This is a genomic window from Roseovarius sp. SK2 (assembly GCF_028807495.1).
GTDB lineage: Bacteria > Pseudomonadota > Alphaproteobacteria > Rhodobacterales > Rhodobacteraceae > Roseovarius > Roseovarius confluentis.
Genome location: NZ_JARAMK010000002.1, coordinates 284,417 through 340,860 on the forward strand (window position 1 = coordinate 284,417; position 56,444 = coordinate 340,860).

Here is a 56,444-nt window from a genome sequence, read left to right on the forward strand (position 1 = left end):
GTGATCGCCGTGGACAACCTCGACGCCGCCTCTCAAGGCGCCCACGTCAGCCTCGCCGTGCGCCCCGAACAGGTCCGCATCGGCGACGGCGCGCTTCAGGGCCGTGTTGCCGAAACCGTCTACTTCGGCACCGACACCCATTGCCACCTGCGCATGTCCGACGACACCGAGGTCGTCGCGCGGATGCAAAGCCCGCCCTCTGGCGACACCGGCCTGACCGCAGGCCAGACCGTCGCCTTCGATTTCGTCCCCGGCGCGGTCCGGGTGCTGGAGGACTAGCATGGCGGGAACCACCCATGGCAGCGGACGCACCGGCTGGATCCTTTCGATCCCGGCGCTGATCCTGCTGGCCCTGGGCGCCGCCGGGCCGCTGCTGATCGTTGTGGTCTACGCCTTTCTCGAGCCGGGCGAATATTCCGGCGTGGTCTGGGAATTCACGACCGAGGCGTGGTTCCGCGTCTTCTTCGAGCGGGACATCTTCGACGACACCGTCACCTTTGCCGACGCGCACCTGACGATCTTCTGGCGCTCGGTGAAACTGTCGGTGCTGACCACGCTCATCGCCTTCGCCATCGGCTTTCCGACCGCGTGGTTCATCGCCACGCGCCCGCCCAACAAACGCGGCTTCTGGCTGTTTTTGATCACAATTCCGTTCTGGACAAACCTGCTGATCCGCACCTTCGCGATCATGGAAGTGGTCCGCAACCAGGGCCTGCTGAATTCGTTCCTGATGAATTTCGGCATCATCGATGACCCCTTGCAGATCCTCTATACCGACACCGCCGTGCTGATCGGCATGGCCTATGTCTACCTGCCGCTTATGGTGCTGCCGCTCTACGCGGCCATCGACCGCTTCGATTTCCGCCTCGTGGAAGCAGGCTACGACCTCTACGCCACCCGCATGAAGGTGCTGCGCCGGGTCATCCTGCCCATCGTCAAACCGGGCATCGTCGCGGGCTCGATCCTGGTCTTCGTGCCCTCGCTCGGCGCCTACGTAACGCCGCGCATCCTGGGCGGCGGCAAGAACATGATGGTCGGCAACTTCATCGAGCTTCAGTTCGGCCAGGGCCGCAACTGGCCCCTCGGCGCGGCCCTCTCGCTGCTCCTGCTGATGATCGTCCTCGTCGCCCTGCTGGCCTATGTCCGCGTCACCTCGAGGGATGACTCCAATGGCTAGGAACAAGAGCTTTTCCGTCACCACCCTGCCGGGCTTTACCGCCATCGCGCTCACAACCTTCGTGCTGCTCTACGCGCCGATCGTCACGATGGTGATCTACTCGTTCAACGATTCCGAATCCGTGGCGCTCTGGGGCGGCTTCTCTGTCCGCTGGTACGTCGAGGCCTGGGACAACACCCAGGTGCAGGAGGCGACCGTGCGCTCGCTCGTGATCGCCGTCTCGGCCGCGCTCATCTCCACCACCGTCGCCACCATGGCCGCGCTCGGCACCACCCGCCGCGGCCGCTTCAAGGGCCAGACACTCATTTACGTGATGATCAACCAGCCCCTGATGGTGCCCGAGATCGTGACCGCCGTCGCCCTCCTGATCTTCTTCGCCTCGATCAAGGTCGCCACCGGGTATACCGGGCTGGCCTACCTCATCCTCGCGCATTCGGCCTTCTGCGTGCCCTTCGCCTACCTGCCGATCCGCGCCCGGCTCGAAGGCATGGACCTAGCCCTTGAAACCGCCGCCTCGGACCTCTACGCCCGGCCCTGGCAGACCTTCCGCCACGTGACCCTGCCGCTGATGATGCCCGGCATCGCCGCCGGCGCCATGCTGGCCTTCGTCATCTCGCTCGATGACGTGATCATCACCGAGTTCGTCAAATCCGCCGGGCAGGACACCCTGCCCACCTACATGCTGGGCCAGCTGCGCCGCGCCATCACCCCCGAGGTCAACGCGATCTCCACCGCGCTCCTTGCGCTGACCGTGCTTCTGCTGACCGCCTTCTTTATACTGAACCGCAAGCGGGACTAACCCGCGCACAACCTCAACAGGGAGAAAGACGATGAAACTACATCTGACATGCACAGTGGCGGCCATCGCGCTCGCCGGGGCGGCCCATGCCGAAGGCTCGCTCAACATCTACAACTGGGGCAACTACACCAGCCCCGAGATGATCGAGAAGTTCGAACAGGAATACGACATCGACGTCACGATCACGGACTATGACAGCAACACCACCGCGCTCGCCAAGATCGAGGCCGGCGGCCACGGCTTCGACATCGTGGTGCCCACCCACAGCTACATGGGGGTCTATATCGAAAAGGACCTCTTGATGCAGCCGGGCATCCCCGAGATGGGAAACTACGCCAACATTTCCGAGCAGTGGAAGAACGTCGAATGGGACCCGAACCGCGAATATTCCGTGCCGTGGCAATGGGGCACGACCGGCGTCGCGGTGAACAAATCGGCCTATGACGGCGACATCAACACCTCCGCCATCTTCCTCGACCCGCCAGAGGAACTGGTGGGCAAGGTGAACGTCGTGCCCGAAATGCAGGACGTGATGAACCTCACGCTCTTCTACGTCGGCGGCGAGCCCTGCACCACCGACAAGGAAATGCTGAAAAAGGCCCGCGACGTGCTGATCGAGGCCAAGCCCAAGTGGATGAGCATGGATTACGGCATGACCGAGAAGCTGTCGAACGGCGACGTCATGGCCTCGGTGAACTGGAACGGCTCGACCTTCCGCGCCCGCAACAACAACGAGGACGTGGCCTATGGCTACCCCAAAGAGGGCTACCCGGTCTGGATGGACAGCGCCGCAATCCTGTCGGACGCGCAGAACGTGGAAAACGCCAAGCTTTTCCTGAATTTCATCATGGAGCCGGAAAACGCGGCCATGCTGTCGGCCTTTGCGCGCTACGCCAACGGCATCGACGGCTCCGAGGAATTCATGCCCGAGGACATGAAGACCGCGCCCGAGATCGTCGTGCCCGAAGAGCTGAAGGCCGCGGGCCGCTTCACCACCGCCTGCCCCGCCGAGGCGCAGGAATTCTACACCGCGATCTGGACCGAACTGCAGAAATAAGCCAGTCGACGGGGGACGGGAAACGGGGGCCAATCGGCCCCCGTTTTTCTTGCAACCGGCAGTATGCCTCTGCCTCCCAGCTCACCCGGCCTACCTTGTTCAGACAGGGTTGCGCACAGGGTTACGCAGACGGAAGACCGGTGCCGGCTCGGATTCGGATTCGGATTTGTGCAGCATGTAGACCACGCCGTGCATCAGCACCGCCGCGGTGGCGATCAGCAGCAGGTAGGCCGTCAGGATCACCATCACCGGCACGTTGTTGTTCAGCTGCGGGAAGGCGCCCAGCGCCACCGGAAGGAACCACGACACCGCCGAGATGGCCCCGGATGTCACGAAGATTGTCCGCTTCAGCGGACTGATATCGGTGAACAGGGATTTGCCGATCTGCCGCTTGACGCCCGGCAGGATGATCGTGTGGATGAAAAAGCCGTTCACCGTCAGGATCGTGACGATCATCAGCTTGGCGTGAACCTTGGGATTCATCAGCAGTTCGGGGTTCGTCAGGGCATATAGAAACAGGAACCCGACGCCCGTGATCCACAGCACGAACAGCCCCGCGCTGACGATCTTTGATGCGAACTCGAAGATGTCTGATGTTTCCTTGATGATCCTGCCCCTGACGAAGAACCGTAACATCATGAGATCGAGCAGGATCGCACCACCCAGGCCCAATGCCAAGCCGATGAAGTGAACGAACCTGAGCCCGGTACGCACCGTTGCCTGCGGATCGGAACTGAAAAGGGCGACCAGTTGCGAGAAGTCCATTTTTGTCTTCCTTGTTAAGAGCTTGCCGTTTTCGATAGGTAAACTTTGGGCACGCAGGCCCCACTCGGAATGACTGGTTGACTCGCAAGAAAACACCACTGGTTAACCGGCGAATGGACCCCTCGTACACGGGTCACCCTCACCTGCTCCTCCTGCTTTCCAGCAGTCCCGATTTGGGCGTGGGAGCGTTGTCATCTGGGTTAGAACAGCGCAAATTTTCAATCAATTCCGCGGCCTGACAATCGGCGGCTTTCGGCAGGCTCCGCCGACCAGAACCACTAAGTGATTCTAAACAGGCGAAAAAACTATCGGCGTGAAATCACCCACCGATTCCGTCTGCCGTCCCGCCACCGCCTGCGCGGATGGAACCGGCGATATCCTGCACATCATCTGGTGCCGCCGAAACGGCCTTTCTCTACAATAAGCAGAATTCACTAGGCATTTTTCAACCAGCCAGCCAATTCACCGGGACCGCGGCGCGCTGCTCAGACCTTGAAAATTGTCCCGCACAGGCACAGCAGAATGATGGGAAAAACGATGCCCGTGGCGTTCACCGTCGCCTGAAACGCCGTAAGCCCGCCACCGATCAACAGCACCAAGGCAACGACCGCCAGGGAGGAAACCAGGAAAACCGGATTGTGAATATCGAAGGAGAGCGAACCGATCTCCCGCTCGATATTGTCCTGCGCCACCTCGTAGCTGGTAACGATCGTTTTGACCTCGCCTTCGGGCGCGGGAACGTCCCATTCCTCGGACGACGCATCAGACAGGGGTTATGTCTCCTTTCCCTCGATAACACCGATTCTCAGAACAACCGGGCCGCACGTCATTTCAAAAGTGCGGTGGCGGCTTAAGGACCTGCTACTGTCGAGGACGTCGGGCCACCTCGAGCCAAGCGTTGAACCGTCCGACGATCAAAGGGGATCGGACCCTGCCTGTGTCCGGTTCATCCGTCCCAAACGGCAAGCATGTCGTGTATCCGGATTGAAACCCGGCTGTCATCAACCACATGCGCGGCACGCGCGGCGCAACCAGGCATAAAGAGTGGTTGCCTTTCAACTCCGAGAGCCTCGAGACCACCCCGCACGTCGATGGCCCCCTGATCCTGACGCTGTGCGCGCGGCCCAAGTCCGGGCCGCCCTTACTCCAGCGGCGCCAGCTCCGCCTCGTAACTGATCGTCGCCGCCACAGGCTCGGCCCCGTCGGCCACGCGCGGCTCGTCCATGTAGTTCGTCAGCCGCAGGAACGTCCCCTCGACCGTCGCGGTCATAACGTTGTCCTCGGTCATCTCGAACGCGGTCAAGGTTCCTTCACCGCCGTCTGCCCCCATTGCCAACGGCGCGTCATAGCCCTGGTCGTCGTATATCTCCGCCGACAGCATCCGCATCTCTCCGCCCTGCTCCAGCAGCGTCACCTGCACCATGGGCCGTCCGGGCGAACCGTCCTCGCCGACCGTCTGCCCCACGGCGTTGACCGACAGGGACGACCCCATGATCATCTTCTGCTCGGCGTAGGCTTCCTCGTCTTCGATGTCATAGGCAATGACCAGTTCCATCACCTCGCCATCCAGCGTGACGGTCATCGTCCCTATGGCCTCGTACTCGTCGTTCAGCTCCGCCGCCCCCGCCGGCACGGCCAGCATCATCGCGGCAATTGCGGTAAAAAAGCGTGTCATATCAACCTCCTGAAAATAATATTTCTGGATCGTAACAGACACCTCCCGGCCATGCAAAACCGGCGGGCCTAACCCCCGTCCCGCCACCGGTTCACGATCGGATAGCGCCGATCCAGCCAGAACGCGTGTTTCGACAACCGCGTGCCGGGGGCGGACTGGAACCGCTTGTATTCGCTGATGTAGATCAGATGCTCCACCCGCACCGCGTCCGCGCGGTCATACCCCGCCTTGACGCAATCCTCGATCGAGCCGTCCTCGTCCACAAGGATCTGCAATATCCCGTCCAGCACAGGATAATCCGGCAGGCTGTCACTGTCCTTCTGGTCCTCGCGCAACTCCGCACTGGGCGGCTTGGTGATGATGTTCTCGGGGATCACCTCGCCTTCGGGCCCCATCATCCACTCGCGGTGATTGGCGTTCCGCCACTTGCAGATCTCGAACACCCGCGTCTTGTACAGATCCTTGATCGGGTTGTACCCGCCCGCCATGTCGCCATAGATCGTGGCGTAGCCCACCGCCACCTCGGACTTGTTGCCGGTGGTCAGCAGCATTTCCCCGAACTTGTTGCTCAGCGCCATCAACAACAGGCCGCGGAGCCGCGACTGGATGTTTTCCTCGGTGATCCCCGGCTCGGTGCCCTCAAATAGCGGTGCCAGCGTGTTCGTGATCGCCGCGCGCCCTTCGGCGATGGGCACGAAATCATACCGCGCACCCAGCGCGTTCGCACACGCCTTGGCATCGTCCAAAGACGCCTGCGAGGTATATTCCGACGGCAGCATCACGCAGCGCACATTCTCGGCCCCCAGCGCATCCACCGCGATGGTCGCGACGATCGCACTGTCCACACCGCCCGACAGGCCCAGCAGCACTTTCCCGAACCCCGTCTTGCGCATGTAATCGCGCAAGCTCAGCACCATCGCGTGATAATCGCTCTCCAGCGTGTCGGGGATATGCGCCAGGTCGGTCTTCTCGATCTGCCAGCCGTCGTCCCCGCGCACGAGGTCGATATGCGCGATGTCCTCTTCCATCAGCGGCATCTGCACCGCCAGCTTGCCGCCGGGGTTCAGCGCAAAGGTGCCGCCGTCGAACACCTGGTCGTCTTGCGCCCCCACCAGGTTGAGGTAGATCAGCGGCAGCCCCGTCTCGACCACGCGGGACACCATCAACTGGTGCCGATGCGCCAGCTTGCCGCGGTAATAGGGCGAGCCGTTGGGCACCAGCAGAAACTCCGCCCCCGTCTCGGCCAGCGTCTCGGGCACGTCCTCGTGCCAGCTGTCCTCGCAAATGGGCGAGCCGATGCGCACATTACCCACGGCATATGGCCCCATCACGTCGCCCGACGCATAAAGCCGTACTTCGTCGAACACCGTCTCGTTCGGCAGGTGATGCTTCAGCACGCAGGCGGTGATGCTGCCGCCCTTCAGGATGTAATAGGCGTTGTACAGCTCCGCGCCTTCCAGCGCCGGGCCTCCAATGGCCAGCGCCGGCCCCACCGCACAGTCCTTCGCCAGCTCCTCGATCTTCGCGATCGCCGCCTGGTGAAACACCGGCTTCATCACCAGGTCCTGCGTGTTGTACCCGGTGATGAACATCTCGGGCAGCGCCACAAGGTCGGCCTCGGCGGCCTTCCCGGCCTCCCAGGCCTTGCGCGCCAGGTCCGCGTTCCCGTCAAGGTCGCCCACCGTGGCGTTCAGCTGTGCCAATGTCACGCGAAACCGATCCGCCATACGCCCTCAAAACCCTCGCAATTCCCACTTCCCCCGTGATTTAGCAGATGGACGCGCGAGGGAAAGCCGAAACCGGGAAAAGCCGTTGTCAGCCCTGCCCGGGTCAATTACGTTCTCTTGGACCCATTGGGGGGTTGTCGCAGAACCGGGGTGAGTGGGCCGACATGCAAAGCAGAACCGTCACATCTATCGTCCTCGCCGCGATGCTCGGGCTGGCCGGTCCCGCCCTGTCGCAGGATGGCGAAGTCCAGACCAAGCAGTATGACGACGGCGGCATCTACGAGGGCACGTTCCGCAACGGCCTTCAGCACGGGACCGGCACATATACGCTTCCCAATGGCTATGAATATTCCGGCGAATGGGTCGATGGCGAGATCCGCGGCACCGGCACCGCGCGCTTTCCCAACGGATCGGTCTACGAGGGCGAGTTCGCCAAGGGCAAGCCCGAGGGCGTGGGCAAGATCACCTTCTCCGACGGCGGCACCTACGAGGGCACGTGGGAGGACGGCAAGATCAACGGCGAGGGCGTCGCGGTCTATGCCAACGGCGTGCGCTATCAAGGCGGCTTTCGCAACGCCCAGCATCACGGCCGGGGCAAAATGGAAAGCCCCGGCGGCTATATCTACGACGGCGACTGGGTGAACGGCGTCAAGGAAGGCATGGCGACGATCACCTATCCCGACGGCGCGGTCTACGAAGGCCAGGTCAAGCGCGGCGCCCGCGACGGCGAAGGCACGCTCACCATGCCCGACGGGCTGATCTACGAAGGCACCTGGGCCGAGGGTCAGATCAACGGCACCGGCAAACTGACCCAGCCCAATGGCGACGTCTACGAGGGCGAGCTTGTGGCGGGCCGGCGCGAGGGTCAGGGGCGCGTGGTCTACAACAACGGCGATGTCTACGAAGGCGAGTTTGCCGATGACAGCCGCCACGGACAGGGCACCTTCACCGGCTCCGACGGCTACCGCTACGAAGGGTCCTGGGTCGCGGGCAAGATCTCGGGCCAGGGCACCGTCACGTATCCCGACGGCTCGGTCTACGAAGGCCAGTTCCGCGACGATCTGGCCAACGGCGAGGGCAAGGTTACTTACCCCGACGGCTCCACGTATGAGGGCGAGTGGTCCGGCGGCGTGATCGACGGTACGGGCAAGGCAACCTATCCCAACGGCCTCGTCTACGAGGGCGAGTTCCAGAACGCCAAGAACCACGGCCAGGGCGTGATGACCTATCCCGACGGCTACCGCTACGAGGGCGCGTGGCAGGATGGACAGCGGCACGGGCAAGGCACGGCCACCTATGCCGACGGCACGGTCTACGAAGGCGAGTTCGTCGACGGCCAGCGCCACGGCCAGGGAAAGATCACGATGCCCGATGGCTTCGTCTATGACGGTCAGTGGCAGAACGGCGAAATCTCGGGCCAAGGGGTCGCGACCTACACCAACGGCGACGTCTATGAGGGCACGTTCGAGAACGGCAAGCGGCAGGGCACCGGCACCATGCGCTACGCCACGGGCGAAGAGGCATCCGGCGAATGGTCCGACGGCGCTCTCGCCGAGCAGACGACCGTGGTCACCGAGGAAGAGACCCCGGCCGTCCCCGAGGACACATCCGGGGCCTCCGGCGCAGAGACCGGCGCGGAGACATCTGACACCGGCGACACGGCGGGAACCTCGACCGAGGCCGAAAGCGGAACCGCGGCCGAGGGCGAGACGGAGGCCGAAGCCGATACGACCGACGACGCGACCACCGAAGAAAGCAACTAATCACGCGCTCCGCCCGTCCCGGACCTGATCCGGGACCTCGTAGGGTGGGTGAAAACCCACGCGCACCCCGGTTAATCAAACGTCGACTCCGCACGCCGCGTTAACCCGGCAAAACGCTAGAAACCGCACCGTCGCCATACCACCCGGATACCGACGCAATACCGACGTTCCGAATCCGCCGATTTCCGCGCCGTTAACCTTCGAGTCGCACCCTTACACGATTTCGCCCGCATCCAGCCTGTCCAGGATGCGTTTCGCCCCGTCCAGAACCGCCTCCTTGCGGTCGTCCTTCATCCGGTCCCACGTGGCATACATCTGCCCCATCCGCGGGTTTCTGGCGAACTTCTCCCGGTGCCGCACGAGGAAATCCCAATACAACAAGTTGAAAGGACACGCCTTTTCGCCGGTCTTTTCCTTCACCGAATAGGCGCAGGAGCCACAGTAATCCGACATCTTGTCGATGTAATTGCCCGAACTCACATACGGCTTCGACGCGATGATCCCGTCATCGGCAAACTGGCTCATCCCGATCACGTTGGGCGCCTCCACCCATTCATAGGCATCATGGTAAACCGCCAGGTACCACTCGTGCACTTGATGCGGATCCACCCCCGCCAGAAGGGCGAAATTGCCCGTCACCATCAATCTCTGAATGTGATGCGCATAGGCCAATTCCCGTGTCTGATCAACGGCATGGGCGACGCAGTTCATATGCGTTTCACCCCCCCAGTACATCCACGGCAAGTCCCTCTCGTGCCCCAGCGCATTGCGCGCGACATAGTCCGGACCTTCCCGAAAATAGATCCCCCGCACGTATTCCCGCCAGCCTATTATCTGCCGGATAAAGCCCTCGGCAGCATTGATCGGCACGTTCCCGGCTTTCCATTCTTCTTCCACACGGGTGCAGATTTCCACAGGATCCAGCAATCCGATGTTCAAATACTGAGATAACAGCGAGTGATGCAGGAACCGGTCGTCCTGCAGCATCGCGTCCTGGTAATCCCCGAAACAATCCAGCAGGTTCTTGGCGAAATGATCCAGCGCCCGCAGCGCCTGGCCACGCGTCACCGCAGACATGAACGGCCGCAAAGCCCCGAAATTGTTTCCAAATTTCTTCTCGACGAGATCCAGAACCTCGTCCGTGATGTCATCCGGCGTAAACGCCATAGGTTTCGAGCGCAACATGTCGCCCGAGGCCGGTTTGCGGTTCTCATGGTCGTAATTCCATTTCTCGCCCGCCGGTTCATCGCCGTCCATCATCAGCCCGGTCTTGCGGCGCATCTCGCGATAGAAATACTCCATCCTCAACGACTTGCGCCCCTCGGCCCATGTGTTGAACTCATCGAGCGAGGCCACGAACCGATCATCCGGCAGCACCGTCACCGTCAGCGGCGCATTCTCCAGCGCCTCGATCAACCGCCACTCCCCGGGTTGGGTCGCGATCACCTCGCTCGTGTCATGCTCCTGTCCGCGCCGCATCAGCTCGCCGACGATGGATTTCGACGTATCCGCATCATCCAACCGCGAATAGGCGACCTGCCAGCCACTCTCTTGTAATTCCTGCGCAAAATGGCGCATCGCCGAGAAGATCAGCGCGATTTTCTTTGGATGGTGGCCCACGTAACTGGCCTCGTCCGCCACCTCGGCCATCACCACGAGGTCGCTCGCCTTCTCCGCCTCGCGCAGCGCCGACAGGGTCTTGCTCAGCTGGTCCCCCAGCACGAGGATCAGCCGCCTCACCACGGCACCCTCTCCCCGGCCCAATCAAAGAATTGCCCCGTATTCTCGGGCGTTAGGGCCGACAGTACATCCAGAAGGTTCTGCGCCGCGTCCTGAGGGGTAACCGTCTTGTGCCCGCCCGCGAACTTTTCGGTCAGCGGCGTCTCCACCGTTCCGGGATGCAGCGCCACGCAGATCGACTGCCTGTGCGTGCGGCTCAGTTCGATCGCCGCACCATGGATCATCTGGTTCACCGCCGCCTTGGCCGTGCGGTAGCTGTACCACCCGCCAAGACCGTTATCCCCGATCGACCCCACGCGTGCCGACAGGGCGGCAAACCGGCATTCACGGTCACGCGGCAGCAGCCGCACCGCGTGCTTCAACACCAAGGATGGTCCCACGCAATTCACTCGAAACTGCGCCTCCATCGCCTCGGCGCTCAATTCTTTCAATGACTTCTCGGGCCCGCGTCCGTCCAACTCCAACGCGCCTGTGGCCACGAAAACAAGGTCGAATTCGCCCTCCAGCACCCCCAGATGCGCCTCGACCGACGCCTCGTCCGTCACATCCAAACCGTCGCCGGATCGTGACAGCCCGGTCACCCGCACCTCGCGCTCTTCCAACGCCGTCACGAGAGCCGATCCGATCCCGCCCGAGGCGCCTATCAGCAATGCTTCTTTCATGTCGCCAAGAGCTAGCGGGCCACCGACCAGCTTCAAGGCGCAAATCGTCGCCAGATCGGGGGTTTTCAAAGCCACCCATAGTCCTTATGCTTTGCTTATGTCTACGCGCTGCCACATCACCGGCCCCGCAAGCCCCGCCACGGCGGCTTGCCTTTCCGCGCGTCTGCTCCTAAGCCGCCTCTGAGCGTGCCCTGATCCGGCGCGACCGCTCAGAGGAGTAGCCTTTCGCGCCACAGGCTTAGGACCAAAACACGAGACATGACATGACCAATTCCGAACAAAACCGCGTGGTGATCTTCGACACCACTCTGCGCGACGGCGAACAATCGCCCGGCGCCACCATGACACACGCCGAAAAGCTGGAAATCGCCGGCCTGCTGGACGAAATGGGCGTCGACATCATCGAGGCCGGCTTTCCCATCGCCTCCGAGGGCGACTTCAGGGCCGTCTCCGAGATCGCCAAGAATGCGAAGAACAGCGTGATCTGCGGGTTGGCGCGCGCCAACCTCAAGGATATCGACCGCTGCTGGGACGCGGTGAAGCACGCCAGCCAGCCCCGTATCCACACCTTCATCGGCACCTCCCCCCTGCACCGCGCCATCCCGAACCTCAACAAGGATGAAATGGCCGAGCGCATCCACGAGACGGTCACCCACGCACGCAACCTTTGCGACAACGTGCAATGGTCCCCGATGGATGCGACGCGGACGGAGTGGGATTACCTCGCCCGCGTGGTCGAGATCGCCATCAAGGCCGGGGCCACCACGATCAACATTCCCGATACCGTGGGTTACACCGCGCCGGTCGAGAGCGCCGATCTCATCCGCCGTCTGATCGCCGAGGTGCCCGGCGCCGACGACGTGGTCTTTGCCACCCATTGCCACAACGACCTTGGCATGGCCACGGCCAACTCGCTGGCCGCCGTGGAAGGCGGCGCGCGGCAAATCGAGTGCACGATCAACGGCTTGGGCGAACGCGCCGGTAACACCGCGCTGGAAGAGGTCGTGATGGCCATGAAGGTCCGCAACGACATCATCCCCTACCACACCCGCATCGACTCGACGAAGATCATGCACCTGTCGCGCCGGGTCGCCACCGTGTCGGGCTTCCAAGTGCAACCGAACAAGGCCATCGTCGGCAAGAACGCCTTTGCCCACGAAAGCGGCATTCACCAGGACGGCATGCTCAAGAACGCCGAGACGTTCGAGATCATGCGCCCCGAGGATGTGGGCCTGACGGAAACCAACATTGTCATGGGCAAGCATTCCGGCCGTGCCGCGTTGCGCTCGAAGCTCAAGAACCTCGGAATCGACCTGGCCGAGAACCAGCTGAGCGATGTCTTCGTGCGGTTCAAGGAACTGGCCGACCGCAAGAAAGAGGTGTTCGACGAGGACCTGATCGCGCTTGTCACCGCAGGCGAGGATGCCGAGAATGACCGCCTCGTGCTGAAATCCCTGCGCGTGGTTTGCGGCACCGGCGGACAGGCCGAGGCCGAGATGGTAATGTCCATCGATGGCAAGGAGACCTCGGCGACCGAGCAAGGCGATGGACCTGTCGACGCCACCTTCAAGGCCGTGCGCCAGTTGCATCCCAACGACGCGCATCTGTCGCTTTACCAGGTGCACGCCGTGACCGAAGGCACCGACGCACAGGCCACCGTCTCCGTTCGGCTGGAGGAAGGCGGCAACATCGCGACGGGCCAGTCGGCGGACACCGACACCGTGGTCGCCAGCGCAAAGGCCTATATCAACGCGCTCAACCGCCTGTTGACCCGCCGTGCAAAGCTCGGTGAGAACGAAAAGGAAGTCAGCTACAAAGACGTCAGTTGACCGCGGCGCCTCGCCCGGTTCCGACCGGGCGAGGCAGCCACGCAAAAAGCTGACGCGCGGCTTCTAACCGAGCACACTTCGAAAACTCAGTGGATGTACATTCAAACGAAAAACGGCGCCCCCAATGGGGACGCCGCGTTCCATGCCTGCTCGAAAGTTGTCTCAGTCCCAGCCGACCGCGTTGAACAGCTCTTGTGCCTTGGCAGCATTCCGGCTGAACGCCGCGGTGGGCGTGGTCTCGTCGGGCTTGAACTCGCCCAGCCGCTCGGTGGTCGCCGTACCCGGCGCGTCCTCGACGGCGGGGTATTCGTGGTTGCCTGTCGCAAGGTTGGTCTGCGCGGTGTCGCTGGTGAAATATTCCATCAGCTTCATGGCGTTGTCCGGGTTCGGCGCCGTCTTCAACATGGCCGCGGTGGACAGGTTGACGTGGGTGCCGCGCCCGTCCTGGTTCGGCCAGACCCAGCCGATCTTGTCGATATCGTCGCTCAGGCCCTCGACGTCGGATTCGAAGCCGCGCACGAAGTAATAGTGGTTGCCGACCGCCACTTCACACTCGCCCGAAACAATCCCGCGCAGCTGGTCGGTGTCGCCGCCCTGCGGGTCCCGCGCCATGTTGTTGACGATGCCCTGCGCCCATTCCTTGGCCGCTTCCTCGCCGTGGGTTTCGATGATCGAGGCCATCAGCGACTGGTTGTAGATGTTCGAGGACGACCGGATGCAGATCTTGCCTTCCCACGCGGGATCGGCCAGCTCTTCGTAGGTCTGCGGCGGGTTCTCCACCTTTTCCTTATCGTAATAGATGATCCGCGCGCGCTGCGCGATCCCGTACCAAAGATTCTCGGGATGCTCGAGGTGGTCGGGGATGCGGTCCTCGATGGTCTGCGACTCGTAGGCCGCCAGAAGGTCCAGCTGCTCGGCCCGGGCCATGCGGCCCGCATCCACGGTGATCAGCACGTCGGCGGGGCTGTTCTCGCCTTCCGCTTCCAGCCGCGCGATCAGTTCGTCCGCATCGGCCTCGATCCGGTTCACGGTGATGCCGGTTTCCTCGGTGAACGCGTCATAGAGCGCTTCGTCGGTGTCGTAGTGACGCGAGGAATACACGTTCACCTCCTGCGCGACGGCAGGCACAGCCACACCGGTCAGCGCCAGCGCGGCAACGAGAGAACGAGAGGTCAGATGAGCCATCAAGAAAAAGCCTTTCTTTTTCCGAGTGAATTTGTAAGCAATTGATGAATTTTCCGACTAAAAGAGTCAAGAGACGTTTTCGGCGACCCGGGGAGCGGCAAGAAAACGCAGCGTAAAACTTGCACGCCCCGCAATTCGTGATCATGCTGCCCGGACGGGAGAATAGGGCGCATGACGACGCGCCGCGGGAGGAGACAACATGACATTTTCCACACGTCAGGACGTGATCGGTATCCAGGACGAAATGCCGTGGGAGGCGCGCGACCTGCCCAAGACGGTGCACCAGATGCTGGCCGATACCGCGGCCGCCTTCCCGGATCGCCCCGCCGTCAGTTATCAGCTTCTGTCGGGGCCCACCGACAAGGCACAGACGCTAACCTGGTCCGAATTTCATGGGCGTGTCTGCCAGGCTGCAAACCTCTTCCGCAGCCTGAAGATTGCCGAGGATGACGTGATCGCGCTCGTCATGCCCAACTGCCTTGAGACTGCCATCGCCACGATCGGCGCAATGGTCGCAGGCATCGCCAACCCGATCAACCCGCTGCTCGAGCCCGAACAGATCGGCGCCATCCTGCGCGAAACCGACGCCCGCGTCGTCGTGACCCTGCGGTCATTCCCGAAAACCGACGTGGCCCAGAAAATGGCCGAAGCCGTACGCAACGCGCCCCGTGTGCACACAGTCCTTGAAGTCGACCTTGTCAGCTACCTGACGCCCCCGAAAAGCTGGATCGTCCCACTGATCCGCCCCAAGAATCCGGACAATCATCACGCCGACGTCAAGAACTTCAACGCCGAGGCGCGCAAGCATCCCAAGACGCTGTCGTTCGAGGACAAACAGGCCGACCGCGTCGCCGCCTATTTCCACACCGGCGGCACCACCGGCATGCCCAAGGTTGCCCAGCACAAGTATTCCGGGATGGTTTATAACGGCTGGCTCGGCCATCGCCTGCTGTTTGACGAGCAGGACAGCATCATGTGCCCTTTGCCGCTGTTTCACGTTTTCGCCTGCCACGTCATCCTGATGGCGATGATCAAGTCCGGCGCACATGTGGTCTTTCCCACCCCCGCCGGATATCGCGGCGACGGCGTGTTCGACAATTTCTGGAAACTGCTGGAACGCTGGGGCACGACCTTCGTCATCACCGTGCCCACCGCCACCGCCGCGCTGATGCAGCGCAAGGTGAATGCCGACATCTCCAAGGTGAAGAATGCCTTCTCCGGCTCGGCCCCCATGCCGCTGGAGCTGTTCAAACGCTTCGAATCCGCCACCGGCATGACCGTGATCGAGGGCTACGGCCTGACCGAGGCGACCTGTCTTGTGTCGTGCAACCCGCCCACGGGCGAGAAGAAGGTCGGCAGCGTCGGCGTGCCCCTGCCCTACACCGACGTCAAGATCTACAAGACCGACGGCGCCGAATGCGGCCCTGACGAGGTGGGCGAGATCTGCATCGCCAACCCGGGCGTCTTTGCTGGCAACACCTATACCGAAGCCGCCAAGAACAAGGACCTATACCATCACGAGGTCTACCTGCGCACTGGCGACCTCGGTCGGATCGACGGCGACGGCTACCTCTGGATCACCGGCCGCGCCAAGGACCTGATTATTCGCGGCGGGCACAATATCGACCCCGCCGATATCGAAGAGGCGCTTATGGCCCATGCCGAGGTCGCGGGCGCCGGTGCCATCGGCCAGCCCGACGCGCATTCAGGCGAACTGCCCTGCGCCTATGTGGAACTGGTCGACGGCGGCTCCGTCGACGCCGAGGCCCTGCGCGAGCACTGCAAGATCCACGTCCACGAACGCGCCGCCATCCCGAAATATATCGAGGTGCTGGACGAGCTGCCCAAGACCGCCGTCGGCAAGGTGTTCAAGCCCGACCTGCGCAAGCGGGCCATCACCCGGGTCTATAACGCGGCGCTCGCAGAGGCTGGCATCAACGCCGAGGTGACCGAGGTGATCGACGACAAGAAACGCGGCCTCGTGGCCCGCCTGTCGAAGACCGGCGAGGCGGACGAGGCGGCGATCTCGCATTGCCTGGGCGAATTTACCCGCCCGTGGGAGTGGGCCGACGCAAAGAGCACGGCCGACGCCGCCTGAAGGTCCGGCCTCAGCCTCTGAATGTCAGGATCGCACCGACGTCTTCGCGCTCGGTGCGGTACTGGTTCACCGGCTGCGTCTCGTCGGCATAGCCGAAGGAAATCGCGCACAGAATGGCATGGTCTTCTGGCAGGCCGAAGTGCCGCCTGACTACGTCCGGATAGGCCGCGACCGCCGCCTGTGCGATGGTTCCCAGCCCTTCCGCCGTTGCCGCCAGCATGAAAGCGGTCAGGAACCCGCCCGCATCCAGCGCGCCATAGGGGCCTAAAACTTGCGGAATATGCAGGATGGCCACGTGCGGCGCGTCGAACATCTCGAAATTCCGCATCGATTGCCGAGCCCGGGCCTCGCGATCCTCCCGCGCGATGCCGACCGCGTTGTAAAGCGCATAGCCACAGGTCCGCCGCCGCTCGCCCAGTTCGCCGGGATAGCTTTCTGGCCAGTCCATATCGGGCCCCGGCTTTCCCGTCTGCACCTCGCTCAGCAAGGCCTGCCGGAACGCCTCCGTCTCCGTGCCCCGCGTCACCAGGAGTTCCCAAGGCTGCGTGTTGTTCCAACTCGCGGTGTGTCGCGCCGTGTCGACGATCCGCTCGATCACCGCGTCCGCCACCGGCTCGGGCCTGAAGGCGCGGCACGAATAGCGGGCCTGCACCAGCCGCTTCAGGGCGTCGCCGTCCGCACTCATTGGCTCATCGCCACGCCGTAACCCACCGCTGCCGCCACGATGACCCCGATCACCACGGCAATCGCGATCTTGATCGCCGAATAGGGCCGCTCGCCCTGCACCTTGCCGTTGCGACCGTTGACGACAAAGCGATAGGTTTCGCCCCTGTACTTGTAGGCCGCCAGCCAGACGGGCAGCAGGACGTGCTTGAAAGTCACATCGCTGACCGCCGTGTCGATCGAATGAATGCGCTGCCGATCACCACCGATGTCGAACCGAACGTCTCGCGCAATCCGGGCATCCATGATCTGCCGCGCCTGCACGAACCCGTCCTCCAGCGTCACCTGATATCCCTCCGCGCGAAACCCGGCCAGGAACTCCGGGCTGTAGGGCTGCAATTCGCCCAACTCCCAAGGCTCCAGCGCGTCGGTGTAGCGTTTCGGCAAAGTTTTCGAGGCCAGCACCAGCACATCGTCGAAGAACCGCGCCACCCGGCCCCGCACAGGCGTCCATCGGACCTTGGCCACCTGCACCTGCTCGCGCTTGCCGTCGCGCATGACCGTCTTGGTCTCGTAATAGACCGTGCCGCGCTCGCCGGTATAGCTGGACTTCGTGTCGGCATCATAGGTCCAATAGGGCACATAGATGCCCTGCATTCTGCGCCCCTTTCGCGCATAGTCCTGCAACCCGTTGGGTGCGAACCACAATCGGCCCAGCCACTCGGTCATGGCGCCCCGCGCCGCCGGCTCATCCACCCTGAACGGCAAGACGCCGCGCGGCTTGATATGCCGATGCGTGCCGGTGTCCGTGACCACTGGTGTTGAGCAGAACGGGCACTCGGCGGCATGTACCGTCGCGTCGAAATCCACCTGCGCGGCGCAGTTGGGACAGGTCACGACGCGGGTCTCCTCGATCTCCGACGCGTCCAGTTCACCCTTGATCGCCGCGCCGAAATCCAGCTCTTTCAGCGGCGCGGCCCAGGGGCCTGCCTGCTCCATCTCTGCCTCGTTGCCGCAGTGATCACAGATCAGCTTGCCCGCCTGCGGATCAAACCTGAAATCGGCGCCGCACTGGTCACAGGGAAAGCGGTGTTCTTGTTCAACGGTCGGGGAATCGAGCATATGCCTACAGGTACTTGTGGAATTTGGCCGGGATGATGCGGCGCAGCGCGCCGTCCCGCAAGGCCGTGTGACGCCAAAGATGGAATATCGCGTGAAAGAGCGCCGCCGCCCCCAGCACCAGCAAGGCGGTCCGCACCTCCGGCCCCGGCAAGGGCCGCTCCACCGCTCCGGCAGCCAGCGCCATCACGGCCCAAGCCAATAGAACGTACATGCCCCGGCTTAGCCACGGATGCACGGTGCGCAAAACACCGTCCAGCGCCGGGCCCGGCCCCTTGTTCAGCAGACCGAAGCAAAGCCAAAGCAGGCATAGCGCTCCGCCCGAGACCACGAAGGTCCAGCCTAACACGCCGAAGATCCGGTCATCGACGGACAATAAAAGGTACAAAAGCACGCCGGTCGTCCAATGCAGAATCTGCGTCGCCAGCCGCCGTGCCTTGAACGCCCTCACGCCCCGGGCGGCGGCGGCGGTAGGATGGTGAAGAGCTGTGCCAGTTCCTGCACGTCACCGGCTTTCAGCCATCCGTCCTGCCCGGCGGTCCAGACATGGCTGTCCCGCGTCAGCTTGCCGTCGCTCGCCATCCGGCCCAAAGCCGCCTTGGAATAGGGTCCGTGGGTCTGGCCGTTTTCCGCGATGTGCCAGACATGCTCGACCGGCGGCGGGGGCGGCGCGGGCGAGGCAGACTGTGACGGCTGATGAGCGCTTGGCCCCCAAGGGCCACCCTGCCCGGCCATTTGACCCGCCATCGCCATGCCCAGACCGGCCCCGATCCCGGCACCCATGCCACCCCCGGCGCCGCCGGGGTTCTTGGCCGCCGCCGTCATTGCCTCGGCCGCCGAATACTGGGTGAACTTTCCCAAATCTCCGGCCAGGCCCATGGACGTGCGCTTGTCCAGCGCCTCTTCCACCGCGGGCGGCAGCGAGATGTTCTCGATATAGAATTCCGGAATGGTCAGCCCGTAGTCCGCCACCACGGCGGAAATCTCGGCGGCGACCAGCTTGCCCAGATCGGCAGTGTTGGCCGCCATGTCGAGTACCGGAATACCAGACCCCGCGATGATCCGGCTGAAGCTCTGCACGATGATGTTGCGGACCTGATAACTGATCTCGTCCATCGTGAATTCGCCATCGGTGCCCACGATCTCCGTCAGGAACTTCGCCGGGTCCGTGACGCGCGTGCTGTAGGTTCCAAAAGCGCGGATGCGGGTCGGCCCGAATTCCGGATCGCGCAGCATGATCGGGTTCTTCGTGCCCCACTTGAGATCCGTGAACCGCGTCGTGTTGACGAAATAGATCTCGGACTTGAACGGGCTCTGAAAGCCGTGATCCCAGTGCTGCAGCGTCGTCATGATCGGCATGTTGTTCGTCTCGAGCATATAGAGACCCGGCGTGAACACATCCGCCAGTTGCCCCTCGTGCACGAATACCGCCGCCTGCCCCTCGCGCACGGTCAGCTTGGCGCCGTACTTGATCTCGTGGCCGTGCCGCTCGAACCGCCAGACCATCGTGTCGCGGGTATCGTCGACCCAATGGATGACGTCGATAAATTCGCCTGAAAGAAAATCGAAAATGCCCATGGTAATCTCCGTGCGCTAGTTCCCGTCCGGCAAGCGGACATCTGCGTGTATCATAAACCCAAGTGGCGGAGGCGCCACATCTCTCGTCGTCACGCCCCTCACGACGCACCCTTCTCGAACAGACGCCGCAGGATGGGTCGCGCCTCCTCCAGCCCCATGCCGGGCTTCAGCGCAGGATTGTAGAGCGCCTCCAGCAGCATCTCGTCATGGGTCGTCAACAGCGCGAATTCCTCGTCGTCGTTAAAGATCGAGGGCCGCGCCCGGGGACTGTCATTGGTCAGGCCCAGACCTTGCGCAATTTCCTCGTGGATACATGCCAGCCGTTGCAGGTCCGTCAGCTCCGACCGGATATAGGCCAATGCAACGCCAAGATCGTTCTCGCTTCGAACCCCGGCGGAGATCACGAAACACTGGGTGGACCGCGGCAGGTTAGTGACGATCGCCAGGTTCGACTTGGCAATCGCCGGGATCACCTCCAGCGCGCGCGCCCTCGACTGCGCCCTGTCATCATTGCTCATGAAAAGCACGACGAAGTTGGGCGAGGCATTGCTGACCGTGATCGGATGGCCAGTGACCCGCGCAAGACGGCTGGCATAGGCGGCCACCCGGGCGCGTTCGCTGGCCTTCACATCGGCAGGCACATTACGCCCGAACTCGACCCCGATCCGCACGGGCCCGGTCCATTTCTTGATCGCCACCGGCCCGCTTTGGGACGGCAGCAAACCCTTGTCGCGCTGGTATTCCTCGAAAAAACCGATCCGAACGAAATTTCGCAGAAGATCGTTGTCGGTGAACGGCGTGTCGACACCGCCGCCATCCCGCCGCATCAGCCCCTGGATGACAAGGTCGTTCTCAAGCCGCTTGTAATACCGTGCAAGGTCCTGGCTGGCCTCCGACGGGCTGCTGGGCTGCGGCGCACGCACCATCGCGTTCGGCCGCGCCTGCGGATTGGTCGGTGGGTCCTCGGACACGACATCGTCACACCCGGCCAGCGCAAGTGCACCGGCCAGCGCAAGGACACCGGGAAAATATCTGTACAAGTTACGCAAGCCACCACCAACCGATCATGCCGGCACCGAGCCTCCGGTATTCTCGCCCACACCATCGCGGCGCGACTTGGCCGCGGCCAGCGTGTCGCGCAGTTCCTTTTCCATAGATTGCAGATCCTGCTCGGCCTTGGCCCGGCGCGCCTTTCCTTCGTCGGCGATTTGCAGGCTTTCCTCGATCGTGCCGATCAGGTCAGCATTGGCCTGCTTGACGGCCTCGATGTCGAAGACGCCCCGCTCCATCTCTTCGCGGATCGTCTTGTTGGCGTCGCGCAGGTTCTTGGCGTTCGCGGTCAACAGCTCGTTCGTCAGGTCGTTGGCCTCGTGCACGGCCGCCGCGGCCTCGGCGCTGCGCTGGATGGTGACCGCCTGCGCCAGCTGCGTCTCCCACAGCGGCACGGTGTTGACCAGGGTGCTGTTGATCTTGGTCACAAGGCTCTTGTCATTCTCCTGCACCAGCCGGATCGACGGCAGCGACTGCATTGTCACCTGCCGCGTCAGCTTCAGGTCATGCACCCGGCGTTCCAGGTCGTCGCGCGCGGCGCGCAGGTCGCGCAATTCCTGCGCCTTCATTACCTGGTCGTCCTCGGGCGCGGCATTGACCTCGGCCTCCTTGGCCGGGATGTCGGTCTCGTCCAATTCCTTCAGCTTTTCCTCGCCCGCCGCGATGTAAAGCGCCAACTCGTCGTAGAACTGCAACGTTTTCTCGTACAGCAGGTCGAGCGACTTGATGTCCTTCAGCAGGATATGCTCGTGCTTCAGCAGGTCATCGGTGATCTTGTCGATCTGGCCCTGAACGTCCTCGAAACGCGCGGTGAACTTGGCAAAGGGCGCGGCTCGACCGATCAGCTTTTCCCACCACGATCGCTCGCGCCGCACGTCAAGCTCGCTGACCGAAAAGCCCCGGATCGTGGTAACGATGCCGCGCAGGCTGTCGCCCGCCGGGCCCACGTCCTTGTTGCGCACGCCTTGCAGCATGGATTGCGAAATTTCCTGCAATTCCGCCTGCGCGGCCGACCCGAACGACACGATCGAGTTGGTGTCGGCCATGTCGATCTCGTCCATCCGCTGCCGGATCTCGGCACCCACCGCAGGATCGGCTTCCGCCATGGCAACCACCGCCCCGGCTTCTTTCGGCTCGGGCAGCACCACGCGGTTCACTTCTTCCACCTCCGCGAGGGCGGCCTCGGCCTTCGTGCGTACGTCTTCTGACATGATCAATGTCCTTCCTGAAATTCCTGGGTCGTGTCGTATCTGAGGCCCTCCCGCGCCAGCCGGTCGCGCAGAACCTCGATCTCGATCTCGAGATCACTGTTGTTGTCGGCCAGAAGCGTCTTTGTCTTGGCCTCGAAATTGGCCTCCAGGTCGCCCAGCAGGTCAAGGTAGTCCGCCTTCGCCTTCGGGTCGGGCGCCCGCGATTGGATATCGGCGAACTTCACCGTCGCGTCACGTGCGCCCATCAGGTAGACGCCAAGGTACCGACGAGTCGCCGTCAGATCACGCGGATCGTCCTCGACGGTGCGCAGCATGTCGCGCACGCTGACCTGGAAACGCTCCAGCCGGGCTTCCGCCGTGCGGTCCCCGGCGCGGCGGATCGCGTCGGACATCGCGCTCAGGTAGGTCTCGGCCTGGTCGACCACCCGCGCCACGCGGTCGGTCTGCAGCCTGTCGACGCCCTCCATGCCCTTGTCCTTCATCGGGTCAAGCCCGAAGGAAAAGACATGCAGCGCCGCCGTCACCACGCCGAAGATCACCGGCGCCACCACCCCCGGTTCGACCTTGTAGGCGGCCACGGCAATCCCCAGCCCTGCCAGCACCGACGAGAAGAGTTTGCGCGGGATGCCCGGCCGTCGCGCCACCTTGCGTGTATTATAGGCTGCCTCCGCCTTCAGTCCGTCGCGCAACAGCCACGCCGACAGGGCCAGCACTGCCGCGGAGACCACTCCAAGCGCCAGCCCGGTCGCGCCCGACGTCAGCGAGGCAAACAGGACCACCGCGGCAGGCACGAACATCAGGTTCGCCCGCGCGCCCGCTGGTTCGACCGTCGCGCCACGGTAGGACGACGTATTCCGCGGCTTCGCCACCTCGGAGCCACCGCCATCGGGGCTGTATTTTCCGCCGAACTTCCGTGCCATGCGCGTCACAACCCTCCCAAGAGACCGCTGGTGACGCCCAGCATCACGATGAACAGGGCCACGTAGGCGATTTTCTGCATGCTTGTTCCCCTCGTGGTGACCGCGATGTCACGCCCGGCTGCGCCGGCATCACGCGCCGCGCGCGCCACAGCAGACGTCGCTACCGCGGCCAGTGCAACCGCGGCAACAATCAAGAATACCAGCATGATAAGTCGCGTCATGCCGTGCCGACTCCCGCGCCCGATGTCGCATTTCTACCCCGAAACTTAGGTTAACGCTTCGGGGGTTGCTAGGGGAAACATCGCAACCGCTTCCCGTGTTCCTACCCGCTCCGGTCCTTTCGGGGTGCCCCAAAAGCTTTGTCAAAGCTTTTGGCAAATCTTTTTCGACAAAAGATGTGCCCCGCCGTCACAGATTGGATTGCGTGCGCCGCTCGGCTTTGAGCTTGCGGTTACAATCCGACTGGAGCGACCCGAAGGAAACGATCGGCCTCGTCAAAACCGTAAGCAAATGATCTGCGCTGCCGGAATGGACGCCCTTCGCCCCATCGCCTAAAGTCCGGGCACAACGACAAAGGGCCCGCCCCGGCATGACATCGGTCCGTCTGCGCCTTCTGATCCTGGCACTTTTGCCGCTGGTGGTCCTGCTGCCGCTGCTGTTGTGGTTTGCGGTCAGTCGCTGGGCCGCCAACTACGACAACCTTCTCATCGCCAATGTCGAAAGCGATCTGCGCATCGCCGAGCAATACCTCGACCAGATCCTCGCAACCACGGGCGGCGACGTTGCCGCCCTGGCCCGGTCGACCCGGTTCCGCGAGGCCATTGCCGGCCCCGGCTCCGGCATGGCCGGTTTTCTCGACACCGAGCGCGGGGCGCTGGGCTTGGATTTCCTTTATTACCTGCCGGAGCCCTCTGCCCAAGCCGCCGCCGAAACCTGGCCGGTCATCGCCACCGCCCTGAAAGGCGGCAGCGCGACCGAGATCGACATCCTGTCAGGCGACCGGCTTGCCGGAATAGACCCTGCCCTGGCCGCGCGCGCGCGCCTGCCCCTCATCCCGACCGAGGCCGCGGTGCCCACCGACCGCATCGCCGAGGACCGCGGCATGGTCGTGCACACCGCGACCGACCTGCGCGCGGCTGGCGACTCGGGTGTTCTGGTCGGGGGCATCCTGCTCAACCGCAACCTCGATTTCATCGACACGATCAACGCCCTCGTCTACCAGTCCGACGATGCCGCCGATGTCGAGCGCCAGGGCACCGCAACCCTGTTTCTCGAAGACGTGCGCGTCTCGACCAACGTGCGCCTCTTCGAAGGCGAGCGTGCGCTTGGCACCCGCGTCTCGGCGGTGGTGCGCAACCGGGTGCTTGGCGAAGGCCGCACGTGGCTCGACCGCGCCTTCGTAGTTAACGATTGGTACATCTCCGGCTACCTGCCCCTGACCGACAGCTTTTCGCGCCGCGTCGGTATGCTCTACGTGGGCTTTCTCGAAGCACCCTTCGTCGCGGAAAAGCGCAGCGCCTTCATCCTTGTTTTCTCGGCCTTCGTCGGTGTTCTGTTGCTGACCATCCCGTTGTTCCTGCGTATGGCCGGGGGCATCTTTTCGCCGCTCGAACGCATGAACCACACCATGAAACGCGTCGAGGGCGGCCAGCTCGACGCGCGCATCGGGCCGGTGTCCTCGCGCGACGAAATCGGCCAGGTGGCGGCGCATCTCGACGAATTGCTCGACCAGGTGCAGGAACGCGACCGCGCCCTGCGCTCCTGGGCGGACGAACTGAACACGCGGGTCGAGGACCGTACAGCCGAGCTGCGCGCCGCCAACGAAAAGCTGGAAACCACCTACCAGCAACTCGTGATGAGCGAGAAACTGGCCTCAATCGGCGAGATCACGGCCGGCGTCGCGCACGAGATCAACAACCCGGTCGCGGTCATCCAGGGCAATATCGACGTCATCCGCGAAACACTGGGCGACGATGCCACTCCGCTGATGACAGAACTAAACCTGATCGACCGCCAGATCGCCCGGATCAACGCCATCGTCGGCAAGCTGCTTCAATTCGCCCGCCCCAGCGAGTTCAACGCCTTCTCCGAGCATGTCGATGTCGCCGCCGTACTGGACGACTGCCTTGTGCTGGTCGATCACGTCATTTCGCGTCGCAATGTCACCGTCACCACCCATCGCGCCGAAGACGCCCCTCCGGTCCGCATCAATCCCGGAGAGTTGCAGCAGGTCATCATCAACCTTGTCGTCAACGCGGTACAGGCGATGGACGGCCCAGGCGAGCTGTCGCTGTCGATCCGCGCCGAGGCGCGCGACGGACGGTCCGGCACTGCGCTCGTGGTGGCCGATACCGGGCCCGGCATCGCGAACGAGCGTCTGAACACCGTGTTCGACCCGTTCTACACCACCAAGCCGGGCGAAGGCACCGGCCTTGGTCTTTCGGTCAGCCAGACCCTGATACGCCAGTCCGGCGGGCTTATCACCGTGCGCAACCGCGATGCGGGCGGTGCGGAATTCACCGTCTGGCTGCCCGACGATCCTGACGAGTCGTAACCGGCACTGCGCCCAGCCCGGTCAAATATCCCACGCGGCGCATTTCCGGTCCACCGTCTTGCGGCTGACACCCAGACGCCGCGCCGCCTCGGCCCGGTTGCCGTCGCAGGCGTCCAGCACGCTCATGATGTGCCGCTGCTCCACCAGCGCCAAGGTCTCGATCGCCTCCTGCCCGGTCACCGTGCCATGGCCCGCGAACTCTTCCGGGAACTGGCCAAGGATCACCGACCGCTCGACAAGGTTGCGCAGCTCGCGCACGTTGCCGGGCCAGTCGTAGCGGCTCAGCTTCAGCAGGATTTCCTCGTTCAGATCCAGCGTGGGCAACGCGAGCGCGCGGGAAAACTCGCTCATGAACAACGCGGCCAGTTCCACGATATCCTCGCTGCGGTCGGCCAGCGGCGGCATGTCCACGTTCACGACGTTGATGCGGTGATACAGGTCCGCACGGAACCGGCCCGCATCGACCTCGGCTTGCAAATCGGCGTTGGTGGCAAAGAAAAACCGCAGGTTCAGAGGGATCTCGCGCTCGGCCCCCAAGGGTCGGATCTTACGATCCTCCAATACCCGCAACAGACCTGCCTGCACCTGTTCCGGCAGCTGCGCCACCTCGTCCAAGAACAGTGTACCGCCATCGGCATGCAGGAACAGCCCGTCGCGCGTGCGGTCGCGTCCCTCGACGACGCCAAAGAGCTCCTCCGCGATATGGTCGGGCGACACCGCGGCACAATTGACCGCGACGAAGGGCTCGCTGGCGCGGTCCGACATGGCGTGCAGCGTCCGCGCGGCGATCTCCTTGCCCGTGCCGCTGGCCCCGGTGAACAGGACCGAGGCCGGAGTCGGCGCCAGTTTGGCCAGGACTTCGCGAACCTGCTGGATCGCCGGCGAATTGCCCAACAGACGCCCGCGCACCGCCTGCCCGCCCTCGCTCAACTCGTGCTTCAGCAGAAAGTTCTCGCGCCGCAGGTACTTGCGGTCCAGCGCGCGGGCGACCGCGTTCAGGATCTGGTTGGCGCGAAACGGCTTCAGGACGAAATCCGCCACGCCCGTCCGCAACGCCCGTATCGCCGTGTCCAGATCGGCATAGGCCGTAATCATGATCGTGTCGGCGAACAGCCCCACGCGTCGCTGCTCTGACAGCCAGTCCAACCCGGTCTTGCCCGGCATGACGTTGTCCAGGATCACCAGATCGAAATGCGCAAGGTCAAGGATCTCCGCCGCCTGTTCGGCCGACCGCGCCTGCTCGACCCGCTTGACCCGCGGCTCAAGGATCTTGGTCAGGAAGTTTCGCATCCCCGGCTCGTCGTCGATCACCAGAACCGAGGCGAATTGCAGGTTCTCGCCGTAATCGTCCCGCGCCTTTTCGGACGGGTCTCCGGGCGCTGGCGCGGCGACGGGCTTCGACATGCCTTACTCGTCTCCCAGCCGCACCGACTCCCCGGAATTGCGCTCACCGGCAGAGAATCCCGCCTCGTGCAGCCCGTACCACGCGACCACGGCGATGATGGCCGTGGCGGCAAACGCGGAAAGCATCGCTTTCATTTCTCCGTTCTCCCTTTCAATGCGCAGTTCACGGCTTCGTGGCCTCGCGCAGGTAATCGATCAGGTCCTGCCGGTCCTGCTTGGCGGTGATGCGCTGCATCGGCATCTTGGATCCCGGAATATAGTGATCCGGGCCGATGTCGAAAAGCGCATCTATGGTCTCGTCGGTCCAGACGATATCAGACCCGTCCAGGATCTCCGAATAAGGGTAGTCCGGCACCTTGCCTGCCTGTCGTCCGAAGAGACCATGCAGCGACGGCCCCGCCTTGCGAGACGGCGGCGGGGTCAGCGCGTGACAAATCGAGCATTTGCGCATGAACTGCCGCTCTCCATTCGACATCGCCTCGGGGTCGCGCAGGAAGCTGCGCTGCGTGCTGCCCGCCGGATCGAACGCGTCAAGGTCCGCCACGGGCCATCCAAAGGCCACGTCCTCGATCCCGCCCGCGTATATCATCGTGCCATCGGGCGAGAAATCCAGTGCCCAGACCGGTCCCTGCCGCATGGCGCGGAAATCCCGCACGATTTGCCAGCCCTCGGTGTCGATCATCATGATGAACCCGTGCCCGTCGCCCACGGCCAACTGCCCGCTGGCCGCGTGATAGGCCATCGAAAGGATCGGCCGCCGATCGAGCGAGAAATCCCGGATCGTCTCACCCGACATCGGGTCCACGACCCGCGTCACGCCATCGACCGCGCCGTACGCCAGCCATTGGTCGTCCGGGTCAAGGACAAGCCGGTTCACCCCGAAGCCCGCATTCACCACCACACGTGGCGCTCCGTCCGGTTCTTCTACCTGCCACACGCGGATCGTCCCGTCTGCGGAAGCGGAATAAAGCCGTGTGCCGTCCTTGCTGAACGTCACGTCACTGACCGACGCATTGTGCCCCTTGAGGAACCGCGCCGCACCTCGGTCGCGGGACCACAGCCCGATCGAACCGTCCCAACTGGCCGTCGCAAGCGTTTCGCCATCCGGCGACAGCGCGATCTCGGCGACCTTGCCCTCGTGGCCTTCCAGCCGCGTCGCCGCGCCGTCCGGCAACGACCACAGGATCACGTCGAAATCGTCGCCGCCCGAGGCTGCCGTATGTTCATCGAGGAACCGCACCGTAATCACCGCTGCGTCATGCCCTTCCAGCCAGCGCGGCGCGCGGCCCTTCCACAGGCCCACGGAATTGTCGAAGCTGGCCGTGGCGACCTGACCAGTCTCGGGACTCACGTCAATCCCCATGACCGGCCCGCCATGCCCTTTCAGCGTGGTAAACTCCTGCGCCGCCGCCGGCGCACCGACGGCGAGCAGGCCCGCACATGCCAGCACCAGGCTGCGCATCTATTCGGCGGGTGTCGTCGCGGTGTTGGCCGGTTTCGGCTCGTCCTCGCGCTGCTTCACCTCGTCGAGCCACAGGCTGTGGTGCTCGCGCGCCCACTGTTCCTCGACCTCGCCACTGACCATCGCGTCCGAGGCGCCTTCCATCCCGACCGAGCCGATATAGATATGCGCGATCACGATGGCCATCAGCACGAAACTGACGATGGCATGCCACAATTGCGAGTATTGCATCTCTTCATGGGGCGCCAACTGCTCGGGAAGGGCGCCGAAGCCCAATGCCTGCGGCAGGCCCATGTCATTCAGGATGACGAATGTCTTGGCAAACATCGGCAACTCGAACGGGAACAGCAGCGACAGACCCGACACCGATATCGACGCGCCGAGGATCATCACCGACCAGAAGATAAGCTTCTGGCCGGCGTTGAATTTCTTGGCTGGCGGGTGGACGCCTTTCTTGAACATGCCGCCGCCCACGGCGATCCATTTCAGGTCGGTCTTGTTCGGGATGTTATGGACGACCCAAAAGATGAAGGCCAGGATCAGGCCCAGCATGAAGGCCCAGCTGACATTGTTGTGAATCCATTTCGAGGCCACGGCGGCTGTCGCGAAGGCCTCGTGCCCGAAGGCCGGGATGATGAACTTGCGCCCCATCAGCACAAGCAGGCCAGTGATCGCCAGAAGAATAAAAGAGCCGCCCATCAGCCAATGCGCGAACCGCTCGACAAACTTGAAGCGCGTGACCGTGCGCCCCGTCTTTTCGCCGTCGATGCGGATGCGGCCCCGGATCAGGAAGAACAGCGCCAAGAGCGCGATCGTCCCCAAGAGCAGCCAGCCGCCATACTTGATCAGCGGCCCTTGGCGGAAATTCAGCCACCACATGCCATTGTCCTGGATCAAAACCCGGGACGGCGCGCCTCCCGATGACACGGTCACGTCAGCGGTCCCGTAGCGCAACGCGCTCCACACGTCGGAATCCGAGGCGCCGCCCAACGACCCCAGCTGTCCTACCATGGCACCCGCGCTGTCGGGGTCTTCGCCCGCACGTGCGCGGTCCGGCACCTCTTCGCCCCGCTGCCGGGCCAGGATATCTTCCAACGTCTGCGCGCCGCCCGTGGCCGAACGGTCGGTCTGCGTGGCCTCGGGCGCGGTCAACTCGCCTGCCTCCTGCGCCTGCACGCCCGGAGCGGCCAGCATCGTCACGCTCAGAAGACAAATCAGCAACAGCTTGTGCATGTCTTTTCCTTTCTACCCTGCCCGGTTTCGCGGGCCTCACCTCTACGCGGTGCATTGCGAATATTCTGGGAAACGGACTTTGCGGCGTGCCGCCACGCGGGTCAAAGTGCGTTTCTCAAGATACTCTCGGCATTCCCTCTTCCGGGACGGGCTGAAAGAGGCGGGACACACCCGCCTCTTTCGCTTGGTCTCAAGGTGACGTCGAAAGGCGATCAGCCGCCCTTCTGGTCATACGCCGTGCCCCAACCCCAGGCACCCGAGCCGAAGCCACGTGAAACGACACGCTCGCGATAGATATTCGCGACCACGTCCCCGTCGCCGGCCAGCAGCGCCTTGGTCGAACACATCTCGGCGCAGATAGGCAGCTTGCCTTCCGCGATCCGGTTGCGTCCGTACTTGTTGAACTCGGCCTGGCTGTTGTTCTCTTCAGGACCACCGGCGCAGAAGGTACATTTGTCCATCTTGCCGCGCGATCCGAAGTTGCCGGCCTGCGGGAATTGCGGCGCGCCGAACGGGCACGCGTAGAAGCAATAGCCGCAACCGATACACAGGTCCTTGGAGTGAAGAACGACGCCTTCCTCGCTCTGGTAGAAACAGTCTACCGGACAGACCGCCATGCACGGCGCATCGGAACAATGCATGCAGGCCACCGAGATCGAGCGTTCACCGGGGTTGCCATCCTCGATGGTCACCACGCGGCGCCGGTTGATGCCCCACGGCACCTCATGCTCGTTCTTACACGCGGTCACGCAGGCGTTGCACTCGATGCAGCGTTCGGCGTCACACAGGAATTTAGCTCTAGCCATTCCATCTTCTCCTTATGCTGCTGAGATCTTGCAGAGAGTCGCCTTCGTCTCCTGCATCTGGGTTACCGAGTCGTAGCCGTATGTCTGGGCGGTGTTGGTGGATTCACCCAGGACATAGGGGTCGGCGCCATCGGGATACTTGCTCCGCTGGTCCTCCCCCTGGAAGTGACCGCCAAAGTGGAACGGCATGAAGGCCACGCCTTCGCCCACCCGGTTTGTCACCATGGCCATGACCTTGACCTTGCCGCCTTCGGGCCCTTCGACCCAGACCTGCTCGCCATCCCGCACACCAAGGTTGTTGGCGTCACGCGGGTTGATTTCCACGAACATGTCCTGTTGCAGCTCGGCCAGCCACGGGTTCGACCGCGTCTCGTCGCCGCCGCCTTCGTACTCGACCAGACGACCGGATGTCAGGACAATCGGGAAGTCCTTCGAAAAGTCGTTCTTCTGGATCGAGGCGTAAAGCGTCGGCAGGCGATACGCATGCCGGTCCTCGTAGGTCGGATAGTCCTCGACCAGATCGCGCCGCGAGGTATAGAGCGGCTCGCGGTGCAGCGGCACCGGGTCGGGGAAGGTCCACACGACGGCACGGGCCTTGGCGTTGCCAAAGGGCGCACAGCCATGCGCGATCGCGACCCGCTGGATACCGCCCGACAGGTCGGTCTTCCAGTTGACGGCCGAAACCTTCTCGTTGAAGTCCGACGGGAACGGCGACATCGCCTGTTCACCGACCTCTTCGTCAGAGCCCTGCTCGCCATTGGGCTGCGACAGATTTTGACCTTCGGCGGTGTCCTGCACCTCCTCGGTCTGGTCGCCCTCGGTCGCGTTCTGTGCTTCCTCGCCGTCGTCCTGGTTGCCCACCGACGCGTCCTCGTCGATGCCCTCGACGCCGGCCACGCGGCCCATGACGCGCTTCTCTTCCTCGGTCAGGTCACTGTCCCAACCCAGGTCGACAAGCATCTGGTAGGTGAACTCGGGATACCCGTCCTGGATTTCCGAGCCGACGCTGTAGACGCCCTCGGCCAGCAGGTTGTCACCGTCCCGCTCCACTCCGAAACGCGCGCGGAAGGTCAGACCACCCTCGGCCACCGGCTTGGACATGTCATAGAGGTTCGGCGTACCGGGGTGCTTCATCTCCGGTGTGCCCCAGCTTGGCCACGGCAGACCGTAATAGTCGCCATCAGCCGGACCGCCAACCGCCTTCAACGTGGTACGGTCGAAGGTGTGCTGGTTCTCCATGTGCATCTTCAGCCGTTCGGGCGATTGCCCCGTGTAGCCGATCGTCCACATGCCGCGATTGATCTCGCGCAGCGTGTCCTCGATGTTCGGCGTCACGCCGTCATCTTCGATGCCGATATTGCGGAACATCCGATCGTGGAAGCCGAACTTCTGTGCGAAAAGGCCGATGATCTCGTGGTCGGTTTTCGACTCGAAGAGCGGATCGACCACCTTTTCCCGCCACTGGATCGAGCGGTTCGATGCGGTGACCGAGCCATAGGTCTCGAACTGCGTACAGGCCGGCAGCAGGTAAACACCGTCGGTCCGGTCATGCAGCACGGCCGAAACGGTCGGATACGGGTCGACCACGACCAGCATATCGAGCTGCTCCATCGCGGTCTTCATTTCCGTCATTCGAGTCTGAGAGTTCGGCGCGTGGCCCCACAGGACCATGGCACGCACCTTGTTGGGGTTGTCCATGTTCTCGGGGTCTTCCAGCACGCCGTCGATCCAGCGGCTGACGGGGATGCCCGACAGGTTCTGCAGGCTCGTGTCCTTGCCGTCCTTGGTCTTGGTCGTGACGAACTGGCTGGCCAGCCACTCGGGGTCTTCACCCCAGACACGGGCCCAGTGGCCCCATGCGCCAGCCGACAGGCCGTAATAGCCCGGCAGCGTATGGCTCAGAACACCAAGGTCCGTCGCGCCCTGAACGTTGTCGTGACCGCGGAAGATGTTGGTGCCGCCGCCCGACGTGCCCATGTTGCCAAGGGCCAGTTGCAGGATGCAGTAGGCGCGGGTGTTGTTGTTGCCGTTGGTGTGCTGCGTGCCACCCATGCACCAGATCACGGTGCCGGGGCGGTTGTTGGCCAGCGTCCGTGCAACCCGCTCAAGCTGGCTGCCGGGTGTGCCGGTCACACGTTCCACTTCCTCTGGCGTCCACTTGGACACTTCGTCCCTGATCTGGTCCATCCCCCAGACGCGGGTGCGGATGAATTCCTTGTCTTCCCACCCGTTCTCGAAGATGTGCCACAGGATACCCCAGACCAGCGCCACGTCGCTGCCCGGACGGAACCGGACGTACTCATCGGCATGCGCCGCCGTGCGCGTGAAGCGCGGGTCGCACACGATCAGCGGCGCGTTGTTCTGTTCCTTGGCCTTCAGCACGTGCAGCAGGCTGACGGGGTGTGCCTCCGCCGGGTTGCCGCCGATGATGAAGATCGCCTGGGAATTGTGGATGTCGTTGTAGCTGTTGGTCATCGCGCCATAGCCCCAGGTGTTGGCAACACCGGCCACGGTCGTCGAGTGACAGATACGGGCCTGGTGATCCACGTTGTTCGTGCCCCAGTAGGCGGCGAACTTGCGGAACAGGTAGGCCTGTTCGTTGTTATGCTTGGCAGAGCCCAGCCAGTAGACGCTGTCCGGGCCGCTTTCTTCCCGGATATTCATCATGCCGTCGCCGATCTCGTTGATCGCCTGTTCCCAGCTGATGCGCTTCCACTCGCCACCCTCTTTCTTCATCGGGTATTTCAGGCGGCGCTCGCCATGGGCGTGCTCACGCACCGAGGCGCCCTTTGCACAGTGGGCACCCAGGTTGAACGGGCTGTCCCAGCCGGGCTCCTGGCCCACCCAGACGCCGTCGCTCACCTCGGCCACGACCGTGCAGCCGACCGAGCAGTGCGTGCAAACCGATTTGACTGTCTCAACCGCCGCCGCTGCGGACGATTGCGCGTTGGCCCGGGTGACACTGCCCCCCGTTGCGCCGATCGCGGCCAGGCCACCGATGGCCAGGCCAGAACCGCGCAAGAACGCGCGGCGGTCGATGGTCTTTCCCCCGACCTCAGACAGGATACTTGTCCGCTGGGGGCGTCGCGCAACCCCGTTGGTCTTTTTCCTAAGCATGTTTCTCTCTCCTCCCGAGCGTTCCCGATTGGGATTGCTGGGTACTAAGGTTATCCACCGACAGTCGGGCGTCCCGCAACCAGTCGCCGGCAGGTCAAGTGATCACGTCCGGTTCGTCAGAACCGGGCGCTATCGAAGTATGCGCGCGTGTGCGCGGTGTCCTGCATCTTGTCCGATGACAGGTCCGGTTCCGCCGCTTCGGCAGTGCCGGTGCTGGCTGCCGTTGCGACCGCGACCGCGGGCGCGCCTGCGGCGGCCATTTTCAGAAAATCGCGACGGCTGTTGCCTTGCGTTTTCTCGCTCATGAGAGTCCTCCTCTCTGGTGTTGACAGGTCGCCCTGCCGGTTCATGCGGATCCCTCCGCGCTCATCCGGAAACCTTCCGCCTCGATCTCCATGAACACCCGGCCGACAGCGCCGACCGAGGCATAGAGAACCGAGTTCTTCGCGGCCTCCAAATCCGTGAAAAAGTGACCGGCCCATGGGCCGATATGCGTGTTAAAGAACGTCTTCTGATCACTCAGGCTTGCCGGCTTGCCGAACCGCCCGGTGATCAGCCCGCCCATCATCTCCATCAACGACGCGATGTTGTCCTCGGGCTCATAGACGTTCTGCGCCCGGGTCATGCCCCGCGCCGCCATGTCCCGCCGTAGGCTCGCCAGCGGCTTCTCGTTCAGGAACCCGGTCAGGTAGTAACTGGCATAGGGCAAAAGCTCGCCGCGCCCCAGACCGATGAAAAGCGCGTTGAACTCGCGCTCCACCGCCTGCGGCTTGGTGTGCTTGGCGATCCGCGACAGCGCCGCGACGGCAACGCCAAGGTCAGTTTCATTGTCGCCCGATAGACTGGCCGTTTGCGACAGCAGGGCCTCGGACGGCGGGGCCGCCAGCAACACGCCCAGGAAATCGTAAAGATCGGCGCGCAGCCGGTCCTCCTCCGCGATCTGGGCACGTGACTCTGTGGTCATGACCGTCTCCTGCTTGCTCATTTGCTCGGCTCCGCCGTGTCATTGAAGGTGAACTGCATCCGGCGGCGCGGCGGGGCGGCCCACGCGTCCGCCTCTTCTGTGGCGGTCTCATAACTGTAGACCGGCGCGGCCTCGGCCAACTCGGGCGGGTCCGTCTCTTCGCCCTGTTCTTCGACATCCGGTTCCACAGCGTCGGTGCCGGCCTCATTCTCGGCCTCGGTCTCGGTATCGGTCAACGCGCTCAGCGCCTCGGCCTCTCGGGCCAGCTTCTGCACATGGGTCAGCATGCCCTTGCCCACCTGATAGGCGGTCTGCATGTTCTCGATCACCATCGTCTTGTCGGTAAAGTCCTCGCCGTAATCCAACAGCCCGTCCAGGTTGGCCAATGCCGGGTTAGTGCCCCACAGCCGCCGCAGCGCCCAGCGGCGGATGCGGTCCGGTACCGCCTCGGCCATGAAGGCGCTGAAATCATCGCCACCGTTCATCGTGTCGGGATCGGGCAGGCCAAGCAATTCCAGCACCTCGGCATCGCTTTTCTCTTCAAGCGATGCGCGCGCTTCTGCCCGCTGCGCCTCTTCGCGCGCCTCGACTTCGGCGGCATCCTCCGCCGCAACTCGGGCCTTGCGGCGCGACCAGAAATCCTCGCGTGCGCTCATTGCATTCGCCCTTTCCGCCGCAGCGTGGGCGAACGGTAGATGTCACGCTGCTGGACGATCCGTGGGTCGCCGATCCCGTCCACATGCGCATCGACCTTCACCCGGTCCCGGCGGCGTTTCTTGAATTCCTCTTCGGTGTGGTAGGCGTGCGCGAAATCACGCACCCAGGCGATCAGCCCTTCGGGCATCGGGATCTTCTCGACGATATCCTCGCCGTTATCCTCGTAATCCTGCGCCTCGTAGGGCGAGGCCGTGACCAGCACCGCCTCCAGCGGGCACTCTCCCGAGCCGGTCTTGCGGAACACCGCGTAGACCGAGGGCACCTGCGCCGACAGACCGTGCAGGTAGCTTTCGGTTTCCGCCCCGTGCAGCTCCAGCGTCATGGTCGCGGCATGATACTCGGTGACATCGCCTTCTTCGCGCAGCACGCGCCACGCGGCCGAGCCGGCCCCCGGCAGAACCGCCACGGCCTTCCACGCCCACGCAGCCCAGCGCGTCACGCCCGGCGTGCGGCGCATGACGATCCCCAAAGGCATAGTGGCGTACATGTCCGGATTATGGATCATGTGTGGCTGGTATCCTCCCGTGGTCTCATCCTGTGCCAACTGCACCGGCGCCTCAAAGAAAAAAAGCATGCAATTGTGGACGGAACGCAAATCTGGACAATTTGGGTAGCCATAGACCGATTTTGGAAGGGTGACGGACAGAATGACCGGACGAGAAAAATGCTCAGGTTTCCTGCTTGCAACAGCGTCGCGAAGGGCAGAAGAATCGCAGGCCAAATGCCCCCAATTCCTGACCATGCTTGTCGGAAAAGGGGCCTAAGGCCCGTGCAGGTTCATGAGGAGAGAACTGCATTGCAATCCATCAGCTCGTCGCGCCGAACTACGGCGCGGCCCGCCAGTGAAAGCCGGGGCAAATCATGACTAAGCAACTGATTCTGTGTAATTGTGCGGGCTCGCAAGAGCTTGACAAGGACGCGCTCGAAGCCGCCACGGGCCTCACCTGCAGCGCGGTTCATTCCGGCCTCTGCACCACCCAGACCGACGCCACCGCACAGGCCATCGCCTCGGGTGACGCCATCCTCTGCTGTCGCCAGGAACAGCGCCTCTTCGCCGAACTGGCCGCCGAGATGGACACGCCCGAGCCGCCGGTCACCGACCTGCGCGACCGGGCCGGGTGGTCCGATGACCCCGCCAGCAAACTACCCAAAATGGCCGCCCTCCTGGCCGAGGCGACGCTGGACGTGCCTTCGGGCAAATCCGTCGACGTCATGTCCGAGGGCTTGTGTCTGATCATAGGCCCCGCGGACACGGCCCTGGCCGCCGCCGACAAACTCAAGGATATTCTCGGCGTCACCGTTCTTATGACAGATGACGCCGATGCCCCCGACCCAACGGAATACGACGTCATTCGCGGCAAGCTGAAACGCGCCACAGGCGCTTTGGGCGGCTTCTCTGTCCAGATCGACGCGCTGCAACAGGTGGACCCGTCCGGCCGTGGCGCCCTGACATGGACCGCCCCACGGGACGGCGCGCACACGGAATGCGACGTGATCCTCGACCTGACCGGCGGTACACCCCTCTTTCCCGCACCGCAAAAACGCGAAGGCTACCTGCGCCCCGATCCCGGCAGCATTTCGGCCCTGGCCGACGCCATTCTCGAGGCCAGCCAGCTGATCGGCACCTTCGAGAAACCGCTCTACGTGGCGGTCGAACCACTGCTTTGCGCCCATTCCCGCGCCCAGCAGGTCGGGTGCACCAACTGCCTCGACGTCTGCCCCACCGGCGCGATTTCCCCCGCGGGCGAGCATGTCACCGTCGATCCGATGGTCTGCGCGGGCTGCGGCGCCTGCTCGGCGCTTTGCCCCTCCGGCGCCATTTCCTGCGATGCGCCCGCGCCCGCCACGCTCTTCCGGCGCATCCAGACCCTCGCCGCGACCTTCCGCAAGGCCGGCGGCACCGCCCCGCGCCTGCTGGTCTGCGACGACAGCCACGGCCAGCAGATGATCAGCCTCGCCGCCCGCTATTCCCGCGGCCTGCCCGCCGACGTCATCCCGCTGGAAGTGCCCGCGCTCTCGGGCTTCGGCCATGCCGAGATGCTGGCGGCCCTCGCCTCTGGGTTCACAGACGTGACGATCCTGCTGTCGCCCACCACGGAACGCGACGCGCTCGACCGGGAAATCCCCCTGGCCCGAGCCATCGCGGGCGATAACCGCATTGCCCTGCTCGACGTGGCCGAGCCCGATGCGCTTTGCGACTCGCTTTATACCGACTCGGCCCGCCCGGCTCCGGTGACCGAACCCGTCCTTCCGATGGGCAGCCGCCGTCAGGTCACGCGCCTTGCCGCCAAGGCGCTGCATGGCGACGACACGGTTCTGCCCCTGCCCGACGACGCCCCTTACGGCGCCGTTCTGGTCGACACCGACGCTTGCACGCTCTGCCTTTCCTGCGTCTCGCTCTGTCCTTCCGGGGCGCTCGTCGAAAACCCCGACAAGCCCGAGCTGCGTTTCCAGGAGGACGCCTGCCTGCAATGCGGCCTTTGCGCCAACATCTGCCCCGAGGACGCCATCGGCTACGAGCCGCGCCTTAACCTCGCGGACGAAGCCATGGGCCAGGTCGTGCTGAACGAGGAAGAACCGGCCCAATGCATCGAATGCGGCGTGCCCTTCGGCGTGAAATCCACCATCGACCGGATCACCGAGAAACTGGCTGGCAAACACTCCATGTTCGGCAACGAGTCGGCGGCGCGGCTGATCCAGATGTGCGACGACTGCCGGGTAAAGGCGCAGTTTCACTCAAAAGACAACCCCTTCGCGGGCGGCGAACGCCCGCAGGTCCGCACCACCGACGACTACTTCTCGAAACGCCGGGATCACTGATGCTCGATCGGTGCCCCAAGGTCGGCCGGCTCTACACCGGACACGTAGGCCAGGATGGCCTGCAAATCGTCTATGGTGATCTCCAAGGGGGCGATCGGCGACGGACGGTTGATCGGAAACGGCTCGGTCACGTCCTCGACCTGGGTAAAGGCCGGGTGCGGGTTCAGGATATAAAATGTCTGGAAGCGCCGATCCCAGTCCGCCATCGCCCGCAGCACGGCGAAACTGGGGGTCGAGGCCATGGCATTCATCCGCGTTGCCTCGCTCACCGCGTGGCACCGGGCGCAATGTGCCACCGACAGGTCGTGCCCAAGACCCGCATCCCCGTCGAAACTGACCTCGGCCACCTCCTGCCTGTCCGCTTTCGGCAGACCGAACGGCGCCGTGGCATCGACCTCATAGCTGGTCACCGTCCGTTGGCCGATCTCGGAGGTCAGCCAGTCTGCAAATGCGACCGCACCGTCGTGGCTGGGCGTATTGATCTGCATCCGCCACTTCGCTTGCGGCCCGTCGAACACCCTCGGCCCCTCGGCATCTGGCGCCAGCAGGATATCGCCGCCCTCATTGAGGTCAACGACCTCGACCCTTATTCCTGTCTTCAGCGAAAACCGCGGCAACACGTAATCCAGCAACCCGCTTTCGGTCAGCGGTGGCGGCGCACCAAGGCGAAAATTCTCCGCCGTGCGCCCTTCAGTGGTGGACATCCCGAGACAGACCACCACAATCACGCCAATAAGGGTTAACATTTGACCGCGCATGGCCCAAGCCTAGGAAGCACGCGGGCCACGCGTCAACACTCTTGAAAAAAGGAGAGTAAAATGAGCGACGATTTCAACATGTCCATGCGCAAGTTCCTCAAGCAGGTCGGCGTAACCTCGCAGCAGGCGATCGAGGACGCCATGCGCAACGCCGACGGCACCGAGGGCAAGACGTTCGAGGCCAAGGTCGTGCTGACCGTGGACGGTCTCGATGTCGAACACGTGGTCACCGGCACGATCAAGGGCGGGTGAACGTGACGGCAACAAGGGAAAGCGTGCTCGCCGCGCTGAAGAACGTGAACGACCCGGTTTCGGGCGACGACATCGTGTCGGCGGGCGTGACCCGCGGCCTTAATGTCGAGGACGGCACCGTCCGCTTCGTGCTCGAGATCGACCCCGCGAAGTCAAAGGCCTACGAGCCTGTGCTGGCCGAGGCGCAGGAGGCCGTGCGCGGCGTGGAGGGCGTGACGGACGTGTCCGCCGTGCTGACCGCACACTCCGCCAAGGCGCCGCCGGACCTCCAGACGAAAAGCAAACCTGCCGAGCCGCAAGGCCCGCAGCGCGTCCCCGGCGTCGACCACATCATCGCCATCGCTTCCGGCAAGGGCGGCGTGGGCAAGTCGACCGTTTCGGCCAACCTCGCTTGTGCGCTGGCCGCCGAGGGCCGCCGCGTCGGCCTGCTGGATGCCGATGTCTATGGCCCTTCGCAGCCCCGGATGCTGGGCGTTTCCGGACGGCCCGCCTCGCCCGATGGCAAGACGATCCTGCCGATGCGCAATCATGGCGTCACCATGATGTCGCTGGGCCTCATGACGAACGAAGATCAGGCCGTGGTCTGGCGCGGGCCGATGCTCATGGGTGCCCTGCAACAAATGCTGATGCAGGTGCAATGGGGCGCGCTTGACGTGCTGATCGTCGACCTGCCGCCCGGCACCGGCGACGTGCAGATGACGCTGGCGCAAAAGGCACAAGTGGACGGCGCGATCATCGTCTCCACCCCTCAGGACGTCGCCCTGCTGGACGCGCGCAAAGGGATCGACATGTTCAACCAGCTTAAGGTGCCGACCCTCGGCATGATCGAAAACATGTCGACACATATCTGCTCCAACTGCGGCCACGAGGAACACGTCTTTGGCCATGGCGGCGTCGCTGCCGAGGCGCAGAAAATGGGCGTGCCCCTGCTGGCCGAGGTGCCCTTGCATATCGACATCCGCATGGCCTCTGATGGCGGCGCACCCATCGTGGTGTCCAAGCCCGACGCACCGCAGTCGCAGGCCTTCCGTGATATCGCGCGGGCGCTGGTGGCACAGGGCGTGGCATGACGCGAGACCCGGCCTTCCCGCCGCTGATGCGGGGGCATGGCGTGGACGCAGGTATCGACCCGTTCGAGAAAGCCTGCGCCATGGCGGCCCTTGGCTGCGATGCCGGGACCATCGTTCATAACGTCGGCGCCAACCGGCTGGCCGCGGCGCTGATCATGGCACCCGAGGTGCCGCTGGAACAGGCCATGGCCATGCTACCCACGTGCGGCGTCGGTTTTCAGAACGCGCTCGGCGCAATTGCACCGCCCGAAGTGGCCGTCCACCTGGAATGGGCGGGCGGTCTACGCGTGAACGGCGCCGCTTGCGGCCGCCTGCGCGTCATGGCCGGCACGACCGATCCCGCCGCCATGCCCGGCTGGCTGGTGGTGGGGCTGGAATTGCCATTGATGCTGACCGATCCCGTGCCGGGCGACGCCCCCGACCGCACCGCGCTCTATGAGGAAGGCTGCGCCGACGTGGATCCGGTGGCGTTGCTGGAAGGCTGGGCGCGCCACACGCTGGTCTGGATCACCCGCTGGGAAGACGACGGCCCCCGCACCCTGCATGCCGAATGGCGCGGCCTCGCGCACGGCATCGGCGAAGACATCGCCATCGACGGCCAGACCGGAACCTTCATGGGCGTCGACGAAAATTTCGGAATGCTGCTGCGGACCGGGGGCGAGACCCGCCTGATCCCGCTCAGCACCGTGCTGGAGACTGAGACATGAAACTCGCCCGCGCCATCCACTTCGACGAGAGCGACACGCGCGTCTATCCCTCGCCCGCCCGCACCGGCGAATGGTGCATCTCCGGCGGGTTCGAGTTTTCCAACTGGTCCGAGGCTGACCTCAGCGGCAAGCAACGCCAGGCGTTCTCGAACGGCTGGCTGGGGCTGGAAACCTTCGGACGCGTGACCTTCGTAGCCGTCACGCAGATCGAAGAGCCCGAACGCGCCGCCGTGACCGACGCGCTGGCGCAGCATTTCGTCTCGGTCTACGGCGCGCCCGACATCGACGCCGCGCGCCCGGTGGCGGCTGACGAGATCGCCCAGATGATCGAGATGTGCGACGAGCACGACCCCAACACGCTCCTGACGGTCGCGCGTGAACTCACCGAGGCCGGCGTACGCGAAACCTACCGCGCCATCGCCGCGCAGGATGCCGGGCTCGAGCAGTTCGCCATTCACGGCAGCCTCGACGAGTGACCTGGCAGAGCGCTTGCGGCGCGCAGGATATCTCGTCGTCCTTGCATCCTCCTCGGGGAAGAATTGCATCGTGACGCACTGACCCTCGCGGCAGCGCCTGTCGAACCGCGGCGTTTGAGTATTTGAAGAACAGTGAAGCAGAAGCGCCCGCCCGGCTTTCACTGTTCCAAAAATACTCACTGTCGATCCGATGAAGCCTTTAGAATCGCGCCGGGATTCATGATGCCTCCGGGGTCCAGCGCTGCCTTGATCGCCCGCATCGCCGCCAGCTTGGCCGGATCGCCATAGCGCTCCAGGTCATTGACCTTCAGCCGCCCGATCCCGTGCTCGGCGGACACCGAACCGTCCATCTCGTGCACCAGATCATGCACCAGCCGCTTGATGGCGTCGCGCTGGTCCGTGTAGGCCTCGCGCGTCTCGCCCTTGGGCGGAAAAACGTTGTAATGCAGGTTTCCGTCGCCCAGATGCCCGAAGCAGTTGATCCGGAACGGTCCCAACTTCTTCAGGTTCGCGTTGCATTTCTGAATAAAACCCCGCACCGCGCTCAGCGGCAAGGAAATGTCATGGCTGCTGATCGCTCCGATGCGCCGGTTCGCCTCCGGGATCGTCTCCCGCACCTCCCAGAACTCCTGCCGTTGCGCCTCGGACTGGGCAATCATGCCGTCGCTCACCAGTCCGGCCTCCGCCGCCTCGACAAAAAGTGTCTCAAGCGCCTCTGCCGGATCAAGACCCTTGGCCAGCCCGATATCGATCAGGACGAACCACTCGGGCGGCTCGGCGAAGGGCAAACGCATGTCCGGCATGGTCTCTGCCAGGAAATCCAAGCCTGCCCTGTGCATCAACTCGAACGCCGACACCCCTTCGCCCATGTGATCGCGCGCCATCGACAACAGGCGCAGCGCCGCCTCGGGGCTGTCCACCACCATCAGCGCCGTGCCTTCTCCGGCGGGCTTGGGGAACAGCTTCAGCGCCGCGGCGGTGATCACGCCCAGCGTACCCTCGGACCCGATCAGCAGGTTGCGCAGGTCATAGCCGGTGTTGTCCTTCCTCAGCCGCTTCAGCCCGTGCCAGACCGTCCCGTCCGGCAGCACCGCCTCCAGCCCCAGGCAAAGATCCCGCGCGTTGCCATAGCGCAGCACGTTCACACCGCCCGCATTGGTCGCCAGGTTTCCGCCGATCCGCGCGCTTCCCTTGGCGGCCAGCGACAAGGGAAACAACCGGTCCACCGCGTCCGCCTCGGCATGGATATCCTGAAGGATGGCGCCCGCCTCGACCACCATCACGTTTTCCTCGGGCCAGACCCCTCGCACCGCGCGCATCCGCTCCAGGCTGAGCAGGACCGGCGCAGGCCCCTCGGGCGACAATTGTCCACCGACGAGCCCCGTGCCGCCGCCATAAGGCACCACCGGCACACCAGCGTCCACACAGGCCCGCACCACGGCCGCGACCTCCTCGGTACTGCCGGGGGCGACCAGTACGCCCGCCTGCCCCTGCCAACGCCCGCGCGGCTCTTCCAGGTAGGACGGCATCACCTCGCGGAATGCCGCCTCGGGCAGCACGCCGCGCAGGTGAGCGATGAAGTCTTCGGTCACGGAATTGAGTGTCATGACCCGCTCCTAGGCTGCGGCTCCCGCATCGTCAATCGAACAGCTTCAGCAGGCCGCGTTCCAGCTCGTCTTCCAGCGCGTCCTTCGCCGCATCCTCCAGCGACTGGCCCTCCTGCCGCTCGATCCCAAGCTGCTTTTCGACCTCGCGTTCGATCTCGTCGCGGGCCTGACGCTCCAGTTCCTTCTTCTCTTCCTCGAAGTTCAGGTCAATCGCCGCTTCCAGGTCCGGCGTGATCTTCGGGTTGGCCCACGGCCCCCGGATCTTCACCGGAATGGCCAGCCCGTCGCGGCTGCCGCCATCCAGCAGTCGTGGCGTGAACAGATAGTCGATATCCCGTGCGCCCAGCCCCACGCGACCTTCGCCCGCCGCACTCGCCTGCGGCAGTTTCAGCGTCAGGTCGTCGTTGAATAGGTTGCCCTCATCCATCGTGAACGTCGCATGAAGCGTGTCGAACACCGTGGTGCCCCCGGTGCCGCTGCCCGACCGCATCAGCCGGTCGAGGTCGAAGCCCGAGATCACGCCGCGCCCGGTCTTGAACGCGCCGCCGCCCCTCAGCGAATTCATGATCGCGTGCACGCTTTCGCCGACGCCGAGGAAATCCACCTCACCATCGGCCTTCGCCTCGAAGCGCGAGATATCCATCGCGTCGTCCAGAAATGTCTTCAGGTTGACTCCCGTGGCGATCATGTCGCCGCCCACCGACAGACCCGAGCGATTGTTCATCACGAACTGCCCGGTGATCAGCCCGTCATAGGCGCGCACCTCGCGCAGGCCAAAAACCAGCCGCGAGCGATCGAGCGTGGCAAGCGTCCGCACCTTGCCCAGCTTGAAATCACCGAGGTCGATGCTGTCTGCGACCAGCGCGAACTCTCCATTCACCGCCGCCAGCCCGGACGCGTTGATCGGTGCTTTTGACCATCCGCCACTTGCCGCGCCACCACTGTTGCCGCTGCCTGTGTTGCCATTGCCGTCTTCGCCCCCGGCGTCGTCGGCGCTTAATCCAGTCAGGTCCAGAGCGCCTGCATTAAGCTGCACGTTAAGGCGCGGTTTGTCCTCGCCCAGATCCACGTCCGCCGCTCCGGTAAACCGGTTACCGTCCAGCCCCAGTACCGTGTTGCGTAGCAACAGCCGGTCGTCCTTGAAGATCAGGTCCGTCTCCAGCGTTGCAACACGGCCCAGCCCATCGGGGATGTCCATCGGCCCCTGCCCGATCAACGCCATGAAGTCCGATGTGCTCTTCAGATCCGCAGTCAGCTTTCCCGCCGCCTCCGGCGCCGATCCCCCGCGCCCGGCAAAGCTGGCCGTGCCCGCCTTGGTCGAAATTCGCGCCTGTACGTCCGACACGCCGCCGTCGATGAAATGCCCCACGCGCTCCAGCGTGCCGGATATCTCCACCACCTCGCCGCCGGGCCGCAAAGTCAGGTCGAAATCCGCGGCCCCTTCGTAATCCGGCCAGCGCAAATCGAAATCCACGCCAGACTGGCGCACGGTGGTGCCGTCCACCTCGTCGACAAAAACCAGCGAGGCATTCTCGATCAGCGCCCGGTCCAGCGTCAGCGACAGGCGGTTCGACCGCGCCTGTGCCCCGCCTTCTCCACCGCCCTGCCCCTGGCCGGACGGTGCCACGCCCTCCACGTTCAACTCCCAGTTGACGCGCCCATCCTTGGCTCGGCGCAGGTTGATCTGCGGGCCCACGGCCTCCAGCCCGGTAATCCGAATATCCCCTCCGAACAGCGCTTGCGGCTCCACCCCGATCTTCAGGCTGTCGGCCCGGAACATCGGCGCCTCCCCGGCCCAATCCGCATTGGCGACCGTGACCGCGCCGGTGCTGACGCCTAGGATGGGCCAGAAGCTGATGGTCGTCTCGCCGCTCATCGTCACCTGGCGGCCCGTCATGCGGCTCAACTGGTCCGCCGCGATGCCCGCAACGCGCTCTCCGGGCAGGAAAAACACTGCCGCTACGACCAGCGTCGCCGACACCAGTACGATCATGAAAATGCGAATGAGCCACCGCATACCGCTCTCCACCGTTTTCTTTTCAGACTAGGCGCAGGCCTTGCGCCCAACAACAGCTTTTCCGCTTTATCGGGTGGCCTTTGGGGACTATATCGCGCCGAATGAGCACCAACCCACCCGATCTGCGCCCCGATCTTGCGAAGGCCCGCGTCACCGAAAGTCCCCGCAAGGGCCAGCCGGTGATCGGCATGGTGTCGCTGGGCTGTCCAAAGGCGCTGGTGGACAGCGAGCGCATACTGACGCGCCTGCGGGCCGAGGGCTACGGTATCTCGCCCGACTACTCCGGGGCCGACGCGGTGATCGTGAACACCTGCGGCTTTCTCGACAGCGCCAAGGCCGAAAGCCTGGACGCCATCGGCGAGGCGCTTACCGAGAATGGCCGTGTCATCGTCACGGGCTGCCTCGGTGCCGAGCCCGAGTACATCACCGGCACCCACCCCCGCGTTTTGGCCGTGACCGGCCCGCACCAATATGAACAGGTGCTCGACGCAGTGCACACCGCCGTGCCTCCTGCTCCTGATCCTTTCATCGACCTTCTGCCCGAGGCGGGCGTCAAGCTGACACCCCGCCACTACAGTTACCTCAAGATTTCAGAGGGCTGTAACCACAAGTGCAAGTTCTGCATCATCCCGGACATGCGCGGTCGCCTTGCCTCGCGCCCCGGTCACGCCATTCTGCGCGAGGCCGAAAAGCTGGTCGAGAATGGCGTGCGCGAGCTTCTGGTTATCTCCCAGGACACAAGCGCTTACGGACTGGACCGCAAGTATGACGTGAACCCGTGGAAGGATGGCGATCTGCGCAGCCATATCGTCGATCTGTCCAAGGCACTCGGAGAGCTCGGCGCGTGGGTCCGGCTGCATTACGTCTATCCCTACCCCCATGTGCGCGATCTCATCCCGCTCATGGCCGACCCGGACAACGGCGTGCTGCCCTATCTCGACATTCCGTTCCAGCACGCCCACCCGGACGTTCTGAAACGCATGGCCCGTCCCGCCGCCGGGGCGAAAACCCTCGATGAAATCGCCGCCTGGCGCGCGATCTGCCCCGATCTGACCCTGCGCTCGACCTTCATCGTCGGTTATCCCGGCGAAACCGAGGCCGAATTCCAAACCCTGCTCGATTGGCTGGGCGAGGCACAGCTCGACCGCGTCGGCTGCTTCAAGTACGAGAATGTCGAGGGCGCCCGCTCCAACGATCTACCCGACCATGTGCCCGAAGAGGTCAAGCAGGACCGCTGGGATCGCTTCATGGAAAAGGCGCAGGCCATTTCTGTGGATAAACTGGCCGCCAAGGTCGGATCCGTGCAAGAGGTGATCGTCGATGATATCGACGAGGACGGCATCGCCACCTGCCGCACCAAGGCCGACGCGCCGGAAATCGACGGCTGTCTCTTCATCGACGAGAACACCGAAGGCCTGAACGTGGGCGAGATCGTCACGGTCGAGGTGGACGAAGCCGGGGAATACGATCTCTGGGGGCGACGCCTCTAGTGTTACAGGTTTCACGGGTCGCCTGACGCCCTCGTGAAATTCTGAAATATTTCAACATTCACAAGAATTTACACCACTCCGTGTGCTCACGGGCCTGTCAGTTGATTGTCATCTTGTGCCGCCGCAGCTTGGCCGCACCAATGCAACCTCAGCCTGACAAGGACCCCGATCCATGACCTCCCTGACCACCGACACCCCCCGTGCACTTCCCGCCGTTTCCGTCGACACGGCGTTGCTCATCCTGCTGTCCGGTGCCGCCGGCACCGTCGCCTTCGACCTTTTCGGCCAAGCGCTTTCGCCGATCCTCGGCTTTGCCAATCTCGCTCCCGTGGGCCTTGCCCGCAGCCTGCTGGGCTCATTGGGCCTGCCTAACGCCGCGCCTTACGGCCACCTGATGCACCTCTTTTTCGTCGGTTTGCTGGCCTATCCCATCGGCTGGCTCTTCATCGCGCGTCCGGCGCTGAAGCGTGTTCTGCCCGGCCTTCACTGGCTTCCGGCCTCGGCCATTTACGGCGTCGGCCTCTGGGTGTTCGCCATCGGCGGCGTCACCAGCATCGCCGGCCTGCCGTTTTTCCTGAATTTCACCGGAATCACCTGGGTGGCGCTGGTGGGGCACGTGATCTACGGCATCGTCGCGGCGGCCACCGTGGTGTATCTCGAGCGCCTCCAAACCCGCTAACCCCTTGTAAAGACGACAAACAAGGGCCCAGCCGGGCCCTTGTTTCCATTTTGGTTACGGTCTTGTCACATAAATTTTGAACGAAACCCCCTAAAACTGAAACATAATAGAGACATTTCAGTGTCATGATCGACACGGAACCACAGGACACCCACAGGCCGGAGGACCGCGACATGTCCTACCCCAGTTACACACGCGCAGAACGGATCGCCGATGGCGCCGTGCACGTGCTCGGGGTTGGCAGTGCACTTGTTGCGGTCGCGTTCCTGATCGCCGCCAACGCGGGTCAGCAGACGGTGGGGACGATGACGGCGGCCGTCGTCTACGGGGTTGCCATGATCCTGATGCTCAGCGCGTCGGCCGCCTATCACCTCGCCGCGCATACGCCCTTCCGTCCGCTTCTGCGCCGGATCGACCACGCCGCCATCTACGTCAAGATCGCGGGCACGATCACGCCGCTTGCCGTGCTGCTGAACACACCTTTCGCCTATACCGTGCTGACGGTGGTGTGGTTCCTCGCACTCTCGGGCGCAGTGCGCAAACTCCTGGCCGAACGCGGAAAAATGAGCACGCACTGGTTGCCTCAGGTCCTGTTGGGCTGGCTGGGCCTGATTATCATCGTCCCGCTCTGGCCGTCGCTTCCGGCCAACAGCCTGACACTGATCTTCGCAGGCGGCATCATCTATTCCGGCGCGGTGGTATTCTACTGCTGGGACACGCTGAAATTCAGCAACGCGATCTGGCATGCCTGCGTGCTAATAGCCACCGCCTGCTGCTTTCTCGGCATCTCGGGCGCTATGGCAACCAGCATAGCACCACTCTAGAGTAGCGCCACAAGCCCGACGGCTCAGATCCGCAGTCCCGCCTTCAATGCGGCAAAAACCTCGCCGTTGCGGCACATGATCGGGGTCGCGTCCACCGGGCTGGCCTGTGCCGACATCCAGGCTTCGCAGCCATCGGGATCCGCACAGCCCGTGCATCGCAGAACCGCGTCGCACAGCGTTTCAGGATCCAGTTGCCCCGCATAAACCTCTTCCTCCAGGTCCAGGCCAAGCGTACTGGCCATACGGTCAACAAGATCAGTATGACGTTTGATCGTTTTCGTCTGCGGCATTGCGCTCTCCTGTCGCGTGAGTGCCATCGACCCTTACGGCTTCATTGCCGGGTCAAGGGGGGCACTTCCACGGCAAAGCTTGTCGTGCAATCAGCGGGCGCGCCTTGATCTGCATCAAGCGCGCTCCAGCGCCTCCATGTAGGTCGTCACGCAGTCCTGCACGTGCCGAAACCTGTCGCCGCCCAGATGCTTGCCACCGAACCAGCGCGTGACCACGATCACGTGTTCCCGCAGGTCGGCCCGTTCCAGCATCCGCACGATCACCATGCCTGCCCCGGCCTCGCCGTCATCGGATTTCAGCGCCGTGCCTTCGGCATCCAGCATCGCCCAGGTGTTATGGGTCGCCTTGGCAAATTTCTTGTCCCGTTTCAGCTCTTTCAGGAAGGCGTCCACAGCCGCGCGGTCCCGCGCCGCGCCACCCGACACGGCGTATTTCGACCCCCGGTCGGAAATCACGCCGGTCAGTTGCAGCATGTCACCCCGTCAGAGTTGTGAATTCACACGGCGCACCGTGTCGATTCGCTGCGCGTTGGGCGGGTGCGAGCCCAAAAACCGATTGCCCGGGTCCGGGATGCGCGTGAAATATTCCGCGCCCCGGAGCGGGTTATAGCCCGATTTCTTGGCGATGATGGTCCCCAGCGCGTCGGCCTCAAGCTCGAATTCCTTGGAATAGCTGCGCGCGCCCACCGAGGCGCCCACGTTCGTCGCCGCATCCACGGCGCCCGTCCCGGCCCCGGCCAGCGTCGCCAACCCGCCCAGCAGGATGGCCCCCGCCGCGGCACTCTGCTGTTGGCGCGGTATGTGCCGCCGGATATGGTGCGACGCCTCATGCGCGAAGATGAAGGCCAGTTCGTCCTCGTTGCGCACATCTGCGATCAGCGATGCGGTAAACGCCAGAATCGGCCGACCGTTGCGGTCCAGCGTCTGAAACGCGTTTGGCGGACGGCCCGGACGATCGTCCAGCACCACGTTGAAATCGCAGTTCACGTTGCCGCCGCGCGCCCGGCATTCACGCTCGGCCACCGGCTCGACCCGGGCCACGACCTGCCGGAACCGCGACAGCTGCGTTCCCGAGGGCGCCTTGACCGATTGTTGCTGCTGGCCCGTCGGCCGGGGCTGCGGCGCGTCGCCGCCCGTCGTCGTGACCTCGCAACCCGCCAGGAAAACCGCACAAATCAGAACCTTCCACCGCATCTGTCTCACCTGCAATTGCTCCCTTTGCCATAGTTTTAGCAGGGTTTGCGCCGAGGGCCAGTCCCCCTCACGCATACGCGCGGCGCAAAGCCGATTGCGCTTTGCGCCGCACACGCTAGGCTGGCGGCATGTTTTCGATAGAACACGAATTCGACGCCACCGTTGTCACCCTGATCGACGAGGGCAGCACGCCCTTGCAGGAGGACGTGACCATTAACGCCTTCGAGGAATGCGTGACCATCGAACAGCTCGACCCGCGCACCGACCGAGTACAGAAGGTGACGTTGTCGATGACCCAGTTGCAGGATCTGGGCGCCGCCCTCAACCTGCCCGAGGGGGTTTATAGCCTGTCGCGCGGTAAGAAATAATCGCATCATTCTCGGGGCCTGACCGTTCGCGGCAAAAGGGTTGACGCCCGCACCGCGCCGCCCGACATATGCCACAACATCCAAGACGCAACGAAAGCCCGCCATGCCCGCTCCCAATCCCGCCGCGATGGACTTCCTTCTCACCCGCCGCTCGCGCCCGGCGAAAACGCTGACAGGCCCGGCGCCCACGGCGCAAGAGCTTCGCCCGATCCTGACAGCCGCCGCCCGCTCGCCTGATCACGGCAAGCTGGAACCGTGGCGCTTCATCGTGCTGGATCGTGCCGCCATGCCACGCCTTGCCACGCTTGTCCGCGACCGCGGCGCTGTCCTGGGCAAGTCGGAAGAGGATATCGCCAAGGCCGCCAAGCAATACGAGGACGGCCAGCTTGCCGTTGCCGTGGTCGAGGTGCGCAAACCGTCCGACAAGATCCCCGCCATCGAACAGACCTATAGTGCCGGCGCGGCCTGCCTCGCGCTTTTGAACGCCGCGCTGGCCTCGGGCTGGGGCGCCAACTGGCTCACGGGCTGGGCCACCCATGACCGGGAGTTCATCAGCGAGGGCCTCGGGCTTGCCGACAACGAAAGCATCGCCGGCCTGGTCTTTCTCGGCACCGAAACATCGGCCCCGCCCGAACGCCCGCGCCCGGATATCGACAGTATCACCACCTGGGTCACCGAATGATCTTCACAGCCTTCTTCAAGGCGCTCGGTCAGCTGGGCGATCCGCGTTTTCGCAAGGTTTTCTGGCTGGGCGTGGCGCTCTCGTTTCTGCTGCTCGTCGCCGTTACCGCCGCCTTCCTGATGTTCATCCAGTGGGCCACCGGCGACAGCACAACGCTACCTCTTATCGGCGAGGTGAACTGGATCGACGACCTGCTCGGCTGGTCCGGCTTCTTCCTCATGCTCATCCTGTCGGTCTTCCTGATGGTGCCCGTCGCCTCGGCCATCACCTCGCTCTTCCTCGACACGGTCGCACAGGCGGTCGAGGACCGGCACTATCCCAACCTGCCAGCCGTCCCGCCAGTGCCCTTCTTCGACGGCCTGAAGGACAGCGTGAACTTCCTGGGCGTCATCATCGCGGCCAACCTGCTGGCCTTCATCCTTTACGCGCTCTTTCCGCCGGCCACACCGTTCATCTTCTGGGGCGTGAACGGCTATCTGCTGGGTATGGAGTATTTCCAGCTGGCCGCCATGCGCCGCGTCGGCCGCGCCAACGCCAAGGTGCTGCGCAAGGAACATCGCGGCACGATCTGGATGGCCGGCACGCTCATGGCCCTGCCCCTGTCGATCCCTTTGCTGAACCTCGTGATCCCGATCCTGGGCGCGGCGACCTTCACCCATATCTATCACCGTATTGCCAAATCGGCCGGCTGATCGGGGCGCGTTCAACCGGCGCCGTCGCCCAAATCCAGCCACAGCTTGCCGCGCCTGTACCCGCCCCGTATCAGTCGGCCAGGCTCCCGCGTTTCGGGAAAGTCCTCGTTCCAGTCGCGAAACCGATCATTCGTGACAATCCGCGCGTTCATATCCCGCGCCGCCGTCAAAATCGTCGGATCCGCCGGCTGCCCTTTCGGCACGACCATGATGCGCTTCTGCGGCACCCCCATCAGGCCCGCAAGCTCCCTGTCGCCCAGGAACCTGTCACCCACCTTGTAGCCCACGTTGGCATCGAACACGACGCCCGGCGTGAAACCTTCGGATGACAGGTGATCGACCACTTCGCGGACCGTATCCAGATCCGGCGACCTGTCTTTCCAGTGCATGACGTTCGAGCCATCCAGCACGACCCAACGCTTGCCTCGTTCCGTGCGCCGTCGCAGCGCGCCTACGATCAGCAAAAGAGCGCTGGCAACCGCGCACGGTCCGGCCAGCAGGATCACATCGCTCCACCCGGGCACCATCGCCGACAGGAGAATGCCGCCGATGGACAGGAACAATAGCAGGAATGGTACGATCATCGAAACACCAGCCGAACGCGCCACCTACCGAGTGACGCACCCAACAGTTGGACCGAAATCCCGGTGTGGCGCAACCCGCCTCTGACAGGTCGAATCGCGCCGCTATTCCGCCGGCTGGGCGCCCGCTCCCTCGGGCGCATCGGCCTCGTCGCGGTCCTTTTGCAGCAGATCGTACAGCACAGGCGTCAGGAACAGTGTCAGCACCGAGGCCGACATGAACCCGCCGATGATCACGGTGCCGATGGAAAACCGGCTGGCCGCCCCGGCACCGGTGGACAGCACCAGCGGCACGGCCCCCAACACTGTCGACATCACCGTCATCAGGATCGGTCGCAACCGAACCGCCGACGCCTCGATCACCGCTTCACGCACGTTGCGGCCTTCCTCGCGCAACTGGTTGGCAAACTCCACGATCAGGATACCGTTCTTGGCCATCAGCCCGATCAGCATCACCATCCCCACCTGCGTGTAGATGTTGATCGCCTCGCCCAGCGCGAACAGCGTCAGCAACGCCCCCGCCACGGCCAGCGGCACCGACAACAGGATCACCACCGGCTGGATGAAGCTCTCGAACTGCGCCGCCAGCACCAGGAACACGATCAAGAGCGCCAGTGCGAATGTCAGCGCGATGCCCCCCGAGGTCTCCTGATAGCTTTCCGCCTGCCCCGAATAGCTGATCTGCATGGCCGAGGGCATGTCCTCGGCAATCTCTTCGACCGTCGCGATGGCCGAGCCGAGGTCCACGCCCTCCGCCAGCGACGCGCTGATCTCGACCGAGGGCTGTCGGTTGTACCGGTTGTAAGCCCGCACCGACGCGCGCCGCTCCAGCCTCACCAGACCGTCCAGCGGCACCAGCTCGCCGGTCTCGGTCCGCACGTTCACGCCCGTCAGATCCGCGGTGTTGGTTCGCCGATCGTCCGGCGCCTGCAGGATCACCGGGTACTGCCGGTCGCGCGAGATGAACTCCGTCACCTCCGCCGAGGCAAAGAAGGTGCGCACCGCGTCCGAGATATCCCGCGCCTCGACCCCGATCTGCCGCGCCATCGCCCGGTTCACACTGATATCGAACCCCGGCGTGTTGATCTCGTAATCCCGCCGCACCCCGGTCAGGTCGGGGCTGGCGCGCATCGCCTCTTCCATCTGGCGTGAAAATTCGGCGGCGTCCTCGAAACTTGGTCCCGTGACGATCACCTCCAGCCCCGAGCCGCTTCCGGCATCAAGGCCCGATGGCGCGAAGGCTCGCACGCTGGCGCGGGTGATCTTGCCGAATTCAGGCCGCAGCTCGGCCAGAACATCGCGCGGCCCCATCTCGCGCTCGGCCCAAGGCGACATCACCGCCACCACGAAGGCGCGCCCGGATTCGCCGTATTGGCCGACGATGGCGATGGTGTCCTCCACCACGCCTTGTTCGCGGTAAGGCGCGATCAGATCCTCGACCTGGCTCACCGCATTGTCGGTCAGTGGCAGGGCAGATCCCGGCGGTGCCTGGATCGACACGAAGAAAATACCCCGGTCCGATGCCGGAGTCAGCTGCGACGGCAATTGCTGGTACAGCGTCCACGACATTCCTGTCAGGCCCGCCGCAATCGCCAGCACCACCAAGGGCGCACCGATCGCGCGCGTCAGCAGGTTGCGATAGCCCTCCGAGGTGCTCTTTGTGACCCGCTTCACACCGCGCGCGAACCACGTGTCGTTCATGCCTTTCTTCAAAAGCTTGCTGGCGATCACCGGGCACAGCGTCAGCGCCACGAAGGTCGACAGCGCCACCGCGATGGCCAGCGTCACGCCGAATTCCCGGAACAGCTTGCCCAGCTCCCCTTCCAGCAACGACAGCGGCACGAAGACCGAAATCAGCACCGCCGAGGTCGACACCACGGCAAAGAACACCTGGTTCGCCCCGGTGCGCGCCGCTTGCCTGGGGTCCTCGCCTTCCTCCACCTTGCGCTCGATATTCTCCAGCACGACGATGGCGTCATCCACCACCAGCCCGATGGCCAGAATCAGCGCGAACAACGTCAGGATATTGATCGAAAACCCGGCCAGCGCGATCCCCGCACAGGCCCCCAGCAGCGCGATGGGGATGGTCACCGCCGGGATCACCGTCGTCCGGATCGAGGTCAAAAAGACGTAGATCACCGCCACCACGATGCCCACGGCGATGGCCAGCGTGGTCAAAACCTGCCGGATCGAATTCGAGATGAAATCCGCGTCGTCCGAGGTGATCTGCAAAGCCGTCCCACCGGGCAGGTCAGCCGCGATCCGCTCCACTTCCTCGCCAACCGCGGCCGAAATCGACAGCGTGTTGGCCGAGGATTGCCGCAGCACGCCCAAACCCAGTGCCGTCTCGCCATTGGCGCGAAATTCGCTGTCGTCACTTTCGACCCCCAGCTCGATCCGCGTCACGTCCCCCAGCAGCACCCGGCCATTCTCGTCCGACCGCACGATCAGGTTCTCGAATTCCTCGACGCTCGACAGCCGCGTCTCGGTGCGCAACAGATACGTCCGAGCCTCGTTCTCGATGGTGCCCGCCGGCAGTTCCAGGTTGTTGGCCCGCAACGCGTCGGCAATCTCGTTCGCGGTCACGCCCCGCGCCGCCATCGCCTGCGGGTCCAGCCAGACGCGCATCGCATAGGCCCGGTCGCCGTAGATCTGCACCGCCGCCACGCCACTCAGCGTCTCCAGCCGGTCCGTGATGAACCGGTCTGCGTAATCCGTCAGTTCCGAGGCGGACAGGGTCTCGGACGTCAGGGTCATCCACAGGATCGGGTCGCCCTGGCTGTCATTCTTTTCCACCTCCGGCTCCTCGGCCTCTTCCGGCAGATCGCCCGCCACGCCCTCGACCGCCGCGCGCACATCCGCAGCCGCCTGGTCGATATCGCGCCCCTGCCGGAACGTGATGACCGTGCGCAGACCGCCCAACTCGGATTCGGTGTTCATGCTGTCGATGCCCGACACCGTCGACAACGCGCCTTCGACAACCGTCGCCAATTCGCTGTCCACCACACCGGGACCGGCCCCGATATAGGGTACACTCACCGTCACCTCGGCCGTCGTCGTGTCCGGCAATTCCCGCACCGGCATTCGGGTCAGCCCGGCAATGCCCACCACGATGATCAGGATCGACAGGACGGTCGCCAGCACGGGCCGCTTGATGCACAGATCGGGCAGCGTCATTGCGTGTTGGCCCCTGCATCGCCCTGGGATGCGGCGTCGCCACTCTCGTCCACCTCTTCGGCCACCTCGACCGAGGCCCCGTCCGACAGGTTGTCCCATCCCGCGACGACCACGCGGTCCTCCAACGCCAGCCCGTCGCGCACTTCGGTCATCGCTCCCAGCGACTGCCCCGGCTCGATTTCGGTGCGCACGGCAGCATCGTCAGCCACTGTGTAGACATAGCTCGCCAGTCCCTCGCTGATGATCGCATCGTCGGCAATCGCCAGCCCTTCATAGGTGTCCAGAACGATCTCGGCATCAGCGAACATGCCGCCCACCAGTCGCCCGTCGGCATTGTCGATCTCGGCACGGATGTTGAAACTGCGGGTCTCCAGGTTGACCTCCGACGCCCGCACAGTCACCTCTCCGTCGAATTCCGCATCCGGATAGGCTGGCGTCGTCACGTTCACGGCCTGCCCAACCCTGATCCGGTCGAAATACCGCTCGGGCAGCGACACGGTCAGTTCCATCGTGCTGATATCCGCCAGCCGCGTGACGGCCATGCCTTCGCTCAGAAACGTCCCCGTTTCGATATCAATCAGGCCCAGCACCCCGTCGAACGGCGCTAACAGCGTCCGGTCTTCGAGGTCGGCACGGGTCATCATAAGCGCCGCCTCCGCCCGACGATAGGCCGCCCGCGCCTCTTCCAGCCGCGCCTCGGCAGCGGCGTTGTTGTCGGTCAGTTCCTCAACGCGGCGAAATGCGTCCTCGGCCTCGGCATATGTGGCCTCGGCCTCGGCCAGCGCCGCGCGGGCCGCACGTTCGTCCAACTGCACGATGACCTCACCTTCGGTCACCTCTTCGCCCGATGACACTGGCACACCTGTAACGCGCCCGGCGGATGTCGGTACCAGCTCGACCGAACGCACCGGGATCAGTGTGCCGACCCCGCTCACCCGGTCTTCTATCTGCCGCGTCTCGGGCCGGGTCACTTCCACGCGAACTGCGGGCGGCGCCGAGGCGGCCTCACCCGATCCGCCTTGCGACAGGATCTGCTGCGTACCCCAGATCCCCGCAGCGGCGCAGATGGCCACAACGCAAAGGCCGATTACGACCCTGAAAACCTTACCCAATTCATCTCCCTCCGAACGGTAACGCGCCGATATCGGACACCGCGCGCACGCACGGGCCATTTCACCGGGTTAATTGGGCGAACTAGGGCAGCCGGTCCCGAGGAACAGGCCACGGGTCATTTGGCCACGGGCAAATGCGTCCGCGCTGAGATCACAAAAGCGCGAGTAACGGCCTCGTAGGGTGGGCGAAAGCCCACGCGTCCCCCCACGCGCACCATCGCCATCACGCCAGCGACGTCACCCACAGGATCGTCGCATCCTCGTCACTCACCGACACCACGTTGTGGCCCATGGTGGCGTCGTAATAGGCGCTGTCGCCCCGGCGCATCTCGATCGGCTCGTAGAATTCGGTGTACAGCCGGACAACCCCCGT

Annotated in this window: 54 protein-coding genes (2 of these 54 running past the window's edge); 19 read left to right on the forward strand and 35 right to left on the reverse strand. The window is 63.9% G+C overall.

The annotated features are described in order from the left end of the window. The 4 genes in view from PVV74_RS05595 to PVV74_RS05610 are tightly spaced (at most 31 nt apart) and all read left to right on the forward strand, a layout consistent with a single transcriptional unit that may run on beyond the window. On the forward strand, positions 1–279 hold the 3' end of the coding sequence (locus tag PVV74_RS05595; RefSeq protein WP_274592534.1) for an ABC transporter ATP-binding protein. It extends 783 nt beyond the left edge of the window; the window shows 279 of its 1,062 coding nt (coding positions 784–1,062); its start codon lies off the left edge, out of view; it ends in the stop codon at positions 277–279. Between the two features lies 1 nt (position 280). Next, the gene (locus PVV74_RS05600) at positions 281–1,177 is read left to right on the forward strand and encodes an ABC transporter permease (protein ID WP_103762234.1); all 897 of its coding nucleotides are present in this window, start codon (positions 281–283) and stop codon (positions 1,175–1,177) included. Further along, complete coding sequence (locus PVV74_RS05605) at positions 1,170–1,976, forward strand: ABC transporter permease (RefSeq protein WP_103762233.1); 807 nt, start codon at positions 1,170–1,172, stop codon at positions 1,974–1,976. Before PVV74_RS05600 ends, PVV74_RS05605 begins: the two co-directional genes overlap by 8 nt. A gap of 31 nt (positions 1,977–2,007) precedes the next feature. Beyond that, positions 2,008–3,033, forward strand: a complete 1,026-nt coding sequence (locus PVV74_RS05610) for an extracellular solute-binding protein (protein ID WP_103762232.1) — start codon at positions 2,008–2,010, stop codon at positions 3,031–3,033. Positions 3,034–3,132: 99 nt separating this feature from the next. On the opposite strand, the gene PVV74_RS05615 is transcribed toward PVV74_RS05610, so the two are convergent. From PVV74_RS05615 to PVV74_RS05630, 4 genes are all read right to left on the reverse strand, one after another. After that, the gene (locus PVV74_RS05615) at positions 3,133–3,798 is read right to left on the reverse strand and encodes a hypothetical protein (RefSeq protein WP_274592535.1); all 666 of its coding nucleotides are present in this window, start codon (positions 3,796–3,798) and stop codon (positions 3,133–3,135) included. A gap of 485 nt (positions 3,799–4,283) precedes the next feature. Then, a complete protein-coding gene (locus PVV74_RS05620) occupies positions 4,284–4,490 on the reverse strand; it encodes a hypothetical protein (protein ID WP_274592536.1) in 207 nt (68 codons plus the stop codon). 449 nt (positions 4,491–4,939) lie between these two features. Beyond that, the gene (locus tag PVV74_RS05625; protein ID WP_146049977.1) at positions 4,940–5,473 is read right to left on the reverse strand and encodes a hypothetical protein; all 534 of its coding nucleotides are present in this window, start codon (positions 5,471–5,473) and stop codon (positions 4,940–4,942) included. Positions 5,474–5,541: 68 nt separating this feature from the next. Further along, entirely contained in the window at positions 5,542–7,200 is a 1,659-nt protein-coding gene (locus PVV74_RS05630) for an NAD+ synthase (RefSeq protein WP_274592537.1), read from the reverse strand. Positions 7,201–7,364: 164 nt separating this feature from the next. Here PVV74_RS05630 and PVV74_RS05635 point away from each other — a divergent pair, with 164 nt between their 5' ends. Further along, positions 7,365–8,963 (forward strand): MORN repeat-containing protein, encoded by a 1,599-nt coding sequence (locus PVV74_RS05635; RefSeq protein ID WP_274592538.1) that lies wholly within the window; start codon positions 7,365–7,367, stop codon positions 8,961–8,963. A 213-nt stretch (positions 8,964–9,176) separates the two neighbouring features. On the opposite strand, the gene PVV74_RS05640 is transcribed toward PVV74_RS05635, so the two are convergent. Continuing rightward, complete coding sequence (locus PVV74_RS05640) at positions 9,177–10,706, reverse strand: cryptochrome/photolyase family protein (RefSeq protein WP_274592539.1); 1,530 nt, start codon at positions 10,704–10,706, stop codon at positions 9,177–9,179. After that, positions 10,700–11,365 carry an SDR family NAD(P)-dependent oxidoreductase gene (locus PVV74_RS05645; protein WP_274592714.1) on the reverse strand — a complete coding sequence of 222 codons (666 nt, stop codon included), beginning with the start codon at positions 11,363–11,365 and terminating at the stop codon, positions 10,700–10,702. Before PVV74_RS05645 ends, PVV74_RS05640 begins: the two co-directional genes overlap by 7 nt. A 263-nt stretch (positions 11,366–11,628) precedes the next feature. Here PVV74_RS05645 and PVV74_RS05650 point away from each other — a divergent pair, with 263 nt between their 5' ends. Further along, positions 11,629–13,194 (forward strand): 2-isopropylmalate synthase, encoded by a 1,566-nt coding sequence (locus PVV74_RS05650; RefSeq protein WP_274592540.1) that lies wholly within the window; start codon positions 11,629–11,631, stop codon positions 13,192–13,194. A 162-nt stretch (positions 13,195–13,356) separates the two neighbouring features. On the opposite strand, the gene PVV74_RS05655 is transcribed toward PVV74_RS05650, so the two are convergent. Continuing rightward, entirely contained in the window at positions 13,357–14,379 is a 1,023-nt protein-coding gene (locus PVV74_RS05655; RefSeq protein ID WP_274592541.1) for a Fe(3+) ABC transporter substrate-binding protein, read from the reverse strand. Positions 14,380–14,578: 199 nt separating this feature from the next. Here PVV74_RS05655 and PVV74_RS05660 point away from each other — a divergent pair, with 199 nt between their 5' ends. Then, the gene (locus PVV74_RS05660) at positions 14,579–16,477 is read left to right on the forward strand and encodes an acyl-CoA synthetase (RefSeq protein ID WP_274592542.1); all 1,899 of its coding nucleotides are present in this window, start codon (positions 14,579–14,581) and stop codon (positions 16,475–16,477) included. A gap of 10 nt (positions 16,478–16,487) precedes the next feature. Here PVV74_RS05660 and PVV74_RS05665 read toward each other — a convergent pair whose 3' ends face one another. From PVV74_RS05665 to PVV74_RS05700, 8 genes are all read right to left on the reverse strand, one after another. Then, on the reverse strand, positions 16,488–17,162 hold the full coding sequence (locus PVV74_RS05665) for a nitroreductase (RefSeq protein WP_274592543.1): 675 nt from the start codon (positions 17,160–17,162) through the stop codon (positions 16,488–16,490). Continuing rightward, positions 17,159–18,262, reverse strand: a complete 1,104-nt coding sequence (locus PVV74_RS05670; protein WP_274592544.1) for a TFIIB-type zinc finger domain-containing protein — start codon at positions 18,260–18,262, stop codon at positions 17,159–17,161. Before PVV74_RS05670 ends, PVV74_RS05665 begins: the two co-directional genes overlap by 4 nt. A 4-nt stretch (positions 18,263–18,266) precedes the next feature. After that, positions 18,267–18,710, reverse strand: coding sequence for a hypothetical protein (locus PVV74_RS05675; RefSeq protein ID WP_274592545.1), 444 nt, complete (start codon positions 18,708–18,710; stop codon positions 18,267–18,269). After that, positions 18,707–19,837: an SPFH domain-containing protein gene (locus PVV74_RS05680; protein WP_274592546.1), complete on the reverse strand. Its 1,131-nt coding sequence runs from the start codon at positions 19,835–19,837 to the stop codon at positions 18,707–18,709. The genes PVV74_RS05675 and PVV74_RS05680 overlap by 4 nt, the downstream gene beginning before the upstream one ends. A gap of 98 nt (positions 19,838–19,935) precedes the next feature. After that, positions 19,936–20,877, reverse strand: coding sequence for a DUF2927 domain-containing protein (locus PVV74_RS05685; protein WP_274592547.1), 942 nt, complete (start codon positions 20,875–20,877; stop codon positions 19,936–19,938). Between the two features lie 24 nt (positions 20,878–20,901). Continuing rightward, the gene (locus PVV74_RS05690; protein WP_274592548.1) at positions 20,902–22,098 is read right to left on the reverse strand and encodes a toxic anion resistance protein; all 1,197 of its coding nucleotides are present in this window, start codon (positions 22,096–22,098) and stop codon (positions 20,902–20,904) included. Between the two features lie 2 nt (positions 22,099–22,100). Beyond that, entirely contained in the window at positions 22,101–23,018 is a 918-nt protein-coding gene (locus PVV74_RS05695) for a 5-bromo-4-chloroindolyl phosphate hydrolysis family protein (protein ID WP_274592549.1), read from the reverse strand. Between the two features lie 5 nt (positions 23,019–23,023). After that, on the reverse strand, positions 23,024–23,239 hold the full coding sequence (locus PVV74_RS05700) for a hypothetical protein (RefSeq protein ID WP_274592550.1): 216 nt from the start codon (positions 23,237–23,239) through the stop codon (positions 23,024–23,026). 368 nt (positions 23,240–23,607) lie between these two features. Between PVV74_RS05700 and PVV74_RS05705 the strand changes: the two genes are divergently transcribed. Then, the gene (locus tag PVV74_RS05705; protein WP_274592551.1) at positions 23,608–25,572 is read left to right on the forward strand and encodes a sensor histidine kinase; all 1,965 of its coding nucleotides are present in this window, start codon (positions 23,608–23,610) and stop codon (positions 25,570–25,572) included. A 21-nt stretch (positions 25,573–25,593) separates the two neighbouring features. Here PVV74_RS05705 and PVV74_RS05710 read toward each other — a convergent pair whose 3' ends face one another. The 10 genes from PVV74_RS05710 to PVV74_RS05755 all read right to left on the reverse strand — a co-directional run bounded on the left by PVV74_RS05710 (position 25,594) and on the right by PVV74_RS05755 (position 35,780). Continuing rightward, positions 25,594–26,976 (reverse strand): sigma-54-dependent transcriptional regulator, encoded by a 1,383-nt coding sequence (locus PVV74_RS05710; protein WP_274592552.1) that lies wholly within the window; start codon positions 26,974–26,976, stop codon positions 25,594–25,596. A gap of 3 nt (positions 26,977–26,979) precedes the next feature. Continuing rightward, on the reverse strand, positions 26,980–27,111 hold the full coding sequence (locus tag PVV74_RS05715; RefSeq protein WP_274592553.1) for a hypothetical protein: 132 nt from the start codon (positions 27,109–27,111) through the stop codon (positions 26,980–26,982). Positions 27,112–27,139: 28 nt separating this feature from the next. After that, positions 27,140–28,438, reverse strand: coding sequence for a c-type cytochrome (locus PVV74_RS05720; RefSeq protein WP_274592554.1), 1,299 nt, complete (start codon positions 28,436–28,438; stop codon positions 27,140–27,142). Then, entirely contained in the window at positions 28,439–29,671 is a 1,233-nt protein-coding gene (locus PVV74_RS05725) for a formate dehydrogenase subunit gamma (protein ID WP_274592555.1), read from the reverse strand. Positions 29,672–29,883: 212 nt separating this feature from the next. Beyond that, positions 29,884–30,477 (reverse strand): formate dehydrogenase FDH3 subunit beta, encoded by a 594-nt coding sequence (gene fdh3B / locus PVV74_RS05730; RefSeq protein WP_103762212.1) that lies wholly within the window; start codon positions 30,475–30,477, stop codon positions 29,884–29,886. A gap of 12 nt (positions 30,478–30,489) precedes the next feature. Continuing rightward, positions 30,490–33,594 (reverse strand): formate dehydrogenase subunit alpha, encoded by a 3,105-nt coding sequence (locus tag PVV74_RS05735; RefSeq protein ID WP_274592556.1) that lies wholly within the window; start codon positions 33,592–33,594, stop codon positions 30,490–30,492. 116 nt (positions 33,595–33,710) lie between these two features. Then, complete coding sequence (locus tag PVV74_RS05740) at positions 33,711–33,899, reverse strand: ubiquinol-cytochrome c reductase iron-sulfur subunit N-terminal domain-containing protein (protein WP_057795128.1); 189 nt, start codon at positions 33,897–33,899, stop codon at positions 33,711–33,713. 41 nt (positions 33,900–33,940) lie between these two features. Continuing rightward, positions 33,941–34,558: a TorD/DmsD family molecular chaperone gene (locus PVV74_RS05745; RefSeq protein ID WP_274592557.1), complete on the reverse strand. Its 618-nt coding sequence runs from the start codon at positions 34,556–34,558 to the stop codon at positions 33,941–33,943. A gap of 17 nt (positions 34,559–34,575) precedes the next feature. Further along, entirely contained in the window at positions 34,576–35,214 is a 639-nt protein-coding gene (locus PVV74_RS05750; protein WP_274592558.1) for a DUF3306 domain-containing protein, read from the reverse strand. Beyond that, positions 35,211–35,780: a DUF3305 domain-containing protein gene (locus tag PVV74_RS05755; RefSeq protein ID WP_274592559.1), complete on the reverse strand. Its 570-nt coding sequence runs from the start codon at positions 35,778–35,780 to the stop codon at positions 35,211–35,213. Before PVV74_RS05755 ends, PVV74_RS05750 begins: the two co-directional genes overlap by 4 nt. Positions 35,781–36,136: 356 nt before the next feature. Between PVV74_RS05755 and PVV74_RS05760 the strand changes: the two genes are divergently transcribed. After that, a complete protein-coding gene (locus tag PVV74_RS05760) occupies positions 36,137–38,095 on the forward strand; it encodes a 4Fe-4S binding protein (RefSeq protein ID WP_274592560.1) in 1,959 nt (652 codons plus the stop codon). Here the strand turns inward: PVV74_RS05760 and PVV74_RS05765 are convergent. Further along, positions 38,089–38,841: a hypothetical protein gene (locus PVV74_RS05765; protein WP_274592561.1), complete on the reverse strand. Its 753-nt coding sequence runs from the start codon at positions 38,839–38,841 to the stop codon at positions 38,089–38,091. The two genes, PVV74_RS05760 and PVV74_RS05765, sit on opposite strands and share 7 nt — an antisense overlap. A 72-nt stretch (positions 38,842–38,913) precedes the next feature. On the opposite strand from PVV74_RS05765, the gene PVV74_RS05770 reads away from it, so the two are divergent. The 4 genes from PVV74_RS05770 to PVV74_RS05785 are packed head-to-tail and all read left to right on the forward strand — an operon-like array spanning position 38,914 to position 41,358. Further along, on the forward strand, positions 38,914–39,105 hold the full coding sequence (locus tag PVV74_RS05770) for a DUF6494 family protein (protein ID WP_103762205.1): 192 nt from the start codon (positions 38,914–38,916) through the stop codon (positions 39,103–39,105). 2 nt (positions 39,106–39,107) lie between these two features. Next, the gene (gene apbC, locus PVV74_RS05775; protein ID WP_103762497.1) at positions 39,108–40,175 is read left to right on the forward strand and encodes an iron-sulfur cluster carrier protein ApbC; all 1,068 of its coding nucleotides are present in this window, start codon (positions 39,108–39,110) and stop codon (positions 40,173–40,175) included. Next, complete coding sequence (locus tag PVV74_RS05780; RefSeq protein WP_274592562.1) at positions 40,172–40,882, forward strand: biotin/lipoate--protein ligase family protein; 711 nt, start codon at positions 40,172–40,174, stop codon at positions 40,880–40,882. Before apbC ends, PVV74_RS05780 begins: the two co-directional genes overlap by 4 nt. Next, positions 40,879–41,358 carry a DUF6505 family protein gene (locus PVV74_RS05785; protein ID WP_103762203.1) on the forward strand — a complete coding sequence of 160 codons (480 nt, stop codon included), beginning with the start codon at positions 40,879–40,881 and terminating at the stop codon, positions 41,356–41,358. The genes PVV74_RS05780 and PVV74_RS05785 overlap by 4 nt, the downstream gene beginning before the upstream one ends. A 176-nt stretch (positions 41,359–41,534) precedes the next feature. Here the strand turns inward: PVV74_RS05785 and PVV74_RS05790 are convergent, their stop codons facing one another. Both PVV74_RS05790 and PVV74_RS05795 read right to left on the reverse strand, forming a co-directional pair. Further along, the gene (locus PVV74_RS05790; protein ID WP_274592563.1) at positions 41,535–42,965 is read right to left on the reverse strand and encodes an FAD-binding oxidoreductase; all 1,431 of its coding nucleotides are present in this window, start codon (positions 42,963–42,965) and stop codon (positions 41,535–41,537) included. A gap of 31 nt (positions 42,966–42,996) precedes the next feature. Continuing rightward, complete coding sequence (locus PVV74_RS05795; protein WP_274592564.1) at positions 42,997–44,982, reverse strand: AsmA family protein; 1,986 nt, start codon at positions 44,980–44,982, stop codon at positions 42,997–42,999. 101 nt (positions 44,983–45,083) lie between these two features. Here PVV74_RS05795 and rimO point away from each other — a divergent pair, with 101 nt between their 5' ends. From rimO to trhA, 3 genes are all read left to right on the forward strand, one after another. Continuing rightward, positions 45,084–46,472, forward strand: a complete 1,389-nt coding sequence (gene rimO, locus PVV74_RS05800; RefSeq protein WP_274592565.1) for a 30S ribosomal protein S12 methylthiotransferase RimO — start codon at positions 45,084–45,086, stop codon at positions 46,470–46,472. Positions 46,473–46,644: 172 nt separating this feature from the next. Then, on the forward strand, positions 46,645–47,151 hold the full coding sequence (locus tag PVV74_RS05805; protein WP_274592566.1) for a hypothetical protein: 507 nt from the start codon (positions 46,645–46,647) through the stop codon (positions 47,149–47,151). 125 nt (positions 47,152–47,276) lie between these two features. Next, positions 47,277–47,975 carry a PAQR family membrane homeostasis protein TrhA gene (trhA, locus tag PVV74_RS05810; RefSeq protein WP_274592567.1) on the forward strand — a complete coding sequence of 233 codons (699 nt, stop codon included), beginning with the start codon at positions 47,277–47,279 and terminating at the stop codon, positions 47,973–47,975. Positions 47,976–47,998: 23 nt separating this feature from the next. On the opposite strand, the gene PVV74_RS05815 is transcribed toward trhA, so the two are convergent. The 3 genes from PVV74_RS05815 to PVV74_RS05825 all read right to left on the reverse strand — a co-directional run bounded on the left by PVV74_RS05815 (position 47,999) and on the right by PVV74_RS05825 (position 49,459). Beyond that, complete coding sequence (locus tag PVV74_RS05815) at positions 47,999–48,265, reverse strand: DUF6455 family protein (RefSeq protein ID WP_245890418.1); 267 nt, start codon at positions 48,263–48,265, stop codon at positions 47,999–48,001. Between the two features lie 114 nt (positions 48,266–48,379). Then, a complete protein-coding gene (locus PVV74_RS05820) occupies positions 48,380–48,739 on the reverse strand; it encodes a YigZ family protein (protein WP_103762196.1) in 360 nt (119 codons plus the stop codon). A 9-nt stretch (positions 48,740–48,748) separates the two neighbouring features. Continuing rightward, entirely contained in the window at positions 48,749–49,459 is a 711-nt protein-coding gene (locus PVV74_RS05825; protein WP_103762195.1) for a M48 family metalloprotease, read from the reverse strand. Positions 49,460–49,587: 128 nt separating this feature from the next. Between PVV74_RS05825 and PVV74_RS05830 the strand changes: the two genes are divergently transcribed. The 3 genes from PVV74_RS05830 (at position 49,588) to PVV74_RS05840 (ending at position 51,201) form a co-directional block, all read left to right on the forward strand. Then, complete coding sequence (locus PVV74_RS05830; RefSeq protein WP_103762194.1) at positions 49,588–49,827, forward strand: hypothetical protein; 240 nt, start codon at positions 49,588–49,590, stop codon at positions 49,825–49,827. A 103-nt stretch (positions 49,828–49,930) separates the two neighbouring features. After that, complete coding sequence (locus PVV74_RS05835) at positions 49,931–50,509, forward strand: nitroreductase family protein (protein ID WP_274592568.1); 579 nt, start codon at positions 49,931–49,933, stop codon at positions 50,507–50,509. Continuing rightward, positions 50,506–51,201 (forward strand): EI24 domain-containing protein, encoded by a 696-nt coding sequence (locus tag PVV74_RS05840; protein WP_103762192.1) that lies wholly within the window; start codon positions 50,506–50,508, stop codon positions 51,199–51,201. The genes PVV74_RS05835 and PVV74_RS05840 overlap by 4 nt, the downstream gene beginning before the upstream one ends. A gap of 11 nt (positions 51,202–51,212) precedes the next feature. Here the strand turns inward: PVV74_RS05840 and PVV74_RS05845 are convergent, their stop codons facing one another. The 4 genes from PVV74_RS05845 to PVV74_RS05860 form a co-directional block, all read right to left on the reverse strand. Beyond that, on the reverse strand, positions 51,213–51,785 hold the full coding sequence (locus PVV74_RS05845) for an NYN domain-containing protein (RefSeq protein ID WP_274592569.1): 573 nt from the start codon (positions 51,783–51,785) through the stop codon (positions 51,213–51,215). Positions 51,786–51,887: 102 nt separating this feature from the next. Beyond that, positions 51,888–54,959 carry an efflux RND transporter permease subunit gene (locus PVV74_RS05850; RefSeq protein WP_274592570.1) on the reverse strand — a complete coding sequence of 1,024 codons (3,072 nt, stop codon included), beginning with the start codon at positions 54,957–54,959 and terminating at the stop codon, positions 51,888–51,890. Then, on the reverse strand, positions 54,956–56,071 hold the full coding sequence (locus tag PVV74_RS05855; RefSeq protein ID WP_274592571.1) for an efflux RND transporter periplasmic adaptor subunit: 1,116 nt from the start codon (positions 56,069–56,071) through the stop codon (positions 54,956–54,958). Before PVV74_RS05855 ends, PVV74_RS05850 begins: the two co-directional genes overlap by 4 nt. A 223-nt stretch (positions 56,072–56,294) precedes the next feature. Further along, positions 56,295–56,444, reverse strand: the 3' end of a protein-coding gene (locus PVV74_RS05860) for a helix-turn-helix domain-containing protein (protein ID WP_103762188.1). The gene runs 474 nt beyond the window's last position; only the last 150 of its 624 coding nucleotides appear in the window; its start codon lies beyond the right edge, outside the window; its stop codon occupies positions 56,295–56,297.

Bases quoted from the DNA above. Each gene is read 5' to 3' on its own strand.
- PVV74_RS05600 (WP_103762234.1), top strand. From the start codon at position 281: ATGGCGGGAACCACCCATGGCAGCGGACGCACCGGCTGGATCCTTTCG.
- PVV74_RS05605 (WP_103762233.1), top strand. From the start codon at position 1,170: ATGGCTAGGAACAAGAGCTTTTCCGTCACCACCCTGCCGGGCTTTACC.
- PVV74_RS05610 (WP_103762232.1), top strand. From the start codon at position 2,008: ATGAAACTACATCTGACATGCACAGTGGCGGCCATCGCGCTCGCCGGG.
- PVV74_RS05615 (WP_274592535.1), bottom strand. From the start codon at position 3,798: ATGGACTTCTCGCAACTGGTCGCCCTTTTCAGTTCCGATCCGCAGGCA.
- PVV74_RS05625 (WP_146049977.1), bottom strand. From the start codon at position 5,473: ATGACACGCTTTTTTACCGCAATTGCCGCGATGATGCTGGCCGTGCCG.
- PVV74_RS05630 (WP_274592537.1), bottom strand. From the start codon at position 7,200: ATGGCGGATCGGTTTCGCGTGACATTGGCACAGCTGAACGCCACGGTG.
- PVV74_RS05635 (WP_274592538.1), top strand. From the start codon at position 7,365: ATGCAAAGCAGAACCGTCACATCTATCGTCCTCGCCGCGATGCTCGGG.
- PVV74_RS05645 (WP_274592714.1), bottom strand. From the start codon at position 11,365: ATGAAAGAAGCATTGCTGATAGGCGCCTCGGGCGGGATCGGATCGGCT.
- PVV74_RS05650 (WP_274592540.1), top strand. From the start codon at position 11,629: ATGACCAATTCCGAACAAAACCGCGTGGTGATCTTCGACACCACTCTG.
- PVV74_RS05655 (WP_274592541.1), bottom strand. From the start codon at position 14,379: ATGGCTCATCTGACCTCTCGTTCTCTCGTTGCCGCGCTGGCGCTGACC.
- PVV74_RS05660 (WP_274592542.1), top strand. From the start codon at position 14,579: ATGACATTTTCCACACGTCAGGACGTGATCGGTATCCAGGACGAAATG.
- PVV74_RS05665 (WP_274592543.1), bottom strand. From the start codon at position 17,162: ATGAGTGCGGACGGCGACGCCCTGAAGCGGCTGGTGCAGGCCCGCTAT.
- PVV74_RS05670 (WP_274592544.1), bottom strand. From the start codon at position 18,262: ATGCTCGATTCCCCGACCGTTGAACAAGAACACCGCTTTCCCTGTGAC.
- PVV74_RS05680 (WP_274592546.1), bottom strand. From the start codon at position 19,837: ATGGGCATTTTCGATTTTCTTTCAGGCGAATTTATCGACGTCATCCAT.
- PVV74_RS05690 (WP_274592548.1), bottom strand. From the start codon at position 22,098: ATGTCAGAAGACGTACGCACGAAGGCCGAGGCCGCCCTCGCGGAGGTG.
- PVV74_RS05695 (WP_274592549.1), bottom strand. From the start codon at position 23,018: ATGGCACGGAAGTTCGGCGGAAAATACAGCCCCGATGGCGGTGGCTCC.
- PVV74_RS05700 (WP_274592550.1), bottom strand. From the start codon at position 23,239: ATGACGCGACTTATCATGCTGGTATTCTTGATTGTTGCCGCGGTTGCA.
- PVV74_RS05705 (WP_274592551.1), top strand. From the start codon at position 23,608: ATGACATCGGTCCGTCTGCGCCTTCTGATCCTGGCACTTTTGCCGCTG.
- PVV74_RS05710 (WP_274592552.1), bottom strand. From the start codon at position 26,976: ATGTCGAAGCCCGTCGCCGCGCCAGCGCCCGGAGACCCGTCCGAAAAG.
- PVV74_RS05715 (WP_274592553.1), bottom strand. From the start codon at position 27,111: ATGAAAGCGATGCTTTCCGCGTTTGCCGCCACGGCCATCATCGCCGTG.
- PVV74_RS05720 (WP_274592554.1), bottom strand. From the start codon at position 28,438: ATGCGCAGCCTGGTGCTGGCATGTGCGGGCCTGCTCGCCGTCGGTGCG.
- PVV74_RS05725 (WP_274592555.1), bottom strand. From the start codon at position 29,671: ATGCACAAGCTGTTGCTGATTTGTCTTCTGAGCGTGACGATGCTGGCC.
- fdh3B (WP_103762212.1), bottom strand. From the start codon at position 30,477: ATGGCTAGAGCTAAATTCCTGTGTGACGCCGAACGCTGCATCGAGTGC.
- PVV74_RS05735 (WP_274592556.1), bottom strand. From the start codon at position 33,594: ATGCTTAGGAAAAAGACCAACGGGGTTGCGCGACGCCCCCAGCGGACA.
- PVV74_RS05740 (WP_057795128.1), bottom strand. From the start codon at position 33,899: ATGAGCGAGAAAACGCAAGGCAACAGCCGTCGCGATTTTCTGAAAATG.
- PVV74_RS05745 (WP_274592557.1), bottom strand. From the start codon at position 34,558: ATGACCACAGAGTCACGTGCCCAGATCGCGGAGGAGGACCGGCTGCGC.
- PVV74_RS05750 (WP_274592558.1), bottom strand. From the start codon at position 35,214: ATGAGCGCACGCGAGGATTTCTGGTCGCGCCGCAAGGCCCGAGTTGCG.
- PVV74_RS05755 (WP_274592559.1), bottom strand. From the start codon at position 35,780: ATGATCCATAATCCGGACATGTACGCCACTATGCCTTTGGGGATCGTC.
- PVV74_RS05760 (WP_274592560.1), top strand. From the start codon at position 36,137: ATGACTAAGCAACTGATTCTGTGTAATTGTGCGGGCTCGCAAGAGCTT.
- PVV74_RS05765 (WP_274592561.1), bottom strand. From the start codon at position 38,841: ATGTTAACCCTTATTGGCGTGATTGTGGTGGTCTGTCTCGGGATGTCC.
- PVV74_RS05770 (WP_103762205.1), top strand. From the start codon at position 38,914: ATGAGCGACGATTTCAACATGTCCATGCGCAAGTTCCTCAAGCAGGTC.
- PVV74_RS05780 (WP_274592562.1), top strand. From the start codon at position 40,172: ATGACGCGAGACCCGGCCTTCCCGCCGCTGATGCGGGGGCATGGCGTG.
- PVV74_RS05785 (WP_103762203.1), top strand. From the start codon at position 40,879: ATGAAACTCGCCCGCGCCATCCACTTCGACGAGAGCGACACGCGCGTC.
- PVV74_RS05790 (WP_274592563.1), bottom strand. From the start codon at position 42,965: ATGACACTCAATTCCGTGACCGAAGACTTCATCGCTCACCTGCGCGGC.
- PVV74_RS05795 (WP_274592564.1), bottom strand. From the start codon at position 44,982: ATGCGGTGGCTCATTCGCATTTTCATGATCGTACTGGTGTCGGCGACG.
- rimO (WP_274592565.1), top strand. From the start codon at position 45,084: ATGAGCACCAACCCACCCGATCTGCGCCCCGATCTTGCGAAGGCCCGC.
- PVV74_RS05805 (WP_274592566.1), top strand. From the start codon at position 46,645: ATGACCTCCCTGACCACCGACACCCCCCGTGCACTTCCCGCCGTTTCC.
- trhA (WP_274592567.1), top strand. From the start codon at position 47,277: ATGATCGACACGGAACCACAGGACACCCACAGGCCGGAGGACCGCGAC.
- PVV74_RS05815 (WP_245890418.1), bottom strand. From the start codon at position 48,265: ATGCCGCAGACGAAAACGATCAAACGTCATACTGATCTTGTTGACCGT.
- PVV74_RS05820 (WP_103762196.1), bottom strand. From the start codon at position 48,739: ATGCTGCAACTGACCGGCGTGATTTCCGACCGGGGGTCGAAATACGCC.
- PVV74_RS05825 (WP_103762195.1), bottom strand. From the start codon at position 49,459: ATGCGGTGGAAGGTTCTGATTTGTGCGGTTTTCCTGGCGGGTTGCGAG.
- PVV74_RS05830 (WP_103762194.1), top strand. From the start codon at position 49,588: ATGTTTTCGATAGAACACGAATTCGACGCCACCGTTGTCACCCTGATC.
- PVV74_RS05835 (WP_274592568.1), top strand. From the start codon at position 49,931: ATGCCCGCTCCCAATCCCGCCGCGATGGACTTCCTTCTCACCCGCCGC.
- PVV74_RS05840 (WP_103762192.1), top strand. From the start codon at position 50,506: ATGATCTTCACAGCCTTCTTCAAGGCGCTCGGTCAGCTGGGCGATCCG.
- PVV74_RS05845 (WP_274592569.1), bottom strand. From the start codon at position 51,785: ATGATCGTACCATTCCTGCTATTGTTCCTGTCCATCGGCGGCATTCTC.
- PVV74_RS05850 (WP_274592570.1), bottom strand. From the start codon at position 54,959: ATGACGCTGCCCGATCTGTGCATCAAGCGGCCCGTGCTGGCGACCGTC.